This is a genomic window from Acinetobacter sp. GG23, assembly GCF_057766365.1.
The window spans coordinates 146018-202662 of sequence record NZ_JBYMDJ010000007.1; the positions used below are offsets into that span (position 1 = coordinate 146018).

Genomic DNA, 56645 nt, shown 5'->3' on the forward strand with positions numbered 1-56645 from the left:
CTGGCGGTCGTATCGACAAGTTTAAACAACGTTTTTCTGGTATGTCACGTTCTATCAAACGTCCTGACTAATACTGTTAAATGTAGAAAAACGGGCAAAATGCCCGTTTTTTTATGCCTGAAATTTGTGTATGTTGCAGCAAGAAAATATGTACAAGACCTATTGGTCTTGTACATCAATCAGGTGATCCAGTTTTTTCTGGAAATAATCACCTTGAATAAAGCGGGCATCTACATTCCAAGCGTTTGCGAACAGCGTCATATCATTTAATTCGCGTAGCATAATTTCAACAGGTTTAATTTCATGGAAAATTTTAATTTTTTCCTGTAATTCCTGGGTAGATTGTTCGGTATTTAACATTGTCGTCAAGGTGTGATGTAATGTTAAACCATTTATATCCAGTTGACGTAAAGCAGATTCACTATAAATGCTATTGCCAAAGTCCCTTAAAGATACTTCAGCACCAAACTGGCGTAATTGAGTAATATGCTTTTGTGCATCTGAAATATTCTGGGTAAGGTCTTCTTCTGAGAATTGTAAAATAAGCGGATGCGTTAATTTACTGCGTACAATCGTAATCAGCTTAGAAATAAATTCCGGGAAGGTTCGATCGTGAAATAACACTTCTTTATTTAAATTGACAATCAATTTCGCTTCAGGATACTGCGTAATAAAATTATGTAATTGTTTACATGACTCAACTAATATCCAGCGATCCAGTTTAATCGATAATTCTGGATCTTCTGCCAATTCTCTTAAACTGGATAAATCTTTCCAGGAGTTTTCAAAAATAAAGCCACTAGTGACTTCGTAAGTATATAAATTCGCATCTTGCTTATCATAAAGTTGTTGATATTTAAGATGAATCTCTCCGCGATCCAAGCTTTGTTCTAAGGCTTTGATTAACGAAGATTCAGGCAAAGAATTTGACGGCTTCATTTCTGGATGGTGAAGTTCCAGCGTTGGAATATCTAAATGCGTTTTTAACTCAAGCTCTGCGGTGGGTGCATTTTGCGGTAAAGCCGTGTTGTAAGCCGAACTAACAAATTGTTCAAAATGGCTTTCGTCACGAATTTCACCATCTAAGATTACATATCCAATTCTTAAATTAAGCGGATAACTTGATTGATTGACTGTCAATAATTGTGGTTTGGTGAGTGAGCTTAAACCAATAAGCTTAGATTCTAATTTGGCTTGAGATTCTGCCTGGAATAAGCCAGTAACAATACCAGGTGAAACTTTAAATAATGGAACATGGGTTTGTTCTTTTAAAAACTCTTTTATCTGACTGAAATAGTTTTTTGAAGTAACCCAATTAGTTTCGAAAATATTTTCAGGAAAAGCGGCTAAAGAGAACAGAACCAGCGCATTAATATGAGAAGGCTGCTTGGTAATAGTGCGATTAATTTGCTGATAGATATTAGGTTTCTGTATACTTTTTTCTGTTGCCACAGATGTTATATTACCCGGTTCAGAAGTTTCAATATCAATGGTAATTTGTAATGCATCTTCATCTGTAGCGGGTAAAAATTCGATTTTAAGCGGATTCGGAATAGAAACATGGTCATTTAATGTGGTGACTTCTAATCGACCTAAATCAAACTGACCTTGAGTAATTTTTTTGAAACGCAACTTAAAGTCATTCAAATCTTTCGGTTGTAACAGGTCAAGCAAAGGAAGACCTACGATATCTTCCTCGTTTTTAATCCCAAACAGTTGTAAATATTCAGGATTGGCATGAATATGAATGCCTTCTTGAATAAGGGCAATGGCCTTATTGCTATCATGTACTAAAGACTGTGCATGAGTATGGGCAGATTCTAACTCATCCATTAAATGTTGTTGGGCGAGCAATAAACGACTTAATGAAAGTGCACGGAGCAAGCCAATATAAAAACGATCTGGATAATCCAGATTTAAAATGTCGTAAACGCCTTTACGAATATAACCCGCATATTGATCTGCCTGATAATTCTCTGGTTTTAGAAGAAGAATAGGTAAGTTGGGTTGGTTGGATAGTTGGATTAAACTTAATGCTTGTTCATATTTTAAGTCATAAGCACGGCCAAAAATGACCAGATCCCAGTTTTGATGTAATTGTTTTTCAAAATTTTGCAAATCATCCAACAATGTTGCATGTACAACATGTCCACTCGATGTTAAAAGATCAAGAATTTGGTTAAAACGTATTTGATTATCATCGATAATGAGTAAACGCGTCTCGGTACGTTTTAACTTTTTAGACAATAATGGATTTCTCACTTCAATGCTTCCCATAAATCATGATTCTTTATTTCATTCATTTGTTTGTTGATAAAGTTGTTAATCAGGCTTTCTTGCTGATCATTAAGCAACTCAAATTCAAAACGGATAAAACTTTGAGTAATAAGTTGTGCTTTGGTCAGATAAATTTTTAATTCTTCTTTTCCTAATCGCAAATGAATGGTCTGTTTTTCTCTAAACATATGCGAGCCTGATACAATTAAACTGGTTGCAACATTATCAAGTTGAGAAGTTTGAACGATAAGTGCAGGTTGATAGTTGCTGCTGTTACGCTCAGTTTTCACCATGACGGAGCAGGGGAATAAATCTTGCGCCAATACTTCAAGCCCAAGTTCCAGGCTTTTTTCGGTTGACTGTTTAATCCAGCGAACCACACCGCCACGCCAAGGGCTATTGGTATTTTCCTGAATTAAAATAAATTCTCCGGTTTTTAAATTCGAGGGGGTAACACCCGTCCATTTAATTCTGTAACCATTGACACTAATATCCAGAACTTCAGCTGGATAGATTTGTTTTGCTTCCCGATCCAGAACTTTAGCTGTGGTGATTCCAACGGGAATATTTGAATTCATTGAATTGATAAATGTACTTTCATTTTGGAAATGATAATTATTTTCTACTTCTAAAGTTTCGTGAAAGTTTTTACCTTTAGATAAGTAAAAGTGGGCTACAGAAAGACTGAAACAGATCTGCAATTGTGCTGAATATTCGTAGCGCTCATGGCGACGTTCAATATTGGTTGTAAGTAAATTATGAATATGAAAGTGTAATGCTGGAGTCAGGAATAACTTTTCATTACGCGACAGATAACCCGCTTTTTTAGTTTGGGTTTCAGACAAATGATCTAATAAATGTTGTGTTGAAATGTAGATTGTCGGTTTATATAAACTGGATTGATTGACATTGAAAACCGGTGGATGATCTTTATTGGTATCTACGATATAGCGAGAAAGCGTGGTTTCTTTAGGTAAAATGTGAACCAGTTTTGCCCAGTCAAAACTACATAAATATAAGCCTTGCATTTCTGATGGACGAATTTGATGGGTATTGAAAATATCCAATAAAATGAGTTGGGAATAAGCTTGAGTAATGGTCTGTAATTGATGCTGCGTATCTAAAATTTGATTGATATTGGTTTGATAAAAATTATTCTTAATTGCACATTCAAGCAGTTGGTGCGCAACCAGCCATTGACCAAATAACGGTGTGCTATAGAGCAAATGTTGTTGATAAAGTAATAGGGAAAGTTGCTGTAACGCGTAATAAGTCGAAACAATTCTGGCGGTCTGCAAACTTTTCTTTTGATTAAATGCAAAAATAGAAAACTTTTGCAGACTTAGCTGGGTGTTACAGCGTTTTGAAATGTCGATATAAATTTTGGCGAAATGGCTACGTAAAAGCATAGCCAATTCAATAATTTGATCACTACGATCGGTAGTAATCAAACCTTGGTTAAAAAAATGCTTTTCCAGGCTGATCAATACATTATCAATAGTCGGATGTAGGATTTGAATTAAATCGAAACGCAGCATTTCCGGGCATTTCAGTTCTGATATTTCCAATAATGCATTGAAAAGTTCTTTTGAAGAATTGCCGAGTTGCAGAATGGACAAATTAGACACCCACTCTTGTAACCCTTTGGCATTCGATGGACAAAAGCTCAGTTGTTCCAACTTTAATTCGGTTGGCATTTGGAAGATGTCTGAATTGCTCATAATCATCGTTATTATTTAACTCAAAAAGTTGAAACTCCAAAAAGCGGTGTTTTATTTTTTTCGCCCGCTATTTCCCTAACGAGTTTAGGAACCAAATATCCTGGAAGGTTCTCTAAAACATCTTTATATATAAGATTAATCTGCTCAGGACTCAAGTCAAAATGATGCGCACCTTTTACTTTATCTAACACATGTAAATAGTATGGCATCACGCCTGCATCAAACAGACGGTAACTTAAATCCACTAAAATCTGCGCAGAATTATTGACCCCATTTAATAAAACTGCCTGATTGAGCACGGTGATTTGTTGTTGAACCAAAACTGAAAGTTTAGCGCATGTAAAATCATCAAGCTCAGCCGCATGATTTGAGTGTACCACTAGAATAATGCGTAGCCTACTGTTTTTTAATAGGGAAACCAGTTCTTCATCGACACGGTTGGGGATTACGATAGGAACCCGTGAATGAATTCTCAAAAATTTAATTTGTGATAGCGATTCTAAGCGTTCTATCCAGAGTTTTAATTTTCGATTGGATAGAGTCAGTGGGTCTCCACCACTAAAAATGACTTCATTAATATCGGGTTGACTTTCGATATAGCTTTTAATGTTGAGCCAGTCTTCATTTTTGGGCAAGTTTTCCTGATAAGGGAAATGACGACGAAAACAATAACGACAATGCACCGCACAAGCACCTGTTAAGGTGAGTAAAAAGCGCGATTTGTATTTATGGAGTACACCGGGTTGTTGATTGGCTTGCTCTTCACCCAAAGGGTCTGTTACAAATCCGATATGTTCTTCAAGTTCCAGATGATGGGGTAAGACTTGTAGTAGGAGAGGATCAAGAGGGTCGCCAATGTTCATTTTTTCGACGAATGCACGAGGAACACGTAATTTAAATTGTTCAGAAGCAAGAATTGCCCCCGATAATAATTGATCAGGTGAGAGCTGAAGTGCCTCAAGTAACTCTAAAGGATCTGTAATTAGGTCACTGAGTTGAGATTGCCAGTTTTGCTCTTGATATAAATAGTTTATCATGCCGCATGGAAAAAATAATGCTAGTCTAGCATTAATAGATTTAAGTTAGTAAGTTTGGAGTGAGCCTTTCATGGCCAATTATTCTACAAATGACTTTAAGCAAGGCTTAAAGGTTATGCTTGATGGTAACCCATGTTCAATCATGGAAAATGAATATGTGAAACCTGGTAAAGGTCAAGCATTCAACCGTGTAAAATTGCGTAATCTTAAAACTGGTAAAGTTTTAGAAAAAACATTCAAATCCAATGAAACACTGGAAGGTGCTGACATTGTTGAAGTTGAAATGGATTACCTTTATAACGATGGCGAACTTTGGAACTTTATGGATCCAGTGAGCTTCGAACAAATCACAGCTGATAAAACTGCGATGGGCGATGCTGCCAAATGGTTGAAAGACGATTCAAACGAAAAATGTACAATTATGCTTTTCAATGGTGTTCCATTGTCAGTAAGTGCACCAAACTTCGTTGTATTGAAAATCGTTGAAACTGATCCAGGCGTACGTGGTGATACTTCGGGCGGTGGCGGTAAGCCTGCGAAACTCGAAACTGGTGCTGTAGTACGTGTACCATTATTCGTACAGCAAGAAGAAAGCGTTCGTGTAGATACCCGTACTGGTGACTATTTAGAACGTGCATAATGGTTTTAAAATAGACTATTATCGGAAGGGATGATTTAAATCATCCCTTTTTTTATGCCAAAGTATTAGATGAAAAAATAATTATGAGGAGTAGAGTCGCAAAGGAACAAACAGCAGTATACCGAACAATAAAAAATAAACGCTGATTTATGCATGATATATGAGGGATTTACATGGAAACAACTCAACCGAAGTTAACCCTAACTTCAAAAATAGTGTGGCTTCTAGTCGCGATTTTAGGCGCGGTATCATTCGGGATACTCGCAATTAGCAGAGGAGAACATGTTAATGCAGTCTGGCTCGTTCTGGCTGCCATCTGTGTATATAGCATTGCTTATCGCTTCTATAGTTTATTTATTGCCAATAAAGTTTTTGAACTCAATGCAAGACGTTTAACACCGGCACATCGTTTAGCCGATGGTCTGGATTATGTTCCCACTAATAAATATGTCCTGTTTGGTCACCACTTTGCAGCCATTGCAGGTGCCGGACCATTAGTCGGTCCTATTCTTGCAGCGCAGATGGGTTATTTACCTGGCACGATTTGGCTATTGGTAGGTGTGGTTCTTGCGGGTGCTGTTCAGGACTTCTTGGTGCTGTTTATCTCTACCCGTCGTGATGGTCGTTCACTGGGTGAAATGGCTAAGCAAGAACTGGGTTCCTTTGCGGGTGTGATTGTGATGCTGGGTGCATTAGGCGTCATGATCATTATCCTTGCAGTACTTGCATTGGTAGTCGTGAAAGCCTTGACCAACAGTCCATGGGGGGTGTTCAGTATTGCTGCAACCATTCCAATTGCATTGTTTATGGGCGTATATATGCGTTATATCCGTCCAGGGAAAATTGCCGAGGTTTCGATCATTGGTTTTGTGCTGATGATGCTGGCGATTGTGTACGGTGGAAATGTCGCAGCTGATCCTTATTGGGGACCGATCTTTACACTTTCTGGCACACAACTGACTTGGTGCTTAATCATTTACGGTTTCGTTGCTTCAGTTTTACCGGTCTGGTTGCTGCTTGCGCCACGTGACTACCTTTCTACCTTCTTAAAGATTGGTGTAATTGCAGGTCTTGCAATCGGTATTATGGTGGCATTACCTGAAATGAAAATGCCTGCGGTAACGCATTTCATTGACGGGACTGGTCCCGTATTTGCAGGCTCAATGTTCCCATTCTTGTTCATTACCATTGCCTGCGGTGCAATTTCCGGCTTCCATGCCCTGGTTTCTTCGGGAACCACACCGAAACTCATTGAAAATGAAGTCGATATTCGTGTAATCGGTTACGGGGGCATGTTGATGGAGTCTTTCGTTGCTGTTATGGCAATGATTTGCGCCACTATTCTTGAACCAGGAGTCTACTTTGCAATTAATGCACCCGCTGCCGTATTAGGTACCACAGTAGAAAGTGCTGCTGAAGCGGTGCGTAATTTAGGCTTTGTGGTCACTCCTGAAGCATTGACTTTACTGGCTCAGGAAGTCGGTGAAAGCTCGATTCTTTCACGTACGGGTGGTGCGCCAACATTTGCGATTGGTATGGCGCACATTATTACGGAAATTTTTAACAACCGTTCCATGATGGCGTTCTGGTATCACTTCGCGATCCTGTTTGAAGCTCTATTCATTTTAACTGCGGTAGATGCGGGTACACGTGCTTGCCGTTTCATGGTTCAGGATACGGTAGGTATCGTGATCCCTGCGTTGAAACAATCGCACAATTTCTTCGGTAACCTGGTTGGAACCGCCGTGGCTGTTGCAGGCTGGGGGTTCTTTGTTTATCAAGGTGTGATTGACCCACTTGGCGGTATCAATAGCTTATGGCCTTTATTTGGTATTGGTAACCAGATGCTTGCTGCAATGGCACTAATTTTGGGTACTGTCATCTTATTCAAAATGAAGAAAGAGAAATATGTTTGGATCACTATTTTTCCAACCATTTTCTTATTTATTACCTGTATGACGGCAGGTTGGCAAAAAATCTTCCATGAAAATCCAAAAATTGGTTTCCTGGCACAAGCTAATCGTTTCTCTGATGCAATTGCACGTAATGAAATTTTAAAACCAGCCAAAGATGTTGCTGAAATGCAAACGATTGTGTTCTCGAATCAAATCAATGCTGTGCTTTGTGGTTTCTTTATGATTGTGGCGGTTGTAATGTTGTTGGCTGCCATTGGTGTGATTCGTCGTGCATTGGCAGATCCTAATCCAAGCGTGCATGAGTCAGAAGCGATTTACCGTGATGAGATTAGTCAAAATAAAGTGGCAGGAGAGGTGAAATGAGTCTAAAAGATCAAATTCGCCAAAAACTGGCGTTGGGTAAGATCATTAAATTTACAGTGCTTGCGCAGCCGAAAAAGTTTTTAATGTTGAATGGGATTAAAACTATTCAGATGATTTGGCAACGTCTCCAGCAAAGCTTCCGATTGATGGTGGGTGTACCTGATTATCAAACCTATTTGGAGCATATGCAAAAGAATCATCCGGACCTGGTCGCAATGGATGCCAAAACATTTTACCGTCACTGCGTGGATGCACGTTATCCAAGTGCGCGCGGTGGAATGAAGAAATGTCCCTGCTAGCCTGAATATGTATTTGTCTGAAATCTTCTGATTTCTTTTGAAAAATCAAAAAACGGTGTATGTTAATCATGCACCGTTTTTTATTGGGGGAATGAATTGTGATCTGGGGTATGAGTAAGGTTCAAAAACAAGAACTCACACACGAACAGCAACAGCTGAATCAAAAAGTTGAATCTTATGCGGCAAAAATTCAAGCATTCTTAACGCAAATCAATAGCATTATTTTAGATAAAGAACATCAGACTAAACTGGCTTTAACCAGTTTGCTGGCGGGTGGGCATGTGTTGTTTGAAGATTTGCCTGGACTCGGTAAAACGACATTGTCCAGTGCCTTATCCCATATTGCAGGGCTGAAGTTTCAGCGTATTCAGTTTACCAATGACATGCTCGCCAGTGATGTGATTGGCGTAAATATGTTTAATCAAAAACAGCACCAGTTTGAGTTCAAGCAAGGTCCAATTTTCACCCAAATATTACTTGCAGACGAGATTAACCGTTGTAGTCCTAAAACCCAGAGTGCGTTACTAGAAGCGATGGAAGAAGGTTTGGTGACGGTAGATGGGGTGCGTTATGAACTACCACAACCTTTCTGGGTGATTGCAACGCAGAACCCGCTCTTTCAAAGTGGTACTTATAGTTTGCCAGAATCGCAACTGGATCGTTTCCTGATGCGTTTGTCACTGGGCTATCCATCCCGTTCCGCAGAAAAACTGTTACTACAGCAAAACTCACGTTATGCCTTGATTGCAACGTTGGAGCACGTTTTCAGCGAGTACGAAATTTTAGAGATGCAACGACTGGTTACGCAGGTTCATCTTGCCGATGTGGTGCTGGACTATCTGCTGGATCTGGCTAGCGAAACCCGTAAAAGTCGGCATGGTTTATCCACGCGCGGTCTATTGGCTTTGAAAAAAGCAGCTCAAGCACATGCCTTCATTGAACAGCGCAGCTATGTCACGCCAGATGATGTTCAAGCTGTATTTGTTGCCGTTGTTTCTCATCGGATTGGACTAAATGAAGCAGAGACTTCACAGTTGATGCAGCAAGTGACGATTAGCTAAGGGAAGATCAAATTGGGCAAGCCTTGGCAAAAATGGTTAGCGAAACGCTTTCAATTTGAAAAAGTAAAACAGCTCTCGCAAAAAGACATTCTGATTTTTATTTATCAGCAGGGCTATCTGTATCTGGTATTGATCTTGATTACGTTTATTGCCGGGATCAATTATGCCAATAACCTGATTTTGGGTTTTTGCTTTCTGATCAGTGCAATTTTATGTATCAGTTTTTATGTCACTTTTAAACAGTTACATGAGCTCAGCATTGAAATTTCAGTAAATGAAATTGGGCAAGTGGGAAATAATCTTGATCTGCAATTACATTTTCAGCAGCCTTACAAGCAATCGCGTTATTTATGGATTAAGACTGATCAGCATTTAGAAAAAGTTTCGATTGCTGAACTCAAGCAAAAAACCACCTTGTCTTTTTTTGCTGATAAACGCGGCAAGTTTCATTACCCGATTGTGCAGATTTATGCGGTATATCCCTTTGGATTAGTTCGTGCCTGGAGCTATTTTTATTTAACAGAATATTCATGGGTTGCGCCCCAAGCTGCATTTTATAATGCGGAAAATAAACAGCATCAGCACAGTTTTGAACCTGATATGGATGAGTTTCGTGAACTTCGTAATTTCAAGTTGGGTGATAGCTTGCAAGCCGTATCCTGGAAGCAGGCTGCGCGTGGGCAAGGTTTATATATTAAAGTCTTTGAGCAGCATAATGATCAACCGAGTATGGAAATCCATTATGCAAACATGCCAAGTACCGAACATGAAGAGAAACTGAGCTTAATGATGGGGCTGATTGAGCAATGTGAACAACTGCAATCTAGCTATGCGGTATTTTTGCCTCAAGCTGAATTAGCTGTAGGCACTGGTGCAAACCAGTTGCTTCAGGCTAAAAAACTTCTGGCGCAGGCTTAATTATGATGCATGCTGATGTTAGAACATCGATTTTAATGACCTTGCTTTTATTACTGCTTGCACAAGTATTGTTTAATCCTGTTCTGTTAAGTGCAATTTTTGCCCTGATTCTTCTCTGTTTATTTGTCAGCTTTAAAGATGAGACAAAAACAGTATCCAAAATCTGGATCTTTGCCTTGGCAATTCTGGCCCTAATGGCGATCTATTTTAGATATCAGAGTTTTATCGGAATAGAAGCGGGCGTTGCGGTTTTATCCACTTTTTTATTTGCCAAAGCTTTGGAAACCAGGAATAAACGAGACGTCATTATCTTGTTTAATTTTGCTTTGTTTGTCGGGGCGAGTTCATTTTTATATAGCCAGTCCATCTGGATGGCGATTGCAATTTTACTATGCTTATTCAGTTGTCTGATCGGGCTTTACCGTTTACAAACCAGTGAATTTAAACTAGCTCAGAATCAATCATCAGCATTAAAATCAGATGCCAAGCATGTGGGTAAATTTCTGATTTTGGCTTTGCCTTTTTTTATCTTGCTGTTTATCTTTTTCCCGCGCTTACCGCCACTTTGGCATATTCCAATTCCAGAACAAAAAAGTGTCACGGGGATGAGTGACAGCATGTCACCCGGTGATATTGCAGAACTTTCGCAATCCAGCAGTTTGGCTTTTCGCATTATTGGCAATATGAATAAACTGCCTTCCCGCAATGAGCTATATTGGCGGGCAATGGTTCTGGATCAATATGATGGCAGAACCTGGACCAGTAGTTTTGTCAATCAACAACCTGTCTTGAATCATAGGATTTTGAGAAAAGCAGAACAGGGTTTTGATTATCAATACTTGGCTGCAGATTCAAGTGTGATGTGGATCATGGGACTGGAAAAGTCCATTCCCAAAAACCCTCAATACCAATTGAAACAGGGTTGGAGTATTAGCCCGATCCGCTCCATCACACGAAATCAGCCTATTACGCTACATTGGCTAGGCGATGCACAGCTGCAAGGACAGGGCCTATCTAAACCCAATTTACTGGAAAAAATCAATACTCAAACTCACGCTCAACTCGATGAACAATCACGTCAATTCGCTTTGGAAATGTTTCAGAAAAGTGGACGATTACCAGACCAGTATGTGCGTAATATTTTGCAGTGGTATAAGAACAATGATTTTGTATATACCTTAACACCGGGCTTACTGGGTGAAAACCGTATCGATGAATTCTTGTTTCAATCTCGACAGGGGTTTTGTGAGCATTATGCTTCGAGTTTTGCCATGCTGATGCGATACGTGGGGATTCCTGCACGTGTGGTCATCGGCTATCAAGGCGGACAACTTGCACTGGATCGGGCAAGTTGGGAAGTACGTCAACTGGATGCCCATGCGTGGACAGAAGTGCAATTAAATGGAAAATGGCAACGGATTGATCCAACCGCAATCATTGCTCCACAACGCATAGATGCGGGAATGCAAAATTATATTGAAAATGATCGAACTATTTTGGGAAGTAAAGAGCAGAAGTGGAAGTATCGTCAATTTTCAATGATGAAAAATATGCGAATTTGGAGTGACTACGCGAGCTATCAGTGGCAAAGCAAAGTCGTTGGATATGATGCTGAAAAGCAGCAAAGCTGGTTGTCGAAATTAGGTCTGAAAACTGCTTATGCCACTATCCTGATATTGCTCTCAAGCATTTTATTAGTGGTGATTTTTTATTTTGTTTGGATTTATTATCGTAACAGACAGTACGGTTCGGCATATGAACGTGCGATTCAACAGTTCTCTAAGCAACTTGAAGAACAGTTACGTAAGCAGCCTGCTGAAACTTTTTCTGCTTGGATGCACCGATTAGCCGATGGTATTAAAGAAGATCAGCATAGGATATTTATCCAAACGGCAGAATATTATCAGCAGCAACAGTTTTCATCTGAATTTAATGAACAACAAGCAGTGAAATTTAAAGGGATGCTTAAAACTTGTGCATCTGCTTTAAAAAACCATAGAAAGCCCTTGTCTTAGAAAATAAAAGTGAATATGATTCACAACACTTAGGTGTATAGCTCAGTTGGTTAGAGCGCTACGTTGACATCGTAGAGGTCAGCAGTTCGAGTCTGCTTATACCTACCAGATATAAATCAAAGACTTATAAGCTAATCAAATGCTTATAAGTCTTTTTTTTTGCTTATTTGTCGCATTTTACCTAGTGTCAGGCTTGGCTAAATTGGTGAAAAATGGCAGTATTTCTAAGCCATCTGCGACAAGTTTGCGACAAAATGAAAATACCAACTCCTAGGAAAAGAGGCGAGACTTTTACAATTACTGTCTCATATCAAAGTAAAAGATATTACTGCACTCGTGACACTGCAAAAGAATGTGAGCAGTGGGCAGCACTTAAATTATTAGAGTTGAGATCACAAACTAAAATTGAAAATGGTGAGATTAAACCTAAATTTACGTTTAGAGATTTGAATAATCAATATTACCAAAACGTTGGTCAATGGAAGGATTCAAAGTCATCACGCGCTTGGATCAAAGGCCAATACAATAATTTTGAAAATAAGTTTGGGGCATTGGCACAGAAATCTATTTATGACATTAGTCCAAAAGATTTGACGAATTGGAGAAATAAAAGATTACAAGAAGTTGGAGAAAACACGGTACTTAAAGAAATTTCACATTACAGTGCAATATTTACTTATGCACAAAAGGAACTTTTTATTTTAAATGAAAATCCTTGGATGCAAATGACAAAACCCAAAAAACCTAAAGCACGTTCGCGTCGTATTCATGAATCTGAAATTGAACTTATATTAAAAACATTAAATTATGAAATAGGTAAGGAACCTATTTTGCCACAACACTATGTTGCTTGGGGATTTCTCTTTGCTATTGAAACCGCAATGAGACGTGGTGAAATTCTTGCAATGCAAAAGAAAGATATTTTTGATGGGTACGTTCATTTACCCAAAACCAAAAATGGAGATCCACGGATCGTTCCGCTTTCTGAAGAAGCGAAAGAATTGTTAAAACTGATTAAGCATGCAGGTCGCAAAATCATACCGCAGTCAGAAAATGCTTTTCGTTTGATGTGGGAAAAAAGAAAAAATGCTGTGGGTCTGAATAACCTACATTTTCACGATACAAGACATGAAGCTATTACAAGAATGGTTCGAGTTAGGAAATTACCAGTTGAAGTTCTGGCTAAAATTACTGGCCATAAAAAAATTGATGTTCTGGTGAATACTTATTACAACCCAAATGCAGATGATTTAGTTGCAGCTTTTAATGGATAAAAATAAGCCCGCATATTGCGGGCATTTTTTAATTTTTTCGCCTTGGTCCACGTCGAAATTTAGAGTTTTTGAGAAGGGCATCAGCAGCATCAGGATCATACATATGCTTGCCATTGCTCCCTTGGTTAATCGAGATACATTTGGTTCTGATTGTCTCATCAGAAAGTCCGTATTTCTTAACAAGCTCGGAAACTGATACCAATTTACGCTTTTCAAGTTTAAGAGCCGTCACAGTACCGCCAAGAAGAATTTGACCAAGAACAACTTGAGGGGCAGAGTCAGCTTCAATTGTTACGATGAATTCAGGCATTAAGTTTAGCTCCTCTAAATTTAGTCATCGGTCGTTGTAGTTCTACGTTAGAATCATTTCGCATTGTTTCGTCTCCTGACTTAGTGATGTAGCACATATAGAAGCTGTCACTTCTATATATGCGCTTAAAACTTATTTGGTTTTTTTGTGGATTGGTGATTGAAGTATGGATTGGTGAAAAGCCAACATTTAACGACACGCTCGCGCATATCTGAAGTGGCATTCTTAACGTCATCTGCTGGGAAGTTTTTAGACTTCACAGGTTTATTCATGTCAATAAATTTATAGCGACGACTTGAGCGAAGCAGGGTTCGCATTTCATTGATATCTGGTAAAGATTGATAGTTCCGGGCAGCAACTTTATAGACTTCATTTAGATTGATTGCGATGCTCTGTGCATCCTGGTCATGATGATTCAAACTGAATGAAGCACTACGACTGACATTCATATATTCAAACGCATCCCAGAATTGCTGTACCAGAGGATGATCACTGCCAAGCTGCTCTATACGTTCACGTGCCATCGTTTCTAGAATACGTTTAGCATCACAGATTTCATCGAGATCTATCACACCTTTTAAAACGTGTTCTGAAAGTGCATCAATCATTGCCGACACTTGTGCATGACAAAGGGCAATACGAGTATGAGTAATCCCTTTTTGATGAAATTCTTCTTCAAGACCTTGGATATTGTCTGAATAAGTTTTCAGAATTTTTGCTTCATTTTTTAGGCAATGCGTCATATAGGTACATGCTTCTTCAAGCTCTATGCGAGACAGCCGGTCAGCAATTCTTTTTTTATCTAAATTATGGCCTTTGGTCGTCACTGTAATATGTAATGTACGCGATAGAATCGCTTCAGAGGCTTGAATAGGGGTATTCTGGCTAATCATGATCGCACCACGGAATGGTGGCTCATATGTTTCATTGCCTGCAGTTTTCAAGCCTTTAGAACGAATAGCACGACCATTGAATGCATCTTTAAGTTCATCCCAACTGAACTTTGCTTTTTGAGTCCCACTATTTTGATCGTTACGATCGCCTTCAATCAGGACGATAGGCATATTGGATGCTTGAGCAAAATTTCGATAAATCGCTACGCTGGTTGATTTGTTTGGGTCAAAGCCTTCATACGCTTCACGACCACTGAATTTCCATAATAATTCTAGTAAGGTCGATTTACCTGCACCTGCTTGGCCCACAAATTCGAAGAAAGGATAAGAAGAATTTAATGCACGGATTTGTTCAGCAAAATAAGTTCCTGTCCACCACGCTAATATGATTAAGCCATTTGCCCCATTTAAGGTGTAGAAGTCTTTCCACCATGTAGGTGAAAATTCCTTTTTAGGATTAAGGGTGATAACAGGGGAATTGGCTAGACTCTTTAATTCCTTTTTTCCTGTTCTAAAGAAATCATGTTCATTTTTGGGGATAACTTGTCCGTTATGCACAGCATATTGATCAAAGATATAAGCTTGATAATCTTTGCTATAACCAACGAAATCGATTGTTTTTACTTCACGTAATTTTTCAGTTTTACGTTTAATAAAAGTTTCAAGTTGTTGATCGCTACCTGTCCACATAGCACCTGAAAGTACTGACATGACACGTGGTTTAAATTTACTACGTGATGCCATGTGTTCTGCGGTAAATGTGGTTTTGGTTTCACCCCAAGGGCTTTGCAAGTGAAAGTAATACCAGGACTCATCTGTAATTTCATTGCGTTGGAAATATAAGGGTTCAAGTTGTGCATTGCAGATTTCTTTAGCTGAAGAACAGGTCTTTAATGCCTGAATACGGATTTCCTCTTCGGATAACATCTGATTTTGTTGTGATTCCTCAACATACTGGACAGCTTTATTGAATTTTTCATAATCCAACTCCCACCAGTAGGTGCGAAATTTATGATTAAAAAAGAATTTACTGAGATTACTTCCGTAAAAATTATAGATAAGTAGTCCTGCTTCTTCAGGCGTATCTACAATTTGAAGTTTGCCAAAATGGAGATATTTCTCTTGATCCTTTTCTGTGAGTTGTTCACGTTGGAAAAGGTCGTTCCAGTCTAGGGATTTTCCATTTATAGGCGCTGGAGGCAGAGCAGCGGTAGAGATCCATCCCTCATCTGTGGCATGTTTATGATGTTTTGATAAAAACTTCTTACCTGCTTGATCATTGTCTAATGCCCAAACTAATCGAGGCTTATCTTTATTGAGTTCATGGCAGCGTTTTTTAATGGCATCAAATATTTGGGTTGGATAATTGCCACTGTTCATGTTACTGATGCTGATAATTGCAGACTGCGAAAGTGCAATACTATTAAATATGCCTTCAGTGATCCAAATACTACCTGCATGACAGAGTTCATCTAACTCATGAATAGACCAGGCTAAGCCTGTCCATTTACCGATAAAATTGGCTTTCTGACGACCAAACCGGTCAGGTCTATCGATGATACGTTCCCAATAAATTCCTTCAGCCAATTTAAAGCGGACAGTCGCACTGACAAGGCTCTTATTCTTAGGAGATTGATAAAGTTCTTGGCTATAGCGACCTTTTAAGTTTTTAAGATCAAAACCACGACCTTCTTTTAAGTAGGCATCTGCTGCCGCATTTGGGTTTTCGGGTGTTTTGGGATGGTATTCAGACCAATCTTTAAATAAATCTTCACAGATATCTTTGACATGTTCTTCATAACCACATTTGTTGATCCGACCACATTTCACCATGCGTGGTGTTTCTGCATGGGTATAGAGTTCTTTTTCATTACAACTCGGGCAGCGTCCTTGACGATACCATTCCCCGACTTTCTTAAAGTTAAAAAGTTGATTCAGTCTGTCATCAATACGACGTTGAAGATCCATTTAAAAAACCTATAAAAGTTTAATTTGTTGAAGCCGATGGCGGTATGTAGATGCTCTAGTCAAATCAATAGTTGATGAATGGAATAGGGCAGAAATAAAGCCTTCAACATAATTCTTTTGATGTTCATCAATTTCGGTTTGTATTTCCAAACTTGCTAGTTGATGTTCGAGTTCGTTTTCCCACTGACGTTTATGCTGTGGCAGTCCTGTCTGAACTTCTGGATTTGGATTAATACTATTTTGTACCGGTCTCACCATTTCCAGACTTGCTGCGAAACTTGCTAGGCACTGATCATTACGACAAGACACAATTAGTTCATGTAGCAAAGGAGAGGGTTTTTTACGACTAGATACATGCATACGTGTGCCACAGTGGGGGCAATAAAAACCAATTGATTTACTCATGGAGTACCTCTAGATATTCAATCAAGTAATTGTTGCTCCCGACGACACTTACTTAATCGCTCTTTCTCATTTACAAAAATTTTCAAATATTTGAAAAATCTGTATTGGTTTTCAGGGAATAGCCGAAAGACCGTGCCTTATGATGATTTTGATTTTTGAAAAGAATCTTTAACCAGTTTTGATTCAACAAGATGTTTAATCCATTCGTTTAAACTCATGTCTTGTTTTGCTGCTTCTACACGTGCAAGTCGTTTAGTTTCTGGTGTAGTACGAAAGCTGATTTGGACTTCTTTTTGGGATTCTTGAGTAGCCATGGTTGTTTCCTTTGGAATCCACAGTGATTAAACTGTGGTGAATAAAGAACTTTGTTAAAATGGTAAATAAGCAAAGCAATATTATCCCAAATGGGATAATTAATATATGGATTTATCCCAAATGGTAAATGAGAATAACGATCAAAGAGGCGAACGCCTTCGTCAGGAACGATCACGCTTAGGTCTGTCGCAAAAAGATTTTGCTGCTTTATTTGGTAAAAAAAATATGGCTGTAATGCGTTATGAAAAAGGCGAGCGTGTTATGGGGCAGGATGATTTAGAATCTTTGCATGCAGCGGGAGTAGACGTTTACTACCTAATTACTGGTGAGCGGACTCAGCCAGATTTACTTTCGGATGATGCGAAGGAACTGCTTAAACTGTGGGATTCAGTAGAGCCAAACCACAGAGAAACTTTGATGACTTTAGTGCGAAATTTTGCGGAGAGTTTTGCGATCAAGAAAGATTAGTTATCTAGTATTTTCTCTTTCAATTTTGAATACTGGCGATGATACCTGCCGAACTCATAGGTATTAATCAAAGACATAGTGAGAAATGCTTCTAAATAACCAATAACTTCTCCAGTTAGTATGTCTGGATTTACATTGCTTTTAAGTTCAAATTCAATATCCGAGAATTTCTTATCGAGAAGTTCTCGGATTTTTTCTTGAGTTAGATTTTGCATGATATGACCTCTTTACATATCGCTAAGAATTATATTTATAACATAAAATATGTGGTGCTGTTTTTATCTAAGAATATGAAATTATTTAATAAATATGTATTTATCTAACTTTGTTGAGATGCTATAAGTGTTAAGTAAATCAGTGTTTATTTTATAAAGAAAAAAATGAGTCAAGAAAAGAAGTATCAGGTATTTATTAGTTCAACCTATACAGATTTAATAGAAGCACGAAGTGCGGCAATTAATACTGTTCTAGAATCCTATAACTTTCCAGTAGGGATGGAATTGTTTGGTGCAGATAATGATGAACAATGGACGATTATTAAAGATTTAATTGATTCAAGTGACTTTTATATTTTAATACTTGGTCATCGCTATGGTTCTATTTCTAAAGAGGACGGTATTAGTTTTACAGAAAAGGAATTTGATTATGCCGTAAGTAAGGGGCTGAAACTTATCTGTTTTGTTCGTAATGATAACGTTGCAACACTCCCACATGAAAGGGATCATAACATTGAAAATTTAGATAAATTAAAGCTTTTTCGTCAAAAAGTTTTAACGAATAGGCTTTGTGAGTTTTGGGATTCTGTAGATGACTTGAAGCATAAAATCTCACATTCTTTATATAAAAATATGAGAAAGCATGGTGGTACTGGCTGGGTGAGAGGCAACCAAATTTCAAGTCAACTTGCAGAAGAAATGGCTAAGCTAAGTGAGGAAAATAGACAACTTCGTGAGGAAAATGAGTTTTTAAAAAAAACATCTGAAATAAGAAAACCTGTATTAAAAGTTTCCTTAAATGAGATTGCAAATAACATGTCTATTGGTGAACAAGCTATTGTAGTGAAATTCCCAATTTTAGCTGATCATAAGAAATTTATATTGCCAGAAAAAAGAACAAAAAATATTTTACTTGAACAATCATATTTGCTTGAGGCTTCCTTAGCATCAATGTCACAACTATTTGGAGGGAAAAGACCCGATGAATATTTTGATGCTTATAATGCTGAAATTGACGCAGTTACTGAAAAGCAGATCTTAATTCATAATCAATGCTTACAGTTATTAGAACAGTTAAATAAAGGACTATTAAATTTAGAAATTAAAATAGAAAATACAGGCACTTCTTTAGCTACAAATGTAAATATAGAAATACAGTGCCCCGAATTTATTACTATTATTGACAATAATGATAAATGTAATATCGATTATTTTGAAAAGAAATTTAAAGATAATAAAATTACAATTTATACACCAGAACAAAGATCAGAGAAATCATATAAACCAAGTTTCTACGATCCATCCCCAATTTTATTTAATACAGGTTTAAATCTCAATAATACAATTAATCAAGAAATCAAAGATTATGTAGATGATAATACTATTCATATAACCATAAATTCTTTATTACACTATAAAAGAAAAATTTTTAGTAATTATCACTTATTTCCTAATGCCGTAGGGAAAGATGTAATAAAAATCCAATTAATTTGTGGTGAATATGCCCATTCTGAAAGTTTTGAAATTCCGATAATTGTTGAGTAGATAAAAAAGCCCTCCTAAGAGGGCTTTTTTATCTACTCTTTATTTACAGCCATTTGAATCTGACGAACCTGTTCTTGAATAATAAATAATGTCGCTGCTACAGATTCACCAGTGAGTGAGCTACAGTTTTCAGTCGATTCAATCAACAAAGTTAAGTGCTGATCTAATAACGATAATCTTGCTTGAGTATCCATGTTATTCCTCTAAGAACGGTTAAAACCGTTATTTATCAGGTCAGTTAGTTCATTGAAAAATTGCCAACTCTTCTCTGTGTTCTCTAAAATCAAAATTGCCTGTACAGCACATATTGAAAGATTGTATGTGTCATGCTGCTCATTGAAATGATAGTCAATATTTTCACGAAGTCGTGACCAGACAATATTTGTTTCTACAAAAGTTTTGTAGGAAATATCTGTTTGCAGCAAACGGTATAAATGCTTCGAGCTGATGAAGAACTTACGCTTTTTAGAATGTGGTTCTTGAACTCGAATAATGTGTCTTTCAATTCCCATTTTTTAAGTCCTTAAAAATTCTTCAGGTAGTATTTGTTCTGGTGTGTGCCATTGCCATTTATTGATATCAAATCGATTCGTTGCCGAAGCCGTATAACTCGTAATTAATCTGGCTTTTTTCTCCCAAAAGTAGAGGCGAGGGTCATCATAAGAAATATCAAGTTTGTATTGGCGAAGTTGTCTATACAGCGTGCGATGTTCCTGCGGAATGGTGGCAAGATCTTCTGCTGTGGCTTCAGCATGAATAGGCGTTTCTGTCCCTATGATTTTTTCTGGTGCTAGCTTCAGTTTTGGCTGTGGTTGAGGTTTTGTAGCACCTACGGAGATACCAAAAAGTTGCTTTAATTTTTTATAATTGATGCTGTAGTAATTGACCCGTTCGCGCTTAACAGGATCTAGTTTTTGAACTTCAATTAAACCAAGTTCTCTTAGCTTAGCAACAGCGCGCTTAATAGTGGATATGCTATATAAGCCCAAAGTAGTTTGCCAGTTTTCATAGGTATGCCACCACCATTTCCGGTTTTGATGGACTTTGATATATCTGACCGTTTCTCCATTTTTATTTTTAGTATGATTTAACATAAAGTAGAGTTTTTGCAAAAAGACCGCAGCTGGTGTTCCCAATTCCTTAGCAATTGAAGGGGAAGCATACAATGCAAATTCCTCAGAAGTTTTAAGAATTTGTGACATTATTTTTCGCCCCGATAGGTTTCAGTGAAACAAGCTTTGCAGTGCGAAGTCCATTGAGATTTGCCGCGCCAAGTACCATTTTTGTAAAAGAAGTCTGTGTCGAGAGGGTAGTAGTCGCCACAGCGCGTACAGCGTTTTTCTGTACCAAGTTCAGTATTGATATAAATTTTAGACATGCGATTCCCCTTAACGTGTAAAACGTAGGCGAATGAAATTTAAAATTTTTTTATGAATTTGGGGTTGAGCAAAGTTAGATGCTTGTAAGCGTTGTATACAGAGGGTATCAAGGCATACAGGTGCTGAATGCACATTTTTATTTTGAATGTTCATAGTCGTTAACTCAGTGATAATTTTAACACCTGTCAACATTCTTCCTACGGAATGGTGACAGACTAAACAGGGTGTAGGAATACCGTTCACTGAGTACGGCCAACCCGAAGGTTGCCCTGTCTAGCCTGCCATAACGACTGCTAAACAGTAGGCAAAAAAAATGTCGCATAAGCGACTTTGATTTGCGCTCAGTGATGATAAAACAGGTTCCTACGCCTGATCACAGATTTTGCTGTGATATGGACAATATAATTTAATTATTTTTTAAGTCAACTGTTTTTATCGAATCTGTTGTTCATTCGATTTGTTGTGATCTGATTTATATTTTTCAGTTTCGGCTTTTTGCATTCTTTTATTTATTCTATTTATTTATTCTTTTTAATATAGAAGAAAAGTTCATTTTGACACTCCCCATCGGATCAGAATGCACCATATCATTGTGTCAAGATGAACTGATTCATAGTGTCATTTTTCATAATAAATTATGTTTAATTTGTAAGATAAATTAAGGATAAATTTAATATATCTACAGTATTGGATTTTAGTGGAAGGATATACTTAACTTTGTGAATTTGTGAGAGAATGCAGAAAATTTAATACAAAAGCAGTAATAGCTTAGTAACTTTATGACAAAGAAATTTAATTCACGTTTAGTGGAATGGGTAAATGAGTTAGGGCAAGACCGACTCAAAGAAATGAAAGCTTTGAAAAAACGAAAAGCAGACGAATTTGATGCTCTTTTCGCTGCTATAGATTATCGTAATTTACAAACTGATTTTGGTTGTAATGATTATGAGTCTGCGAAATCACAGTTTGATGGTCAGATAAGTTTTCTTAAAAAATTGCCTACAAAAACATGTCCATTCTGCAACGGAACAATGGTCGATAACAGTGATGCCATAACTTTAAAACCATATATGAATAGTTTCTGGCTTTCTGAATCGAGGGGTGTTTATAGGGCATGCAGCGATGTAAACGATTGGTTAGGTAATTTTGCGTGGTCTTGTTATGACTGTGAAACCATTGAAACCCATCCACCAAAAGAAACTGCGAAGGTGTGGTTAAATACGTCAGAAATACGAAAGAAAAAGATCTTTGCCAGTTCTATTTTTAGAAAATTCCTTGAAGTTGAAGCCGTCAGTTTAGAAGGGGCAATGGGGCGTGGATGGCTTATTAAGTACGATCAAAATTGGTATAGCAATTATAAAGTGAAGGGTGAGTTGGTAGATTTGTGGGAGCTTTATAAAAGTATTTAATGGTTTAATTTTATTAATATAACTAGTTAATAATTTATGAGTTAAGTTAACTATTTGAAAATCTAGCAAAGGGGTAGTGATATTGTGATTAGTTTGAAAAAAGAAGCTCTTGAAGATATTAGGTCTGAATTAAAATATATATGTGTGGAAGGATTGAATGGTTTTCTAAAACATGAAATCTATTTAAAAGAGGAAGGTATAACTATCTTACATGGACCTAATGGCTGTGGTAAAACCACACTATTGGATATGGTTATGCATTTTTATAATTCTAACTACTCAAAGTTATCTCTTGTAGACTTTAATAAATTCACATTAATTCATGAAATAAATAATGAAGGGAAGATAGAAGAAAAAACTATAGTATTTAATAAAAATATTATTGAATATAATGAAGATATTAAACCGAATACTTTATTAAGTAATTTTGAGCGAAGCTGTTTTAAGCATCAAATAGATTTCTATAGATTAACAGTAAGTATAGATAATAAATCTCCAGAAACTTTATTATCAAAACCTATAGAAAATCATCATGATAATACGTCAGAATCTGATTTTCGTAGAAAAATGAAGTTTAAATATGCTTTTGATGATGAAATACATAGAGTTAGAATTGGGGATGATTTATTTGGTGATGATCGTAGCTTTTATGTAGAAGAAATAGATGATAGTGGAAGACGATTATTGAATAGTAAAAAGTATATAGATATAAAGCAGCTATCAAGATCCTTAAAGTTTTTTATGGTAAAAACACAACGTCTAATTTATATGCCTTCAGAAATTAATGAAAGAGACAAAAAAAATTATGGCAATTTAATGATTGAAAGATATGCTAAAGACATTGCACAGAAAATTGCAACTTCTTTAGCAGAATCAAATGAAAAAACAGCTTCTCATAATAAATCTTTTCCAGAACGACTCATTCAGAATATTAATGTCATTGAAAACACTCATGAATCAGAAAATGATATTAGACGTAAATATAAAGAAACACAGGATAAAATTACTAAAATATTAAATGCGGGACTGTTGTTTAGAGAAAAGAATATCGCTTTACCAGATGAAAGTTTAAATAAAGATAATGTGAAAACAGTTTTATCATTATACCTCCAAGATTTGAATGAAAAGCTTTCTGTATATGATGATCTTCTTGAGAAAATTGAAACATTTCAAGAGATTGTGGGTCAAAAAATACGAAATAAGGATATGAGAATTCATTATGAAAAGGGTTTTTATTTTACTTCAAAACATGGAGATAAAAGAGAGCTTAAGTTGTCTGAATTATCTTCAGGAGAGCAACATCAGATTGTATTATTTTATGAATTAATATTTCTTGCAGATAGTGGTACATACTATTTAATTGATGAGCCAGAAATTTCACTTCATGTTGATTGGCAAAGAAGTTTTCTTGATGACATATTAAGAGTAGAAAAATTAAGAGGTCATAAATTTATTATAGCTACTCACTCGCCCCAAATTATTGGTTCGAGAAGAAGCCTTTGCGTTTCACTTGATGGTGGAATTTTATAAGTCATGAGTGCTATTTTTTCAACTACGCAAGAATTAATTACTGAAATTGTGTCACTAACTGGAGAGGCAAAACCTTGGCTAATTGTAGAGGGGGAGTCGGATGTTCGCTTTTTTGAACAGAGGTTTAGTTTAAAAAGTCCTATTACTTATGAGGAGAGAAAAGGGTGGAAAGGAGTCGTAGATCTACTAAAAGAGTGGAATATACTTTCTGAACAAGAGAAAAAAGGGAAGAAAGTTATTGGCGTAATTGATCGTGATTATCATGAAGTTATTGAAACAGATATACCTGATAATATTGTAATAGTAGATCATAGAGATCTGGAAATAGTCATGTTTGAATGCGACGAAGCATTACATAAAGTACTTTCAGAGCTAGGTTCTATTGAAAAGTTGCCTCATATAAATGGTCAGCTAGATTTAAATCAAGTTAGGCAAGTAATTTATAAACTGGCTTATCCACTTAGTAAACTAAGATTTTTTAATGCATTAAAATCAGAAGTTAATCTAACTTTTAAGAAGCCCTTTGACTTTAAGAAAATTGTTGATTTAAAACCTTTAAATTTAGATTCTAATGAATTAATTCGTAAGATATCTATTGATAGTTGTTGTCAGGTTGAATTACTTGCAAATTTGATTACTGAAGATGTTGAACAACAATGGAATATTCATCAAAAAATCTCTAATGGACATGATGTTATGTGTTTATTGGGAAAAAGCCTTCAAAAGCATTTTGGTACGATCAGTGATTCGAAATTTATTGAGGGGGATAGGATAGAAGGTTTATTTAGAATGGCTTATCCTAATTATGAATTTGAAAACTCAAAATTTGGTAAAGAAATTATGATTTTATTGGGTTTTGTTGAGCCAGAAACTAAGAAGGTGGCGTAATAGGACTAAAATATATTCTAAATTTATATATTTGATTCTAAGTCCAATTGACTTGTCATCCCGCCACTTTTAGCATAGCTATGAGTGGCTTTTTCAACAATCCATTTTAGCTTATCCACTTCTGCTTTAAAGCCATTTAGTTTGACTGGTGACTCTGTACTAATTTCAGGGATACCATAAGCCGTGGTGATACTGAACTTTGCCATTTGCCGTTTAATTTCAGCCATTTTTGCTTTACTTGCGCGTTCAGCTTCTTCTTTATTGGCAAAAGTTCCCTTCAGGTGTTTCACTTTTCCTTTTTCGCCTGCGACAGCTTTTTCACGTTTCGCTTTACCTGTGTCCTGATAGCTGGCTGATACGCCAGTATGGTCAGACTCCCGATCCTGTTCACTATAACGAAATTGATCACCATCGTTCCTGGTCAAAATCAGGGCAGGTAAATCTTTGCCTGAAGCGGTCTTTGCAGAACCGGCTTTAAAGATAAGTAAGCGATCTTTTTTCACCGCCATTTCAGCACCGTTCTGTTTGGCCAGTCGTTGTAAAAGATTCAGATCCGACTCATTGGTCTGGTCCACATGGGATAAATTTATGCTTTTTAAATAGTTGGCCATAACTAGTGTTAAATCATGATTCTTGGCAACTTCAGTGGCAATTTCACCAAATTTCTTACGGTGATAAGATTTCGATTTTGCTTCCTTAATCTTGCTTTTAAAATTGGCACTGGAAGCTTTTACAGTAATGAGATCCGGTGTACCAGACCATTCAGTTTCATCGACAACAAAATCGCCTTTGTCATGGATATTTTCACCTAAAAACCCCATCTTGCAATTCAGTTTTACTCCACGTTTAGGTAACTCCAGGGCACCATCAGAATCATCTAAAACAATACTCAGTTCATCTGCTTCATTGGCTCGGTTATCTGTCACGGTGACACTAATAATTCGACTGGAGATCAGCGCGTTTAATGGCTTGTTATCGGCAGTAATAATGCAAACTGGGGTTTTAATCATACCGAATCATCCATGCGTTCAGGCGCAGCTTGATTTTCAATACGATCATCATCAGCCCGGGAAAGTTTTAGCGTGTATTCCACTTTGCGAGGTACACCGTTATCGACCAGAAATGATTTGGTCTCGTCGATATTGTCAATCACATAGACCCCATACAAGTAACCAGAGCCATCCATTAGCACGAAACCTTGTCCTGTATCGGCCATGCTGGCCAGTTCATCCAGGGCAAAACGGCTACCGAATCCATATTCTTCATAGATGAGACCAGGAAGAGAAATACTATCCTGACCTGAACCCATAAACTGTTTTTTGGCCCTGCCAAATGCGACGGCATTGTCTGCATAATTCCACGAACGTTGTCGCTGGATTTCTTTAAATGCCAGAGAACTGGTATTAAAAATAAACTGTCCTAAACTCATCAACATGGCTTGCTCTCCTAATCTAAATCACTGTAGCTGCGAACATTTCCAGATGCCTGCGGACGTTGTGCTTTGGCAACTTCACTCGCGACCATCTGTGCCAAGGCTTTTTCATCCATACCCGGTGCTGCATAAATGTTGAAAACTTGCTGTACAGGCATGGAAGCCGTCATTGAATTGTTATTGTTTGAAGCAATCGGTGGACGAGAATCAAATTGAATTGCCCCAGGATCAAAATAGCCCAACATATCCTTACTGGCTGTGGTTACTGCAGTGTTGGCCAAATGACTATTATTGGAGATCCCGTTGGCTAAACCCTGCATGTTGTATGCACCGAGTTGAGCAAAAACCCGGCTAGGGGAATGGATGCCAAAAGCGCCTTTCACATTGCTAATAACAGCCGCTGCAGCAGCTTTGGCTTTGGCAATCACTGCACCGACACTATTCCCAATACCGTTCGCCAGTCCCTGCATCAGCATCTGGCCAAAGCCTGTAAATGTGCTCGGGAGTTGAATACCAAAATAATTCATCACTGCAGCAAAGGCGCGATAAAACAATCCGATGGGTGACCAGTTCAGGATAGTGGCACTGATATTGGCAATGCCACTACTAAAAAATGATTTAAGGTTGAGCCATAAAGTTGAGGCACCTGCAGAAATACTGCCCCAGAGTGAAATAAAGAATTGCTTGATTGGCCCCCAGTTGCGGTAAATCATATAAGCCGCAATTGCCAGTAACCCGATGGCCAGAAATAAAGGATTGGTCATCATTAAACGACCGACCATAAATAGCCCTTTTCCTAACCATAAAAATGCCCCTCCAATCAGCCGGATTACATTAATCAGGCTGAAGCCTTTAACCCCCAAAACGCCAAAGGTCAAACGGAGCAAGGCCATCGGCCCGAGTAGGGTGACCAGTGCCAGTGCGATTGCACTGAATGCACCTAATAAAATGACAATCACTGCAATGGTTTTCATGATGGCATTGGAGAGTTCAGGATTGGCTTTAGACCAGTTGCCGATACTTTCTGAAACATCGGTCAGACCTGTCACGACCTGTTTGAGTTCTGGTGCAATTGCAGCACCAAAGTTGGTCATTGCACTGGTAAAGGTTCCTGAAGCGGCATCCCAAAGATTTTTTAAGGTACCGAGCTGCTCATTGACACGTTTTTGCAGATCTGCCTGGGCATTCATTTTTGCCAGGGTTTCGTTATAACCGGCTTGACCTTTATCAATCAAAAGATTCAAGGCTTGAATGGTTTCAGCATCATTACCAAACATATCGGACAATATCGGCAAACGGGCCTCTGTCGATAAGCCTTTAAGTTTACTCAGCTGTTTAAACATTTTGTCCAGACCACCGAACTCACCTTTGCCGTCGGTAAAGTTCATCGACAGTTTTGAGCCTTTTAAGGCGGATTGAATCCCTTTGGTGTCCATCATCGATGAGAAAATTTTGCTGTAGGCATTACCTGCAGATTCACCTGCCATTGCAGCCTGGTCTGCCATGACTAAAAGCGGAGCCATTGCCTGGGCACCTTTTAAACCTTCGGCTTTAATGGTTTTCATCCCGGCAGATAATTTAGAAAAACCTTGCAGCATATTGGTGGAGTCAACGCCCAAATAGTATGACCGTTGAATCGTATCCATCAGGCTCAACATATCTTTTTCAGAGGTCTTGGTCGCATCCTGCATTTTGGCTGCAAACTCGGCTGCTTCTTCAAAAGGCATTTTTAACTGCACCGCAAGATAACCGGATGCTTGGCCAACACCGCCTAGAATGGCTTTATAGCTGATGCCTTGCTGAACCAGTTTAGCCATCATCAGTTGGAAGTCGGCAGTTGTACCCGGGAGTTTGGTGCCGAGTTGATTGGCCAGTTGATTGATGTCATTAAATTCTTTGGCCACTTGGCCATTCGATTGCATCATGGATACTTTAAGGGTGGTGGCCGCGTCTTCAGCATCAGCATAAGCTTTAATGGGTACTGCCAAAGCACCTGCACCCACCGCAGCACCTGCACCGGCTCTGACTCCGGTATCTGAAACTTTGCCCATCATTTCCTGGGTACTTTTATGCTGTTTGACCAGATCATTCATACGTTTCTGGCTTGCAACCTGTTTATCCAGTTGCTGCTTTTTTCGTTGTAGGGCTTGGCTTGATGCATCAATACGCGACTTTAATTCACGCTCATCTCTACCTAGGGATTTGGTACTGATTCCGGCCTGACTTAATCCGTTACGCAGCATTTGTAATTGACGCAGTTGATCCTGTTCAGCTTGTTTTAACGATTTAACGCTTAGTTTGGCTTTCTCAAATTCCTTGATCATCGAACGGGTAGGCTTTTGCACACTGGCATGCTCTTGGGCAAGTCTGGCCACCGTTTGCTGCGCTGATTCAAGATCCTTTCGGGTTCCCTTCAAGGCAGTGGATAAACGTCGAAATGACGTAATATCCGACTGCGATTTATTCAGTTTTTTCAACTCTTCACGCTGGGCACGTAAAGCATCACTGGTCTTTTCACTTGAACCCATAATGTCCTTGAGTGGGGCAGTGGCTTTGTCCACCAGTTCCAACATGGCCTTTAAGCTAATTTGACTCATCTGCTATCTGTTTCCCATCGTGCTCGAGCACGTTCATGCCAATCCATTAATTCATCAATTTCATAATCATCACAGTCTGCCGGTGTCCAACCAAACACCACCGCCAGATCTGCGATGACATCATCGGTACTTACTGGAAGTCTTCTTCCTCGGTTTTCACGAAAAAACCAATCACTTCCTTGCTGAGTTTGGTCAGGTCAGAAGGGCTGAGGTCGTAAACATCATTTTCCGACATCGTCGGTGTGGTAATACGTGGGGCAAGTTTTGCCAACGTATCCACATCAAGCTGTAAGACGTTGACCAGGGTTAAACCACGAAGGGCACGGGTTTTCGGTTTACGGATCACAATTTCAGTAACGGTTTGTTCACCACGCTTAAATCCTTCGTCAAAATTGATCGTGATCATGTTCGGATCTTGAATCGCTTCTTGGTTTTGCTGCTGTACTTCAGGAGTCATATTGATTTCTCAAATAAAATGAATGGGAGGAATAACCAGGTCTTTACAGACCAAGTAATTTTTTAATTTCTTCAGCGACATTGCTTGAGCCAAAACGCTCGGTACCATTGACGAAATCCAGTTCGACCTCGACCACCCCATCCACTTCCATACGGTAGTAGGTAAAGTTGTAAGACATTTTGATTTCTGTCTTTTCGCCATTTTTAGATTCACCAGGATCAAGTTCAATGGCTTGGCCACGGGTATAGATTTCCACAGTTTGGGAGGTGCAATTGTCCTGACGTTCATAGACACCGACAAAACGAACAGGTAAATCTGAAGTGCCGCAAACACCGAGCTGACGGTACTGTTTGACATCAAAACCGGCATAGACAACTTCGCCTTCAAGCTTTTCATAGCCCATTGACAAGGCAATATCACCAATCATGCCAGCGCCACGATAGTCTTCAGTCTTCTTGGTGATTTTGGGAATGGTGACGCTTTCAGCGACACCTGCCCATGAGTATGTATTCACAAATACATTAAAGTTTTTGAGCGTACGTGGAAGCATGGCTTAGATTCCTTCAGTGGTATTTGCGCCATTAATCATTTGAGCAAAGTCAACTAGATAACGGTCGGTAATACGTTGGTTTAATCCCAGGTTTTCAAGCGTAGGGACAGGGGTAAAGTCGTAATCAATCCACATCACACCTTGCGATAACTGCTCGACTGAATTTTCAGCCTGGTCGTACCAGACCGATGCACCTATCAAATGCTTGGCATCGACATGTTCACGCAACTTGGCATTAATCGAGTCAATAATATCTTTGGCCAGAAAAGGGGTCAGCGGTTGGTCCACGAAAGGAAAACAGCCATTAATAATGGTGTCCAATAAGAACTGGGCTGAACGTGTCGCCACTTCAAAGGAAAAGCGAATGTCATCTGAACAGTTGCGATTGCCCCAAAAACGGAAACCCATATGCTGGATCATGGTGGTGATGTCCTGGCTATTTAAATAACCGGCATCGGTGTCAGGATCCTCCAGATCCCAGGTAATCGGCTGGCTGATTCCTGTTGGACCCGTCACGGGAATATTGGAGAGAGATTTATGAAATCCGACTTTCTGATCCGTTTCAGCACGTAATGCTGCAGCAGCGACGGCAGCAGTAAAAATGCCTGTTCCATATTTTAAAGTCATGAGGATTAGACTCCTTCATACATGGTTTTGCCCAAAGTAATCAGTTCAATCGGACTATTAAAAGGTTGTCCGCTATAACGATCTGTAAGCATTGGAAAGAGGTCATCTTCTTGAGATGGATTTTGTTTGAATACCAGACGGATAGAATCTTTTTCTAAATCACCTTTGTTGCCGAAAATGCGGTATCCATTGCGAGTGCTGAAATGTGCAATGCCACCACCGCCCTGATCTATTGAAATATCAGGGTAGGATTGAAAAATAGTTTCTATGCAGTTGATAAATGAACTGGAAGTACTGTCAGGTTCTGGATCACCGACAGTTTGATTGGACTCTATTTTTTCACCATTACGATACAGGTCATAAGTCAGTGTAACGAAAGAGCGATCTGCTGGAGTTTTTTGAAGTGCAATATCAGTAAATTCCAGATCGGAATCACCGCTACCCAGGAACACATTACCGCTGGTGAATTCTGGCCAGATGATTTCAATTTCACGGAATGCCAGCATTTGACGAAAATTCGCCACAGCTTCAGCCGATCCCATAATTGTGCCTTCAGCATCGCGTGGTGTGATGTATGAATAGGCACGTAGCTTTTTGCAAATCGCACCGATGGCATTGGCAACATCAACCGTTTCAACATCCGGTACACAAATAATCTTAGGAGTAATTCCCAAAATTGATTTGACCGTCAGTAGAGCTTGAAGACCTGTACGCTGACTGAATTCATCTGTAGTACCAATAACGGTCGACTGATCGAATGAGGGGCTAAATGGATTCTCAATTCGAATAACCACCAGAGTTGGGGATGTAATTTGAGAAATGATTTCCAGATTTTTACGTAAATTGCCTGTCACACCGGATTTAGGTAAAACGCGATTGATTGAGGTGACCAGAATAGGGGTATTTAGCGGAAAAGCTTCTTCGTCCGCATCATTTGCATAGGCAAGCATGGCAATCACAGCAGTCGCTGCATCGCGAATCGGGATTTTTCCAGAAGCTGTTTCTCGGCCTGTAATACCGTGATGACGTTCAGCCATTGTTTAGACTCCAAAAGGGGTTGTACTTTTAGAGCCATAATGAATGGAGGACTTTTTTTATTCTACGAGCAAAATCCTGTTTAAGGCTTAATCAGGATTTTGAAAAAAATGGTTATGCTGTTCGCTTCCACACGTCAACGATTATGGAGGGTTGAATATTATTATGGGCTTGACCAGCACCATTTTTCTTAATCGTCATCTTCAGATATTGTGCAGCAGTAATATCTGAAGTTTGAAGATAGGTACTATTGTAATTCGGTGAGGCAGCTCCTGCAGGATTGATACCGCCCATGCCATCACCATCACCAGGTAGTATGTCCCCTAGTGAAGCCACAAGTTTATTGTACGGTGAACCCTCGTCAATATGATCATGTTCCGGCATTTCAGACTTTGTTATTTTATGTTGATATTCACCATCAGAATGACCAATTGTTTTCATGAATTCTGGTGCGAGTTCATTGGTATCAGAGGCACGTGCAACAAGGGCATGACCATCACCGAATTTTTCCCATACCCCATATTTTTTATGGGCTGCAACCGCAGCAGAATCGGCAAAATTTAAAGTCGTAATGAAAAGGTCACCGACTTTTATATCTTCTTTATTATTGATGGCTTCCATCAGCTCGTTAAATTTTTCCAATACCCATGTTTTAGTTGCAGAAATAATGAGTGGATTGATTTCAATCAAAGCCTGAGCACCTGCTGTGGCTTTGATGTCGATAACCAGTTCAAGTTCACCACCGCCACCTTCAGTAATCACCGGTTTATAAGCACCATGATAATTACCGATATACACCAGTTTACCTGACGTATCTTTAAGGCCGATTTCATGAATATTAAAGCCCCCCACATTGGCAGGAATAATCGCTGAAACCGTTGCATTTTTATTTGCCACTTTAACTTCACTGATTTCGACAGCTGCAGTTTGATGAACGAGCTGGGTTAAATCTGTATGGTCAATCGGTTGGTAAGGGATACCATTTGCATCACCGATCACCATTTCAGTCAATGTGATGGATTGCAGGTCGTGAGCTGCAGCAACAAGTTCTGCACCATAATTGGTAAGTGTGACGTAATATTTTGCAGGCATATTCTTCTCTTTACATACTTTCTAAATGAATTTTGGTGCCAGAGGTGACCGAACCTGTAAGGTAAAAATCACAAAGAGTTTGTACTTTGGCGGAAATGGAATAGTTATCTCGGACGGATTTGGTCGCATCAATCGCGGTATGAACTTGCAATAACTGTTCAATCGAAAGCAGATACTGAGGATTGATAATGACCACAAAAGTAAAGGGCTTTTGTGGCGGATTAAATTCATACCATGCCTTTAGTTGATAATTGTCGACGACGGTACTGAGGAGGCTAGAGATGGATGATCGTGTGCCACGCCCAGCATTAAAAGACTCACTTTCACGGATGGCATTTCGCTTGTCTTGTTCATTCCAGTCGGGCTGCCAATATTCGACCCGGTGCTCCCACGCAAGCCAAGGCAAATGAGGGACAGGACAACGATCGATACTGTGTAAATCCACAAAAGGGACTGGAATGAGGGAAATTTTTTCACCAAGCTGCTCTACATTTTTTTCTAGTTTTGTGGCATTTCGCGGGAGAAGACTAGACATCTGTAAACTCCACAATATTGATATTAATCGCAGTGCATTTTGAATAACGGCTCTTTGGTAAGACAATATCGGATGCTGGGCTGTTTAAAATGACATTTTGAACACCACCCTGGTGCAAGGATCGGAATAGTCCGCTACGCGTTACGTCATAACCCAAGGATGATATTTTTTCGATGTATAAATTTACGTCCGCTTCAGCAGCTGCTTTGACCACGGCAGAGTCGGGGCCAGGAAAAAGAACCAGGGTTGCATTGAGTTGCCACTCTTCCACGGTCGCAGCTTTGACATGAACCTGATCGGTAAACGGTCGTCGGGTATCTGGATCTAAAGTTTCATCGACCATATCAAGTAAAGTCTGTGGGGCAATTGCATCAATATGGCTTTGTACCCAAATATTGACATGACCTTCTTCTGGCGTTTCGACAGAAATATCTTTGACATGGCCATGTGCACTTATGCCCCAAAACTGATAGGCACCGACTGAACCTGCAGACATGCTTTCAGGCTGTAAATGTACCCGTCGACGTAAATCCTCATCCGACTCCATCACCGCTTCAATCGGGGGAATGGCATTGGGTTGTGCAGGAATGATGGTTTTTCGGTACACATCACGGTTGGCAGCCAGATGGTCTAAATCGGATTTGGTGGCATAAGCCAACATCAGTGCCTTGGCCTTGGCATTAATTTGTCCAGTCTTTAACAAAAAACGATAGGCAAAGGTTTCCAGTAGCTTAACCAAAGGCTCACTTTCAAAATCAAGAACGTCGCTCAGTTCTGGATCTCTTGAAATTAACTCCTGCTTACAGGCTAAAAGTTCAGCTTCAAAATCTAACTGCTGAAGAACATCCGGAAAAGGTAATGAGGATAAATCGACACGGTTTATGGTGCTCATGCAGCTGCTCCAAATGTATAGCTTTGTTTGAAAGTTTGATCTTGGTTATATTGTAAATATGTGCCGATGAGCGTGACATCCCATCCATTCTGACTGTCTGTACTACTGACCTGAACCTGCTTGATTTTAAGCCGGGGTTCAAAGCGAATAATGGCGGTAGCCGAGGCATTCATAATTTTTAATTTGGTGATGTCATTGCAGGGTTGATCAATTAAATGCGGTAAAAGAGAACCGTAATTTCGTCGGCAAATTCGGGTACCGAGTAAGGTACTTAAAATGTCATGCAGAGATTGCTCAAGGTGGGCAGGCAGTCGCCCATCATCCCGAATAGTTTTTCCTGTATACCGTGACATGCCTTTAATCATTTGCCGCACCTCCAGTAGGAAGGGGCTGCGTTGTCTGTCCTGGCCCATTCATGACATTGCCATGAGGATGATCCACAAGGCTGACTTCTTTTGCTGTAACATCTTCAGCCGATGAAATGGCTTTTTCGGCATGGACGCTGCCAGTAAAGACGGTTTCCGGCACATCAAAAGTACACTTATTTAATTTGAACAGGGCTTCTCCGGATTCAATATTGACACTTAAAAAATGCTCACCGATCTGTACAAAAACTTCATTCGGATCGGTACTTGGGGGAGGGAATGCCTCAGAGAAAAGACTGATCTGGGGGATCGAACTGGTGAGCTCACCGCCTTGGGCTGAAACAGAAAATTGTTCTCCTAACGATGGGCATCGCCAAACTTTGACGACACCTGCAGCCATCGTTGGAATGGGAATCCAGTCCGTTTCATTTTCATCAATTTTGAGGCGAATTTTCCACGCTGAAGCATCGATAGCGATTACGGTGCCGATGCTAGAAAGGTTTTGAAACTGTCTTAAAAGTTGATTCGTCATGCTTATACAAACGTAAATTGCCCATGACCGAAATCATGGGCAATTTGTTTTTAAAGTGCGAGGACTTGATTCCTGTTTAACGCTTAATCAGGAATTTGATAATTGGTGATGATCAGTTCCTTTCCGTTATTTTCATCCTGGGCTTTGCTGTTTAATGACCAGCGGATTTTTTTGCTATGAAAATAAAAGCCATCAAATAACTCGCGCACCTCAGGTACATCATTCAGGCTTAAAATAAATTTACCTTTAATGTTTTTCAGTAATTCACGTAATTTAATGAAATCATCACGGCCAAAAATATCTTTGCCATAGTACTTTTCACAGTTGTAGTACGGTGGATCTAGATAGAACAAGGTGTCCTCCCGATCCATTTTTTGGATCAAAACATCATAATTCCGATTCTCAATAGTTACTTTTTGCAGACGTTGATGAATGGTTGAAAGAACAGTTTTTAACTCATCACCGAGTTTTAAAGAGGGGGGACGCTCTGCATGGGAAAAGAAATTCGGCTCGGCAACTTTTGCCCCAAAGCAGGTGCGTAGCAAATAATAAAAACGCGCTGCGCGTTGAACGTCGGTCAGGGATGAATTTTTCTCGGCTTTTAAGCGTTCAAATTCATCACGACTGATCAGCTGCGTTTCAAATTCCTTTTCTAAGGCTTCAGGATGATATTTAAATACCCGGTACAGATTAATTAAATCCCCATTTACATCATTGATGGTTTCAAGTGTTGATGTTGATTTTTTAAATAAGACCCAACCTGCACCGCCAAACACTTCGCAGTAATGCTTATGTTCGGGCATCATCTCAATGATGGTACGTGCCAGTTGTGACTTACCGCCTAACCAACCTGAAAAAGACCGGCCAGAAGCGTTATAAGTGGTTTTGGTTGAAGTGTTAGGGTTAGTTTTCGGGGACATAAGTCAACTCCGTTGGTAGCTCTGGGCTATCTAACCTGACGCTCTAGGCGTTCCAATGATTTAGCACTCGACATCGAGGGCATTTGATTTCAAGTTTTACTGTGAGTTTTTCTATGCGGCACAGTAATTTTCCGCACTTACATCTAAGTTCAATCATTCTTATTGAAAATTAAAAGTTAGAGCGAGAAATCATGAACAAATTTTTTCGAATATACGAGGTGTACAATCCTGTTTAAGGCTTAAGCAGGATTTAATAAAAAAATAACTTTATTATCTATAAGATCTTTTACTTAAAATTTGAGACATCAAGATACTGTGATATTTCATTAGCTAATGCTAAGATTTAGAGGAAAAATTGAGTTGCTTTGCTTGGAGATTATTTTGTTATGGATAATAATAAAAAAGAGATTGTGAAAAATATTGGTGAGGCAGCGATAGATTCTCTATTAACAATAGCCGGTACTATGACATTTGGAATATCTACTAATATTATTGACTTTGCTGATAAAATTTTTAAGTACCACAATGATATCCAAAAAATTCATTCACTAAAACAATTGCAATCTTTCTATGAAACCCCTAGTAGACTTAATAAAGTTGATCTTGAAAATTTTAAGAAAAAAAATGAAAACTATACAGAAACCGTTCTAGATTTAATGAAGTCTATTGATCTTACGATTAATAAAAAACAAGCTGTAATGTTAGCTAAGTTATTGGAGCTTTATATTTTAGGTGGTATTGAATCAGATAAATATGAGTTTTGGAAGCATATTGTTATTCAATTAAATGGATATTTTATTAATGAAATCCAGGATCTTTATAACAACTCTCTTCAGTATCATATAAATAATATTGATGATAATCCTGATAGCTACCAAGCAAAAAATAATAAACTTCCCGCTGCTGAATTAATGAATTTTGGATTTGTTAGTAATCAATCTAAGGATGGTTTTGCAAAAGATGTAATATGTAGTGTTTGCCTTGATGTCAGAACGCGGGAGTTTTATAACTTTTATAATAATATTTTTAAAGACTAAGCATCTAAAATTCATTCAACTAATAAATATCTTTGTATTTCATATCCAATCCATTTTTCATCATCTTTACTAAAGCCCACCAATTCACGAATTGGATAGTGGGTGGCTTTTGCATAGCGACTAGGCTTAATGGTTTTACCTTGTTGATGCACTTCAGCGACCACAGCCGTCCTTCCACCAAAACCGACTGCAGCATGATCTGCAGAATACTCAGTTTTTATATCCTTACCGATATTTTGGAATAAATCGCCTTGGCGCTTTTTATTTCCGATTTGATTGCGTTTACGCGGAATAAAACGATGGCCATTTGGATCTCGCTGCTGTTTGATTCGATCACGCTGACGTACCCTTAAACCTTGAGCCAAACGACGCATCAGTTCTCGTCGCTGGGTTGGTTCAAGACGCAGCGCAATCTGATCAAGCCAATGATCTAATCCAGCATAGGCATCCATTATTCAGTTCCTGCAGGTACAAATTTTCCAGACTTATCGCTCCAGACCATTTCCGGACAAACATTGTACCCATTATCATCCATGACGATTTTATCGCGCTGCGGAAAATCAATCTCAAGATCAAAGGTATTGGCATCAATAATTTCACTGCTAAATGAAATTTGTACATCGTTGCCTGTTGCATCCAAATGTAGCTTTTTGGACTTGAGCCATTCACGAATCTGCATGATCACTTCAATCGGATCACCACGATAATCCAGGAAGAGCAACCGAGCGGTATATTCCATATAGCCCTTTGCCTGAGTTCCATTCACAATAAACAGATGACATTTATCTGCCGTCATCAACGGCAATTTTTCTTGCAAATAGGGCTTTAACGGAATTAACGCTTGCATGATTAATTGTCCATTGCTGCATAATTAAGCTGATTCGCGACGCGTATGGTCCAACCTCGGCCATAACGTGGCCAAGTGCTTAAACTGCTCAAATGTAATAGCCGAAAAGAATTAAACTTCAGTAATACATCGTTTAAATCTGAATCTTGAATAGCTTTCAAAGTTTTTTTACCAATGAGGCCATCTTCAGCTACACCAACAGCTTTCTGCAGTTTACGTTTTGCTGTGCCCATACCGGAGTTAATCGCAAAATCCCAAACTTGAAATACAATCGCTGAATGAATTTCATCAGCACATATACGATCCCACCAGTCACGTTTGTAAATTTCTTTGGCCATCTGAAGGGTTAGATTGCGAATATCTAAATCAGGATAAGTCATGGCTGAAATACCATATTTAGTCCCTTTACATTGGCCTTTCCCAATAATCCCTGTAGTCCAGTTGCCCCGGTCTTTAGGATCATCAGTAAAATTGCCTTCATGCCCAATTAAACGATCAAAGGCTTGTTCAAAAGTAAGTCCCATGATAATTCCCCTTATTTAAACATGGCAGTAAAGGCAGCTTTAATTTCAGCAATAATTTCACTGAATGCTTTACCTTTCCATAACTGCATGGATTGATACCCGATACCAATCAGCAACATGCCAAACACGGCAAAAATTAGCATCACAAAACCTTGTGACTGCATTGAGTAATGGGCGAGTTGGTAATATTCAATAAAAGCAGATCCACCATATAGGCTAATGGCCACACTAATCGCGAATTTTAAAATCACCCCGAGGGTAATTTTGATTCGACCTTGTGGATCTATATCACCGCTTAAAATCAGCGCTAAAATTGCGCCCATAATCGCGGCAATAATTTTTAAAAGCCACGGTAATCCCTTAATTGAAATAGGATCATTCATTAGGTTCCCCTTTAATCCCACAGTTTCAGTGAGGGAGTACTTTGTATTCGAGTTGTTTCAGGCAAAATAACGGTTTGATGCTCGTCTAAAAATGTTCCATGCAACTCAGGATTTAATTCAATCAGTACAGCCAAAACCTGTACTGAGTTGTCTTTGAAATAACGGTATGCAATAGCATCTAAAGTATCGCCCTGTATGGCATTGACTGTACTCATACCAGTTTGACCCGGTTACGTTTTCGGTTCGTCAGGTCAGCAATGGTGTGATTCACAATTCGACGTAGCGATTGAGCTTTTGCCTGTTGATTTTCCCCACGTGATTGACCATTTGTTGTGGTATCAAAATCAAGGTTCTCTTCACCAATCAATGCTGCTGCTTCATAGCAGACCGCACGTTTGTATTTTCGAATTTGGGTTTCTGTTTCTATTTTCAGTAAAAGGACCTGGTCATTGATGATGTCCATCGCTAACAGGATTTTTTCTGTAAGCAGAGGTTCGCCCTTGGACTGGTCTAAACGCACCGTACCCAACAAATCGGTAATACTGACGTTAGGACGCTCTGGATCAGGATTCGGAACCTCACTATTGGTCACGGGTGCGTTTAGCAGCATTTCATTTACTCCGCTGACGAACTTGTGTCGCTAGACACATTAGAGTCGGTGGACGCAGGAACTGACACATCTGCTGCCGAAGCATCAAGTGAATCAGCCTGCGAGCCGACAGTGGCGTCGGGAGACGACCCGGTTGTTTGCAGATTCAATAGCTTTTCAAGCGCGGCAATATCTTTTTTACAGCCGACTTTGCTATTGAGTCGCAAGGCATTTTTATAAGCATTGAGTGCTTCATGGGGTTGGGCTTCTTTTAAAGCATCCCCGGAAGCACGGTAAATTTTGGCACGGGCTTGATCGACCATTTGTTCGCCCACACCCAGCTCAATAATTCGTTTAATCAATTCAGCATGGGCAAGAGCGAGGTCTGAATCATTCAGAAAATCTTCAGCACATTGTTCCGTGACAAATTCTGCAATAGTGCGGCTATATCCTTCAGGCATGACCATGTCATTTAAAAGGGCATATTCAGCAATACGAACAGCTAAGGCGTATTCACCTGCATCGACTGCCCAGATCATTAAGGTCACTAGCGTGGTGTTTTGGGCAGATGGAGAAACCGCCAAACAGCCTTCGATATAGCCTAAATATTCAGGTAGCCATGCTATTTTTTTAGCAATTTTTTCCTGCGTTGACTTGGTGTCCTGCAGCTCGTTCATATGATTGAACAAACGCAACTCAATATTTGCTGCAGGAGAGGTTGGAACAGGCACTACGACGGTTCGATCACCTTCAGGCGCACCAGGATCAAAGCCCATAATTACTTTTTTCTTGCGTAAACGCGGATCAAGGCTTTGAGCGTTTTTTATTGCTTTTTGAGCCAGTTTTTTTTCACGGTTTTGGCGCATTGAATTCGACATTAGGCTTCTACCTCAATGTTTTCCAGTAGCACACATTTCGAATAGTCTTCCACTACAAAGTCTTCATTCACAGACTGGTAGTCAACGGCACGATCCCATTCAGGCTGTTCGACAATGGAACGGTTTAGGGTGCCTGACTGCATATAAATCGAAAGGTTATCCGGAGTCGTGATCAAAATCGTTTTTGCCGGGAATTTAGGGACATGCAAAGCTTGCAAGGTACCGAGCTGCTTATTGGCATAAATTGTTCGTGCAGCAAGCTGTTCGGTTGGATCTTGGATGGTGTTCAGCAACGGCAAGTATTTGTCGCTCAAAATCCCACGGCCACAAATTGCAATTAATCCGCTTTCGCGATGTTGTTCAGCGATATATTCTTCAACCGCAAACTCAACCAGTCCATCGACCGTTTTAAACTCGTTGCCTGCACCGACTTTAATCACCAGATTACCGGTACCATCATCAACACCTTCATAATGCTGCTCCGGTGCAGTATCACGAATTTTTTGCAACCAGCCTTTTTTTACATCCTGTAAAAGAGGATTGGCGATCCGGTCAGAAGTAGGTGCACGATATAAACCATTAAAACCGATACACAGTTTGTCTAGTGCAATGGCTTTAATCACCATCGCCTGCAATTTGGCTTTAAAATCTGGATGGTGTTTCCAGGCATTTAGCAATGACCAGTAATACGCCACGTCATAGTTGGTTTGGGTACAGTCATATTCATCCAGTAAATCCAGTGTGCCAACGGCAACCGGTGTACGAGCTTTGACTCGGGTATCTGTAGTGCCTGCAACAGATGAGCCAATCTGCAGCCCAATTTTTTCCCCTTTGGCATTATCAACCGGGAACACATTAATTTGCTTTAAAAAGTCCGCAGACTCCTGGTAAGCAGCAATAATTTTTTGTTCAGGTACGGGTTGAACGGCAAAGGTGTATTTTGCATCTTCTACATTATTTGCACGTGCAATATCAGCGATATATGACGAAAGTTTAGTACGTGCAATGGGATTCAGAACGACTGCCATAATTGAAAAATTCCTTGTTTATTTAATTAGTATGCAACTTGGTCAGTATCACCACCGCTTGAAGCAGGTGGGTTGTTGACAGGCGTTTTTGAAAGCTGGGTGAATTGCTGCTGTAAAGATTGGATAGACTGCAAAATTGGAGCAAGCGCCTGACTTAATTGATCCTGTTCCGGGGTTGCAGGTACTTGCGTATTTTGGGTGACTGGTGCCGTTTTGGTAACTGGAACAGACGGTTGAGTGGACAAGGCACTAAATTTATCATTCAGATCCTTAATCCCGTTTAAAGCAGTCACTAAACCTTGGGTCACCACGGCCTGGAAATCGTCAGGCTGAGCGGCGGGTTTTGGTTGACCCGGTGTAAGCATGCTTTTGAGCTGCTCAAAAAAACCTTTTTGATCATTGGGAACTGAATGGTTCTGTTCAGCCGGTGCTGTCGGAATAGACATAAAAATCTCCGCATTGGGTTGAGTGCGTACTGCAAATTGATTAGCTGAAAATTTGATAGGTTCAGTACCGAGTGAAGCCGGGGTGTCGGTCAAACCAAGACCCACCTGATAGGCAGTTCCTGTCCCGGCAAAGTTGCGATAAAACTCGATTGATGGATAAATTTTCTGACCATTTTTATTCATGGCCACAAAGTTCGGCAAAGCAGAAATGGTGTTATAAAGGGACCACTTGCCATCTTCCTGCACAGCTTCAACTTTGATGATGTCGCCATAGGCATTGAATGGGGGGTCGGGTGACCATCCTGAAAAATGCTCGAGATTGATTCGTGCCCCATATTTTTCCAGACTGTAACTTGAACCCATCTGCTGAATTTCCTGTCCAGTCAGTTCACGTCCATCAACTGTCTGACCTTCACGTGCAACTCGAAAACGTTTTTCAACACGCCCTTCACCTGCAAGTCCCATACAAATTTCCATCTATGTTTCTGATGTATGCAGTCTGCTTGTAAGGGGATAGGTGCCGCAACGACTAGAATCCTGTTTAACGCTTAATCAGGATTTTTCCATTTCGGGAAAATCTGCGTATGGGGCAACATGAGGGCATGAATACACCTCAACCTATACAGTTCGACCTTATGAATCCCCGGCAACATGGACGAATCCTGTTTGCGATGGGCATGTCTGTCTCTGAAATTGCCAAACAAATCGAAGAAAATCGCGCCACAGTCGAAAGTTGGAAACAGCGTGATGCCTGGGAAAAAGCCGATTTATTTGATGACGTGACTTTGGGGTTAAAAGTCCGCTATATGGCTTTGACATTTATGGATGGGAAGAGCAATGCCAACTATAAAGAAATGGATTTTATCGGGGTTCAATTTGAACGTTGGGCACGAATAGAACGCTATCGTGAAGGGGGAACACAAGCGGATCTCAATCCTAAACTTGAAAATCGGAACAATAAACCACGTAAGCAAAAACTGAAAAATCAGCTGACTGAAGAAGATTTACAGAAACTAGAACAAGCCTTTGAAGAATATCTATATCTGTATCAACAGGAATGGATGAATGCCATATCTTGGTCACGGATTTTCATTTTGCTGAAATCCCGGCAGATTGGTGCGACCTATATTTTTGCATTATGGGCGTTGATTGATTTGCTGAAAACAGGCAAGAACAAAATCTTCATGTCTGCTTCCAAGGCGCAGGCCTATCAGTTTATTGAATACATTAAAGCCTTTGTACTTGAGGTGTGTGGGATTGAACTGACCGGAGATCCCATTGTCATTAATGGACCGAATGGACAAGCGACCGTTTATTACCTGGGAACGAATGCCCTGACAGCCCAAGGTCGACACGGTGATGTCATCATGGATGAATTTTTTTGGATTCGTAATTTTCTGAAATTCAAAAAAGTGGCCAGTGCGATGGCTTCGCAAAAAATGTACAAGCAAATTTATATGTCCACGCCTTCCAGTATTTTGCATGAAGCCTATGCATTTTGGACAGGCACAGACAGTAAACGCAAATTACCGATTGAAATTGATATCAGTAAAACCGCTTTAAAATTACCTGTGAAATGTGCCGACCGTAAGACTCGGCAGATTGTCACTTTAGATGATGCTGAAGCCAAAGGCTGTGACCTATTTGATCGTGATGACTTGCTTGCAGAATATGGTGATGATGAGTTTGCCAACTTGTTTGATTGTGATTTTATTGATGACTCAGGCTCATATTTCCCACTCAAAGATATCATTCCCAATATGGTGGATTCATGGGAAGTCTGGAATGATTTCCATCCCAATGAAACACCTCACTATCAAGGTGATGTCTGGTTGGGGTACGACCCCTCATTTACCGGTGACAATGCTGCCTTGGCCGTGATTGCACCGCCACGTACCCCCTTAGAACCCTATCGGATTTTAGAAGTAAAACAGTTCAAGGGACTGACCGCACAGGAACAGGCGCTTTACATTAAAAAGGTGTGTGGACGTTATCACGTCATGTTTATAGGCATAGACAATACCGGTAATGGTATTGCTGTCGCAGAGCATGTGGCTAAGTTTTTCCCGGCTTTAACGCGTTTGAACTATAACCCGGAATTGAAAATACGTATGGGCTTACGTGCAAAAGAACTGTTTCAAAAAAGACGCTTACATTTTGATGCTGGTCTTACTACTGTGGCCAAGGCCTTTCTTTCAATTAAAAAAGCACTCACCAGTGGGGGTGGTAATAAAACGCTTATTACCACTCGATCTGCTGAAAACGGTCATGGTGACATGGCATGGGCAATCATGAACGGATTAGAGAATGCTCCGATTATTGATACCACTGATGCATCACAACAAGGCGCACAACGTAGCCGAATTCGAGTATTCAAATCATGAACTTAAATAATTTTATTCCTAAACCTCTCCAACGGTTTAGTCCATTTTCTTCAGCCTGGGCTGAGGCACCGACGGAAGTATCAGCCAAAACTTCAATTATCTGTCGAAACTTTGGGCAACCTGAACCGGTACTGGATGGGCATGCTTTGTTTGAATATGGCTATTGTCCGAAATGGCAGGATTGGTATGACTTGCCCTATGACATGTTGGCCACTGCTAAACTATTCCGGGCAACCAGTCACCACACCAGTGCGTTAATTGTGAAACGCAATATTTTAACCAGCGATTTTATTCCTCATCCTTGGTTAAGCCGTCATGAATTTAATGCTTTGGCATTAAACCTTCTGACTTTTGCAAACTGCTATGTACATATCAAAAGAAATCGTTTTGGGGGGATCATTGGACTCGGATCTCGACCTGCATTAAATATGCGTCGTGGTCTGGATTTGGAAAGTTATTTTCAGCTGGATTATGACCAGACTAAAAACCATAAATTTACACCTCAAGACATGATCCATTTATTTGAATCAGACATTGGGCAAGAGGTGTATGGCGTCCCCAATTATTTAAGCAGTGTGAATGCGATTCTACTGAATGAATCTGCCACCTTATTCCGTCGACGCTATTATAAAAATGGTGCTCATGCAGGTTTTATTCTTCATATGACTGATGCATTACAAACTCAAGGTGATGTAGACGCTTTAGAAGATGCTTTGGAGAATTCAAAAGGGGCAGGCAACTTTAAAAATTTATTACTTTATACGCCAGGAGGAAAAGAAAAAGGAGTGAATGTTATTCCTCTGGCTGAGGTGGCTGCTAAAGATGAGTTTTATAATATTAAGATTGCCAGTCGTGATGACCAGTTGGCTGGCCATCGTATTCCACCACAACTGATTGGCGTGGTACCGCAAAATGCAGGGGGCTTTGGTGATGTTGAGAAAGCCGCGAAAGTTTTTTATTACAATGAAATTGTCTACTACCAAAATCTAATGAAACAGATTAATGAACGGCTTGGGGTAGAGGTCATTCAATTTAAAGATTATGAGCTTTTATCTACAAGTGAGTAGCTAAAACCACTCCTACTTTTATAAAAATATTTTTACATAAAAAACCCCGGCATCCTGCTGGGGTTTTTTATATTCCGTTCTTGGTACGACATCCTGTTGTACCTCACATTCCTTGCGTTAGAACATAAAATTCCTTTTTACGTTCTGGAACATCCTGTTTCTGATGTATTAATCATATGAACTTTCAAATATTAGAACTAGTAGTCATATACTAGAATTAATGTGAGAAAATGCTTACAAGGTTGGCTAAAAACTGCTCCTATTTATCCGTAGAAATTGGGGATACTTTTTGCCCGGGGAAGTCCCAGAACATTGAAAAATTTTCAATATTCCATAATATTTTAGGAGGTTCAGATGATTAATTAAGAAAAATTAAAACATGTCCAGTGCCTTAATTTCGATCTTAGAATTAAGACACTAGTATTAAATTAAATAATAAATTCAATTTTTAAAATTTTAAATACAAGAATATAAGCAGGATTGAACTTTAGATGTCGGCTTGTTTGCTCCGATTTAGAAAGACCACAATAACGGCTATACAGGTCAATACACTTGCAAAAATGAGATTCAACCAAAGTCCAATACCGTCATAAATTAGCCCACCTGCAAAAGCACCTAATCCGATTGAAAGGTTAAATACACCAACATTAAATGCAGCAGCTAATTCGAGCTGTTTAGGCGCTGAGCGAATCATCCATGTCATTAATGAGACCGAAACGCCACCATAAGCAAATCCCCAAATTAAGAACAAGACAATATTTAAAAATAGGAAATCACCAAAAAATATGAATAACAGTAAAGTTGTACTTAATAAAAAAGCAATGCTAAATAATGTTTGCCATAAAAATTTTTGAATCGTAAAACCTAAAACAAAATTACCTAAAATTCCAAAAACACCATAAATTAACAATAAAGCGCCAATGGATGCATCAGAGAAGTGAGCGATTTCTTGTAATACAGGTCGAACAAAAGTATAGGCAGAAAAATGACCTGTCACGATAAACAAGGTCAAACATAATCCAATAATAATATTCGGTTTTTTAAGTACCGATAAACTACTTCGCCACGTACTTACTTTTTGAATGGGTAAAGAAGGTAATGACCAAAAGAGCATGACAAATACAATCGCAACCAAGATGGCTACACAGATAAAGGCTATTCTCCAGCCAAATAAATCACCTAGATATACACCTGCAGGTATGCCCAATACAGATGCAGCAGCAATACCGCTAAAAATAATCGAAGTGGCGATTCCGACTTGTGCTGGAGGCATTAAACGAACAGCGAGAGTGCCTGCTAAAGCCCAAATACCGCCCATAGAAATCCCGAATAATACCCTCGCCAGTAATAACCAGTGGAATGCGTCAGTCATTGCTGAAACGAGTGTTGAAATAAACAATAACAGCATAAAAAAAAGTAGTAATTGACGACGATTAATACGGTTAAAAACTAGAACGACACATGGGGCAATAATGGCAGCGACTAAAGATGGTGTGGAAATAATGAGGCTGGTATGACCTAATGGCTGCTGCATACTTTTTGCGATAGGCGTCAATAATCCAATAGGAAGCATTTCCGCACTCACTACAGAAAAAACAGCTAAAGCGACAGCGATAACTGCCAGCCATGCTTTTAAGTTGCTTTGATAGGTTTTTTCAATGGATGTTTTAAAACTCATTTGGCACTTCAAATATTTTACTGTGCCGTAATATACTTAAATAGTGAGGGTTGATAAACGCTATTTGCATTATAGGAGAATAAAGTTAGTCAACGCCTTCATTACAGTGGTGAATGATCAGATCATTAAATTTTAAAAGAATGCGTTTAAAGGCTTAAGATTTTCTAAAATTAATATAATACGAATTATTCGAAGCCTAGACCAGAGATCTAGACTCTTTTATTCCGTATAAGCTCCATTATGATAAATAGGGGAGATTTCTTATTTTTTAAGTGATGACAATGCTCTATCAGAATATTACAAAACATAATCTATGAACTATAAAAAGTTGGTTATATAAGAAGACCATCATAAATAAGAGTAATACTCATGAACAAAATACTTTTAACTACAATTACTGGGCTCTGCTTATTGGGTAGCAGTTTAATTTTTGCTAAATCAGATGTAGCTTTACTGAAAGAGGCTACCAAAAATGTAGTAACTGTTGCAAAAGCAAAAACTTTAAGAGATGAAACAGGGGTAACCTTAAAAGGTACTATAGTCCAGCATATTTCAGGTGATGATTTTGAGTTTAAAGATTCTACAGGTTCAATTGTAATTGATGTGGATGATGATCTATGGAAACCTATGCAACTTAAAGCAGGTGATAAAGTGAGTATAATAGGTGAGATAGATACTCACCGAATAAAACCTACAGATATTGATGTAATTCAAATTGAAAGAATTAAATAAGACTTCAGAAGCTTGAATTATATTCAAGCTTTTTTTGGTATTACCAAGTAGAAATTTCCTCTATCCGACATAGACATTACCAGATCAAACCGTCCGCTAAGAAAATAGCAAAAGCGCATACCTCTATTTTGGGCTTATACAAAAATGGGAGCTAGGCTCCCATTTTTATCGAATATTTAATGTTAAATTGCTAGACGTAAATTAAGTGCTTTTACAATTTTAATTACGGTATCAAAGCTAGGGTTAACATCACCAGAAAGTGCTTTATAAAGGCTTTCTCTACCTAGCCCTGTATCTTTAGCTAGTTGGATCATGCCTTTAGCTTTTGCAATGTTCCCTAGAGCTTTAGCAATAAATGCTGCATCACCATTAGATTCTTCTATGCATGTTTGTAAGTAAACTTGCATATCTTCTTCTGTTTTAAGATGTTCAGCACTATCCCACTTACGAAGTTTAACAGCCATTTATAGCTCCTCTTCCAAGTCTTTTGCTAACTGTAATCTCAACACATTTATAACTTATTTTCACTCTATTTAAATTAGAAAGGGCAGGCGTTGCTTGACTAAACGCAGTTCCCTCCCGCCTGCGCGCTTTCACTAAAAGTCACTATTTTGATGCAGTGGTTAAAATAGCTCAAACCAATGCTATTAAAGACTTTGAGGGGGTTTTAGTCTGTAGATTTGATGCAAAGTGATGCGATCTGATGCAAATTAAAAGATATAAATTAATAAATAGAATTACTTAATGATTTTATAAGTGCAAAAATAAAAGTGCAATTTAGGTTACCGACATTAAAAACAATATATAAGTTATTAATTTTTAATAAAATATTTGGTAACTTTTATTAGGTTACTTCGGGTTACCAAGTCAATTTAAAAATCAATAAATTTTTAAAAAACAAAAACTTAAAAGGTTACTAGTGGTAACCTAAAAAATCGGTTACTGGTAACTTAAAAGTAACCTAAAAGTAACTTTTATAAATTCACTATAATCTTAATTATTTCATATGTTTATATATAAATAATAATATTGGTAACTAAAGTAACCTATTTTTTTTATGACTCAAAATTTTAGATCAATAGAATTTATACCTGAAATATTTATTCAATCTTGCAAATATATTTTGCTTATAAATAGCTTAATGTCTGTCATTAAACATACTGATTGGGGGCTGTTTATATTGATGGGAACGAGATGAAATACGACAAATATACGACTGGCAGAAGTTAAATTTTTGATATTATTTAAGTTAAATTATATTTGACATCGTAGAGGTCAGCAGTTCGAGTCTGCTTATACCTACCAAGATTCCAAACGTTATGTTATAAGGGTTTTAAGCGAAAAAAGTAGTTTAAAGCTCTTTTTTATTGTCTTGAATAATGTTCGCTGTTATCTGCACTATCTTTATAATTGTACTATTTGCCGATATTGCAGTTAAATTTACGTCAAGATAGATAGCAACAAAATGAAAATACCAACTCCCAGGAAAAGAGGCGAGACTTTTACAATTACTGTCTCATATCAAAGTAAAAGATATTACTGCACTCGTGACACTGCAAAAGAATGTGGACAGTGGGCAGCACTTAAATTATTAGAATTAAGATCACAAACTAAAATTGAGAATGGTGAGATTAAACCTAAATTTACGTTTAGAGATTTGAATAATCAATAATACTAAAACGTTGATCAGTGGAAGGATTCAAAGTCATCACGTGCTTGGATCAAAGGCCAATACAATAATTTTGAAAATAAATTTGGGGCATTGGCACAGAAATCCATTTATGACATTAGTCCAAAAGATTTGACGAATTGGAGAAATAAAAAATTACAAGAAGTTGGAGAAAACACGGTACTTAAAGAAATTTCACATTACAGACCAATATTTACTTATGCAAAAAAATACTTCTTAATTTAAATGAAAATCCTTGGATGCAAATCACACAATCCAAAAAACCTAAAGCATGTTTACGTCGTATTTATAAATCTGAAATTGAACTTATATTAAAAACATTAAATTATGAAATAGGTAAGGAACCTATTTTGCCACAACACTATGTTGCTTGGGGATTTCTCTTTGCTATTGAAACCGCAATTAGAGCGTTATATAAGGGGGAATAACGAATCTTGGGAGACATACTTGACCGAACTATACAGAAGTTCTAAAGAACGTTGTTGAAGCCCTGAAGGTGAGTTTTTGGCTTTGGTTGGGTTAACATAAAAGTAAAATAATAAATAAGGACTACTATTAAAAAATGTAATATTTAGAATAACTTAGACCTGAAGGCGTTTTTTAATGTTTATTAGTCCCTTTTCTTGTTAATAAATTAAAATCTAATAAATATTAAAATTACCTTAAACTTATATAAGTATTAAAAATCTTACAAAAATAAGTGTCATTAAAATTTTATTTTGCTACTCTTTAATAAGAAAAAGTTTAAAGAACGAGTAGTAATTATGAATATTAATGAAATTACTCTGCAAGATGAAAAATTTAACTTACATAATTTAAAAAAAGTTAAAGATTCAATTTTTGATCCAGTGAATAAAGTTGAGACAATTCAGTGGTTATGGATTTATTCTGAAACTTCAGAATTTTTTTATATAGAACTTTGGCAACATCTAGATTCTGCGAATTTATACCAAACAATAAAATTTAATGACAAGCTTTTTAAAGTGATTGCTATTGATACTACTTCCAAGATTAGATATTCGTAAGTGATAAAAATATTACTAATAAATTACTATAAAAAACTATTAAATTATTTTTATTATAAAGTAAGAGATTTAATGGCTTGTATAAATAAAAAATCAATGATTTAAACTACTTAATAAAGCTATAATTTATAATCATGCATAAAATCAGATCGCTATTTTAATTATAAATAAGGCGTTACTCCTCGTAGATTTAAACCAACCTTTTTGCGAATCGAAACTTGTTTTTCGCATAAAAGCACCTTTAAAAAAATATTCAAATTTTCATCTTTGAGAGCAGTGGGAGTAAACATCTTAAAACCTAAATTGTTAAAAAACAGGTCAATCTTGGAACATTTCTGAACATATTTCATTGACCAATTTTTAAAACTAATGGTATCAATTGAAGTAATCTCGAATTCAATAATGTTTTGATGTCTAGTATCTGTTTTTATGCGTTGAAACAATTCTTTAACTATGTGATTTTCACCTTCAATACATTGAAAAAAATGATTATTAGCATAATATAGAACTCCATAAATTTCATTTTTTCTATTAAAATTTCGTGCAGTACTTAATATGCTATTTAGGTCTTCAATAAGGTCATTTGATGATTCATGACGAATACTGGCATAACATAATCTAATAATCATATGTTTTCCCAATATCTACTATTCTGTTTAAAAAGACTCTCATTCAGTCACTTCATAGTTATGAGCTTCAAGCCCATACTCTGCAGCAAGAAGATTAATGAATAATGGGATAGTCTCACTAGTCAGTAGATAAGGATTAAAATCATCCAAGTGTTTTTCTTGAAAAAAGGCTCCAAGTTTTTTATTAACCGGGGCAAATTTCATATTCCAATGTTTAAATAACCCTTTTTCACATTTTTCATAAAATAGTATTTCACAATTTTTGTGACGCGGATCCTTCAATATTTTAGAGTAAAGCAGTTCATCAATTTTACTTTTACGTCCTTCAAGACATTGAACGAAATATCCATGTCCATAGTAAAGTACACCCGTAATTTCATTACGAGAGTTGAAATCTACAGCAGTATTTAGAATTTCTATTAAATCTTCTTTGAGATTCGGATGGAGACTTGTAGCTTTGCTTGCGTATAAAACTCGAACAAATTCCATTAGCTTATTTCTCCATTAGCTTATTTCCACTGTTGAATAACAGTGAGAGGAAAATATTAAATATTTTATTTTACTAAGAAAAATAATATTTTAACATAAGTGTATTAGCAGCTCTACCAGCATGAAGTGTTTAAATTTTTATAACGAATGGTATAAAAATATTTACTAAAATTAAAGAATGTAAAGTTTTTTTACTCGTTTTAAGGTGAATTGTTAAATAATTATGTAAGCTAGAAAAGTTGTTAAAAATAAACCATTGAAATAAATATATATTTAATTTAAATACTTTTAAAAATCTGTTTAAAAAAAGTACAATTGTAAGATATTTCTCACAATTATGTAAGCTGAAGATTACATCGTTAAATTTAATATTACTTATACTTCTTCCACATACAACAAGTGTTCATTATTAAATAAAACCGAATATAAGTTTAGAAGTTAATCTGGAGAACTTCTAAATTAAAATAACGAGTTATAATAATTTTGAACACAATAAAAATGTAGTGTATATGGGGTACCTTCTCCCGGAGTAATTTACTTCGGGAGAAGGTTTTTATTAATTGTTTATAGGTTAAGTAATTAAAATGCTAGTCATAAAAAATACTTTTGTTTTTTTGGGTTCTATTTTAGCTATTTGTTTACTAATCATTACTTTTGATAAAATCGGAATGAATAGACATTTTAATATATTGTTCTCAGCATTTTTATATGGAGTATTTATTACAACTTATTTTAAAACAATAGGTTTAAGTTTGATTTGTATCTTTTTATTTTATGGATTTTTATTATTACTTACTGAATCATTTGAAGTTTTTGAAATGTTCTCTATTTCTTGCTTGGCTTTATGCCTGATAAAAATGATTATGCCAAAATTAAAATATAAAGATTTAGGTAATACATTTTTAACTAGAAAATTATAAATTTGATTTAGGTTGTTTTTAGATCTGATTCTAGATTCAACTGAGACACGAGTCCGTTTAATTTGGTATATGTATGAGTGGCTTTTTCCATGATCCATTTTAGCTTGTCTATTTTCAGTTTTAAATCCCTGTAGTTTCATGGGTGATTCTGCATTAAATTCAGGTAGGCCATAAGCTGTAGTAATACTGAACTTTGCCATTTGCCGTTTAATTTCAGCCACTTTTATTTTACTTGCGCGTTCAGCTTATTCTCTATTGGCAAATGTTCCTTTCAAATGTTTCACTTTACTCTTTTCACCTGTAATCCCTTTGTCACATTTCGCTTTGCATGTGTCCTGATAGCTAGCTAATACACTGGTATGGTCAGACTCATGATCTTGTTCGTTATAACGAAATTGATCACCGTCGTTCCTGGTCAAAACTAGGGTAGGTAGATCTTTACCTGAATAGGTTCTTGCAGAACCGGCTTTAATGATAAGTAAGCGGTCTCTTTCACCGCCATTTCGGCACCGTTCTGTTTGACCAAGCGTTGTAACAGGTTCAGATCCGATTCATTGGTCTGGTCCACATGGGATAAATTTATGGTTTTTAAATCGTTGGCCATGACCGGTGTTAGATCATTATTTTGGCAATTATTGCACCGACACTATTTCCAATACCGTTTGGCCAGTCCTTGCATCAGCATATGCATTACAAACTCAAAATAATGTAGACGCATTAGAAGATGCTTTGGAAAATTTAAAAGGGGCGGACAACTTTAAAAATTTATTACTCTATACATCAGGAGGAAAAGAAAAAGGGGCGAATGTTATTCCTCTGGCTGAGGTAGCTGCTAAAGATGGGTTTTATAATATTAAGATTGCCAGTCGTGATGAGTAGTTGGCTGGCCATCGTATTCCACCACAACTGATCGGCGTGGTACCGTAAAATGCAGGGGGCTTTGGTGATGTTGAGAAAGCCGCGAAAGTTTTTTATTACAATGAAATTGTCTACTATCAAAATCTAATGAAACAGATCAATGAGCGGCTTGGGGTAGAGGTCATTCAATTTAAAGATTATGAGCTTTTATCTACGAGTGAGTAGCTAAAACTTATCCTACTTTTATAAAAATATTTATGCATAAAAAAACCCCGGTATCCTGTCGGGGTTTTTCGTATTGGTTCGCTTGGTATAACTCCTGTCGTACCTTACTGTCCTTGTGCGTATCTATGTTCTTATTATTGTGTGGAACTTCCTGTTCCTGATGAATCCATCATAGGAAATTACCCCAAGATCGTATAGCCGCAAAGGGCGGGAATTGATGTAAGCAAATGCGTACAAGATCGGCCAAAAACTGTCTCCATTATATCCGAAGATATTGGGGGATATTTTTTGCTCTAGGAAGACTAGGAACACTGAAAAAAGCTTCGTCTTGAATATAAAGTAATCGATTTTACTGGCAGAATATATCAAAAAAGTTTAAAAATTCCGACTTGTTTTTAAGCCAGTTTTTTGCTGTTTTTAGGTAGATCGGAATTATTTAACTACATGAAAAAAATATTTTTTATATTTCGTTTCGTATAAGCGCCATTATGTTGAATGGGGTTTTGTTTTTACCATTTTTGGAGATCTTTTATAAAGTTATAAAATATTTCCATAGGTTATAATAGTGAATAATTTTTTAAGGCTAAATATAATTCATCATCATATGAAATAAGTAAATTATTTAAATTTTTATTTTCTAAGTATTCTGAAATTAAAGTAATTTTTTGAAAAAAAGAATAAATATCCTCTTTTGACTAAATAGAAGTACTGAGACTAAGAACATACTCATTCAATAATTTATGGATTACATTATTTCTCGCATTTATATCAAGATCAGTGATATGTATCTTTTTAAAATATTCAATAGTCTCTTAATGAACAGCCAAAAAATATACTTCTAAAGCTAGTTCATCTGAAGGATTAATTTCTAAAGTATCCAAGGCCCATTTTTGAATGTCTTCTGGGGATTTTAAATATAATTAGACTTTAAATTGAATTTTATTGGTTTTACTCATTTGTATTATATTAAATATTAGTTATTAACTCCCTTAATTAAGTCTTAAGACAGCTAGTCTGTATATAACCAACGGATGAATTTTCCATCTTTATCATAAAGTTTATGAGCTAATGCGTAAGGGCAATTTATCAAGAAGTACCATCCTAGAGAATTATTTTTTTTTGATCCATTTGATGGATAGCAAAGCTACCAAGCCAAACTTGTTGTAGCTGTTCAATTTGGTCTTGTGGGCTTCCAAGCAGCAACTCTCCATCTCTAGATGGCTCTTTATAGTTTAAATTATAAAATAAAGAAATATCACCACTTTCTAACAGTATTTTCAGAGCTTTGAAGAAGGCTGTATCTTGTTTATATTCGAGCTTAACCTCTGGATCGATTTCTTTAAGAAAGTTACCATACAAATAAAATAAATCATCTAACCCTTCCTTAAACTCATATTCATGAAAGGTTTTAAGGATTAGCTCCAATTGATTCATTAAAACTAATGCTCCAAAATATTTAAAAATTAAGAATTTCTAAAATTAACATAATACACCTTATACAAAATCAAAAATGTAAGCCCAAAATAAAAATGTCGGCTTTAAGAATATGCACTTTTGCGATTATCGAAGCGGTCGGTTTGCTATGTTGGTGTCTATATCTTACAAAGAAATTCAACGTCTTTTAGTCCTGCAAGACCTTCTAGATCATCGTATTATTTAGATCCGTGCTGCTGAAATCCTGAATCTTTTAACCCTGCCTTGGTAATTCTAAATGTGAGTATTAGCTTCAGCTTCTAACATTTGCCTAACTCATTCTGTTTTCCGAACTTCAACAACCAACATTATTGGAATTAGCGAATTAATTGTCCGTTTTCTTGCGGGGGTTAATACAAAACACAACAAAGATTCATTTAGGCTGAAAGTAATATGAGTTATATTTTTTTAATGGCAGTTTAAGTCTTAAACCTTTTGAGCAAAGATATAAGAAAGATTGAAAGGGAATAGATGTGCACAATATGATCTATGCTATTCAGCTAGATAGTAACGACGAGATTATTTCTGGGCACCACAGAGCTATATTAAGAATAACAAAGGAGTTTTTTATGAATTCCACGACAAGCAACATAGCATTTAAAGGTAACGATCGCCTGCTGTTTGGCATCATCATGGGGGTCATGGCCTTTTGGCTGTTTGCCCAAACAACTCTCAATATCGCACCCGACATGAGTCGCGACCTTGGTATGACAGCCAATAGTATGAACAGCGCAGTGGCAATCACCGCACTGTTTTCCGGCATCTTTATCGTCGTCATGGGTGGGCTAGCCGACCGAATTGGCCGCATGAAGATCGTACGCATTGGTTTCTATCTCAACATCATTGGCTCTCTGCTGGTTGGCCTGACACCGACAGGTGAGCTTGCTGTACCGGTCCTGTTAGTCGGACGTGCGCTGCAGGGTCTTTCGGCAGCGTGTATCATGCCAGCCAGTTTGGCAGTTGTGAAAGCCTATTGGGACGGTGCAGAACGTCAACGCGCCATCAGCATGTGGTCGATTGGGTCATGGGGCGGTTCTGGCTTGTGCGCATTGTTTGGTGGCCTGATGTCGCAAAACTTTGGCTGGCGTTCAATTTTCTTTGTGTCAATTGCAGTTTGCATATTGGGCCTATGGATGATGCGTGGCACACCGGAGAGCAAGGCTGCAACCAGAGGGGATTATAAATTTGATCTACCAGGTGTACTGACCTTCATGGTTGCCATGGTGGCATTGCAGGTCGTCGTCACTCAGGGTAATAATTTTGGCTGGGCCAGTCCATTATCACTTGGACTGATCGCTATAACAGTGGTGGTTGGCGCCCTTTTTCTAAAAATTGAATCCAAGTCGCCCAATGCTTTCTTCGACTTCAGCCTGTTCAAAAACGCCACTTATACTGGTGCAACGATCTCCAACTTCTTACTCAATGCGGTAGCTGGTACGCTGATTGTATCGCTGCAGTTGGTACAGTTTGGCGGAAATATGACTGCCCAGGCCGCAGGTATGCTGACCCTAGGGTATGCAATTGCCATCATCGCTTTCATTCGTGTCGGCGAGAAATTATTGAAACTTTATGGTGCGCGTAAGCCGATGATCTGGGGCTGTCTCATTACCGGCTTGTCGATTGTACTGCTGTCACCGGCTAATCTATTCCTGACAGACTATAAAATCCTCGCCATCATCGGCTATTCGTTATTTGGTGTAGGTTTGGCTTTCTATGCCACCCCATCTACCGATGCAGCACTGGCCAATTTGCCTGATGCACAGGCTGGTGCGGGTTCAGGCATCTACAAAATGGCTTCGTCACTGGGTGCCGCCTTTGGCGTAGCGATCTCAGCCGCAATTTTCACTGCATTTAGTGCTAATA

At 38.2% G+C, this 56645-nt stretch carries 63 protein-coding genes and 1 tRNA gene (2 of these 64 running past the window's edge); 22 read left to right on the forward strand and 42 right to left on the reverse strand.

Annotated features, from left to right (window positions below; translation table 11 throughout):
• Positions 1–71: the final stretch of a 50S ribosomal protein L31 gene (gene rpmE / locus AC3CAU_RS12430; protein WP_131214716.1), read on the forward strand. The gene continues 160 nt to the left of window position 1, outside the view; the window shows 71 of its 231 coding nt (coding positions 161–231); its start codon lies beyond the left edge, outside the window; its stop codon occupies positions 69–71.
• A gap of 88 nt (positions 72–159) precedes the next feature.
• On the opposite strand, the gene AC3CAU_RS12435 is transcribed toward rpmE, so the two are convergent.
• The 3 genes from AC3CAU_RS12435 to epmB are packed head-to-tail and all read right to left on the reverse strand — an operon-like array spanning position 160 to position 5035.
• Positions 160–2277 carry an EAL domain-containing protein gene (locus AC3CAU_RS12435; protein WP_131214714.1) on the reverse strand — a complete coding sequence of 706 codons (2118 nt, stop codon included), beginning with the start codon at positions 2275–2277 and terminating at the stop codon, positions 160–162.
• Entirely contained in the window at positions 2259–4004 is a 1746-nt protein-coding gene (locus AC3CAU_RS12440) for a GTPase (RefSeq protein WP_447053365.1), read from the reverse strand. The genes AC3CAU_RS12435 and AC3CAU_RS12440 overlap by 19 nt, the downstream gene beginning before the upstream one ends.
• Positions 4005–4018: 14 nt before the next feature.
• Positions 4019–5035 (reverse strand): EF-P beta-lysylation protein EpmB, encoded by a 1017-nt coding sequence (epmB, locus tag AC3CAU_RS12445; protein WP_425915081.1) that lies wholly within the window; start codon positions 5033–5035, stop codon positions 4019–4021.
• A 70-nt stretch (positions 5036–5105) separates the two neighbouring features.
• Between epmB and efp the strand changes: the two genes are divergently transcribed.
• The 8 genes from efp to AC3CAU_RS12485 all read left to right on the forward strand — a co-directional run bounded on the left by efp (position 5106) and on the right by AC3CAU_RS12485 (position 13521).
• Positions 5106–5675 carry an elongation factor P gene (gene efp / locus AC3CAU_RS12450; protein ID WP_086194499.1) on the forward strand — a complete coding sequence of 190 codons (570 nt, stop codon included), beginning with the start codon at positions 5106–5108 and terminating at the stop codon, positions 5673–5675.
• Positions 5676–5848: 173 nt separating this feature from the next.
• Positions 5849–7954: a carbon starvation CstA family protein gene (locus tag AC3CAU_RS12455; RefSeq protein ID WP_131214709.1), complete on the forward strand. Its 2106-nt coding sequence runs from the start codon at positions 5849–5851 to the stop codon at positions 7952–7954.
• Positions 7951–8253, forward strand: a complete 303-nt coding sequence (locus AC3CAU_RS12460; RefSeq protein WP_447053364.1) for a YbdD/YjiX family protein — start codon at positions 7951–7953, stop codon at positions 8251–8253. Before AC3CAU_RS12455 ends, AC3CAU_RS12460 begins: the two co-directional genes overlap by 4 nt.
• A gap of 110 nt (positions 8254–8363) precedes the next feature.
• The gene (locus AC3CAU_RS12465) at positions 8364–9314 is read left to right on the forward strand and encodes an AAA family ATPase (RefSeq protein ID WP_447053363.1); all 951 of its coding nucleotides are present in this window, start codon (positions 8364–8366) and stop codon (positions 9312–9314) included.
• A 12-nt stretch (positions 9315–9326) separates the two neighbouring features.
• Positions 9327–10232 (forward strand): DUF58 domain-containing protein, encoded by a 906-nt coding sequence (locus AC3CAU_RS12470; RefSeq protein WP_447053362.1) that lies wholly within the window; start codon positions 9327–9329, stop codon positions 10230–10232.
• Between the two features lie 2 nt (positions 10233–10234).
• Positions 10235–12247: a transglutaminase TgpA family protein gene (locus AC3CAU_RS12475; RefSeq protein ID WP_447053361.1), complete on the forward strand. Its 2013-nt coding sequence runs from the start codon at positions 10235–10237 to the stop codon at positions 12245–12247.
• A 31-nt stretch (positions 12248–12278) separates the two neighbouring features.
• Positions 12279–12355: transfer RNA gene (locus AC3CAU_RS12480), tRNA-Val, on the forward strand.
• Positions 12356–12501: 146 nt separating this feature from the next.
• Positions 12502–13521, forward strand: a complete 1020-nt coding sequence (locus AC3CAU_RS12485; protein WP_488368497.1) for a tyrosine-type recombinase/integrase — start codon at positions 12502–12504, stop codon at positions 13519–13521.
• A gap of 28 nt (positions 13522–13549) precedes the next feature.
• On the opposite strand, the gene AC3CAU_RS12490 is transcribed toward AC3CAU_RS12485, so the two are convergent.
• From AC3CAU_RS12490 to AC3CAU_RS12505, 4 genes are all read right to left on the reverse strand, one after another.
• On the reverse strand, positions 13550–13831 hold the full coding sequence (locus AC3CAU_RS12490) for a DNA-binding protein (RefSeq protein ID WP_447053359.1): 282 nt from the start codon (positions 13829–13831) through the stop codon (positions 13550–13552).
• Between the two features lie 125 nt (positions 13832–13956).
• Positions 13957–16692 (reverse strand): toprim domain-containing protein, encoded by a 2736-nt coding sequence (locus tag AC3CAU_RS12495; protein ID WP_447053358.1) that lies wholly within the window; start codon positions 16690–16692, stop codon positions 13957–13959.
• A 9-nt stretch (positions 16693–16701) separates the two neighbouring features.
• Positions 16702–17097 carry an ogr/Delta-like zinc finger family protein gene (locus AC3CAU_RS12500; protein ID WP_447053357.1) on the reverse strand — a complete coding sequence of 132 codons (396 nt, stop codon included), beginning with the start codon at positions 17095–17097 and terminating at the stop codon, positions 16702–16704.
• 137 nt (positions 17098–17234) lie between these two features.
• The gene (locus AC3CAU_RS12505) at positions 17235–17411 is read right to left on the reverse strand and encodes a toxin-antitoxin system HicB family antitoxin (RefSeq protein WP_447053356.1); all 177 of its coding nucleotides are present in this window, start codon (positions 17409–17411) and stop codon (positions 17235–17237) included.
• Positions 17412–17517: 106 nt separating this feature from the next.
• Here AC3CAU_RS12505 and AC3CAU_RS12510 point away from each other — a divergent pair, with 106 nt between their 5' ends.
• The gene (locus tag AC3CAU_RS12510) at positions 17518–17880 is read left to right on the forward strand and encodes a helix-turn-helix domain-containing protein (RefSeq protein WP_447053355.1); all 363 of its coding nucleotides are present in this window, start codon (positions 17518–17520) and stop codon (positions 17878–17880) included.
• Here the strand turns inward: AC3CAU_RS12510 and AC3CAU_RS12515 are convergent.
• Positions 17877–18095: a hypothetical protein gene (locus AC3CAU_RS12515; RefSeq protein ID WP_447053354.1), complete on the reverse strand. Its 219-nt coding sequence runs from the start codon at positions 18093–18095 to the stop codon at positions 17877–17879. The genes AC3CAU_RS12510 and AC3CAU_RS12515 overlap by 4 nt on opposite strands.
• A 165-nt stretch (positions 18096–18260) precedes the next feature.
• Here AC3CAU_RS12515 and AC3CAU_RS12520 point away from each other — a divergent pair, with 165 nt between their 5' ends.
• The gene (locus tag AC3CAU_RS12520) at positions 18261–19640 is read left to right on the forward strand and encodes a DUF4062 domain-containing protein (protein ID WP_447053353.1); all 1380 of its coding nucleotides are present in this window, start codon (positions 18261–18263) and stop codon (positions 19638–19640) included.
• 32 nt (positions 19641–19672) lie between these two features.
• On the opposite strand, the gene AC3CAU_RS12525 is transcribed toward AC3CAU_RS12520, so the two are convergent.
• From AC3CAU_RS12525 to AC3CAU_RS12540, 4 genes are read right to left on the reverse strand one after another with little or no spacing between them, the layout of a single operon-like run.
• The gene (locus AC3CAU_RS12525) at positions 19673–19834 is read right to left on the reverse strand and encodes a hypothetical protein (protein ID WP_447053352.1); all 162 of its coding nucleotides are present in this window, start codon (positions 19832–19834) and stop codon (positions 19673–19675) included.
• A 9-nt stretch (positions 19835–19843) separates the two neighbouring features.
• Positions 19844–20152 (reverse strand): hypothetical protein, encoded by a 309-nt coding sequence (locus tag AC3CAU_RS12530; RefSeq protein ID WP_447053351.1) that lies wholly within the window; start codon positions 20150–20152, stop codon positions 19844–19846.
• A gap of 3 nt (positions 20153–20155) precedes the next feature.
• The gene (locus AC3CAU_RS12535) at positions 20156–20842 is read right to left on the reverse strand and encodes a hypothetical protein (protein WP_447053350.1); all 687 of its coding nucleotides are present in this window, start codon (positions 20840–20842) and stop codon (positions 20156–20158) included.
• Entirely contained in the window at positions 20842–21018 is a 177-nt protein-coding gene (locus AC3CAU_RS12540; RefSeq protein WP_447053349.1) for a hypothetical protein, read from the reverse strand. Before AC3CAU_RS12540 ends, AC3CAU_RS12535 begins: the two co-directional genes overlap by 1 nt.
• Before the next feature lie 780 nt (positions 21019–21798).
• Here AC3CAU_RS12540 and AC3CAU_RS12545 point away from each other — a divergent pair.
• From AC3CAU_RS12545 to AC3CAU_RS12555, 3 genes are all read left to right on the forward strand, one after another.
• Complete coding sequence (locus AC3CAU_RS12545) at positions 21799–22428, forward strand: hypothetical protein (protein ID WP_447053348.1); 630 nt, start codon at positions 21799–21801, stop codon at positions 22426–22428.
• An 84-nt stretch (positions 22429–22512) separates the two neighbouring features.
• Positions 22513–23958: an AAA family ATPase gene (locus tag AC3CAU_RS12550; RefSeq protein WP_447053347.1), complete on the forward strand. Its 1446-nt coding sequence runs from the start codon at positions 22513–22515 to the stop codon at positions 23956–23958.
• 3 nt (positions 23959–23961) lie between these two features.
• Complete coding sequence (locus AC3CAU_RS12555; protein WP_447053346.1) at positions 23962–24846, forward strand: DUF4435 domain-containing protein; 885 nt, start codon at positions 23962–23964, stop codon at positions 24844–24846.
• A gap of 23 nt (positions 24847–24869) precedes the next feature.
• Here the strand turns inward: AC3CAU_RS12555 and AC3CAU_RS12560 are convergent, their stop codons facing one another.
• The 15 genes from AC3CAU_RS12560 to AC3CAU_RS12630 form a co-directional block, all read right to left on the reverse strand.
• Complete coding sequence (locus AC3CAU_RS12560) at positions 24870–25856, reverse strand: contractile injection system protein, VgrG/Pvc8 family (protein ID WP_447053345.1); 987 nt, start codon at positions 25854–25856, stop codon at positions 24870–24872.
• Positions 25853–26281: a phage tail protein gene (locus AC3CAU_RS12565; protein WP_447053344.1), complete on the reverse strand. Its 429-nt coding sequence runs from the start codon at positions 26279–26281 to the stop codon at positions 25853–25855. Before AC3CAU_RS12565 ends, AC3CAU_RS12560 begins: the two co-directional genes overlap by 4 nt.
• A gap of 11 nt (positions 26282–26292) precedes the next feature.
• The gene (locus tag AC3CAU_RS12570; protein ID WP_447053343.1) at positions 26293–28875 is read right to left on the reverse strand and encodes a phage tail tape measure protein; all 2583 of its coding nucleotides are present in this window, start codon (positions 28873–28875) and stop codon (positions 26293–26295) included.
• Positions 28872–28991, reverse strand: coding sequence for a GpE family phage tail protein (locus tag AC3CAU_RS12575; RefSeq protein ID WP_131218329.1), 120 nt, complete (start codon positions 28989–28991; stop codon positions 28872–28874). Before AC3CAU_RS12575 ends, AC3CAU_RS12570 begins: the two co-directional genes overlap by 4 nt.
• A gap of 14 nt (positions 28992–29005) precedes the next feature.
• Positions 29006–29332 (reverse strand): phage tail assembly protein, encoded by a 327-nt coding sequence (locus AC3CAU_RS12580; protein WP_447053342.1) that lies wholly within the window; start codon positions 29330–29332, stop codon positions 29006–29008.
• Between the two features lie 43 nt (positions 29333–29375).
• Complete coding sequence (locus AC3CAU_RS12585) at positions 29376–29882, reverse strand: phage major tail tube protein (protein ID WP_447053341.1); 507 nt, start codon at positions 29880–29882, stop codon at positions 29376–29378.
• A 3-nt stretch (positions 29883–29885) separates the two neighbouring features.
• Complete coding sequence (locus tag AC3CAU_RS12590; RefSeq protein WP_447053340.1) at positions 29886–30509, reverse strand: phage tail sheath subtilisin-like domain-containing protein; 624 nt, start codon at positions 30507–30509, stop codon at positions 29886–29888.
• 5 nt (positions 30510–30514) lie between these two features.
• Positions 30515–31546 (reverse strand): phage tail sheath protein, encoded by a 1032-nt coding sequence (locus AC3CAU_RS12595; RefSeq protein WP_447053339.1) that lies wholly within the window; start codon positions 31544–31546, stop codon positions 30515–30517.
• Between the two features lie 112 nt (positions 31547–31658).
• Positions 31659–32636, reverse strand: a complete 978-nt coding sequence (locus AC3CAU_RS12600) for a phage tail-collar fiber domain-containing protein (protein WP_447053338.1) — start codon at positions 32634–32636, stop codon at positions 31659–31661.
• Between the two features lie 10 nt (positions 32637–32646).
• Positions 32647–33171, reverse strand: a complete 525-nt coding sequence (locus tag AC3CAU_RS12605; RefSeq protein ID WP_447053337.1) for a phage tail protein I — start codon at positions 33169–33171, stop codon at positions 32647–32649.
• Positions 33164–34063: a baseplate assembly protein gene (locus AC3CAU_RS12610; RefSeq protein ID WP_447053336.1), complete on the reverse strand. Its 900-nt coding sequence runs from the start codon at positions 34061–34063 to the stop codon at positions 33164–33166. The genes AC3CAU_RS12605 and AC3CAU_RS12610 overlap by 8 nt, the downstream gene beginning before the upstream one ends.
• A complete protein-coding gene (locus AC3CAU_RS12615) occupies positions 34060–34416 on the reverse strand; it encodes a GPW/gp25 family protein (protein WP_447053335.1) in 357 nt (118 codons plus the stop codon). Before AC3CAU_RS12615 ends, AC3CAU_RS12610 begins: the two co-directional genes overlap by 4 nt.
• A gap of 4 nt (positions 34417–34420) precedes the next feature.
• Positions 34421–34960: a phage baseplate assembly protein V gene (locus AC3CAU_RS12620; protein ID WP_447053334.1), complete on the reverse strand. Its 540-nt coding sequence runs from the start codon at positions 34958–34960 to the stop codon at positions 34421–34423.
• An 83-nt stretch (positions 34961–35043) separates the two neighbouring features.
• Entirely contained in the window at positions 35044–35880 is an 837-nt protein-coding gene (locus AC3CAU_RS12625) for a DNA adenine methylase (protein WP_447053333.1), read from the reverse strand.
• A gap of 43 nt (positions 35881–35923) precedes the next feature.
• On the reverse strand, positions 35924–36037 hold the full coding sequence (locus AC3CAU_RS12630; RefSeq protein WP_081399729.1) for a Com family DNA-binding transcriptional regulator: 114 nt from the start codon (positions 36035–36037) through the stop codon (positions 35924–35926).
• Positions 36038–36266: 229 nt separating this feature from the next.
• On the opposite strand from AC3CAU_RS12630, the gene AC3CAU_RS12635 reads away from it, so the two are divergent.
• Positions 36267–36917 (forward strand): hypothetical protein, encoded by a 651-nt coding sequence (locus tag AC3CAU_RS12635; protein WP_447053332.1) that lies wholly within the window; start codon positions 36267–36269, stop codon positions 36915–36917.
• An 11-nt stretch (positions 36918–36928) separates the two neighbouring features.
• Here the strand turns inward: AC3CAU_RS12635 and AC3CAU_RS12640 are convergent, their stop codons facing one another.
• From AC3CAU_RS12640 to AC3CAU_RS12680, 9 genes are read right to left on the reverse strand one after another with little or no spacing between them, the layout of a single operon-like run.
• Positions 36929–37369 (reverse strand): phage virion morphogenesis protein, encoded by a 441-nt coding sequence (locus tag AC3CAU_RS12640; RefSeq protein ID WP_447053331.1) that lies wholly within the window; start codon positions 37367–37369, stop codon positions 36929–36931.
• Positions 37369–37764 (reverse strand): phage tail protein, encoded by a 396-nt coding sequence (locus AC3CAU_RS12645; RefSeq protein ID WP_447053330.1) that lies wholly within the window; start codon positions 37762–37764, stop codon positions 37369–37371. The genes AC3CAU_RS12640 and AC3CAU_RS12645 overlap by 1 nt, the downstream gene beginning before the upstream one ends.
• Before the next feature lie 2 nt (positions 37765–37766).
• Positions 37767–38288: a glycoside hydrolase family 108 protein gene (locus AC3CAU_RS12650; protein WP_447053329.1), complete on the reverse strand. Its 522-nt coding sequence runs from the start codon at positions 38286–38288 to the stop codon at positions 37767–37769.
• 11 nt (positions 38289–38299) lie between these two features.
• Positions 38300–38671: a hypothetical protein gene (locus tag AC3CAU_RS12655; protein ID WP_447053328.1), complete on the reverse strand. Its 372-nt coding sequence runs from the start codon at positions 38669–38671 to the stop codon at positions 38300–38302.
• A gap of 11 nt (positions 38672–38682) precedes the next feature.
• On the reverse strand, positions 38683–38886 hold the full coding sequence (locus tag AC3CAU_RS12660; RefSeq protein ID WP_447053327.1) for a tail protein X: 204 nt from the start codon (positions 38884–38886) through the stop codon (positions 38683–38685).
• The gene (locus AC3CAU_RS12665) at positions 38883–39281 is read right to left on the reverse strand and encodes a head completion/stabilization protein (RefSeq protein ID WP_447053326.1); all 399 of its coding nucleotides are present in this window, start codon (positions 39279–39281) and stop codon (positions 38883–38885) included. Before AC3CAU_RS12665 ends, AC3CAU_RS12660 begins: the two co-directional genes overlap by 4 nt.
• Before the next feature lie 5 nt (positions 39282–39286).
• Positions 39287–40138 (reverse strand): phage terminase small subunit, encoded by an 852-nt coding sequence (gene gpM / locus AC3CAU_RS12670; RefSeq protein WP_447053325.1) that lies wholly within the window; start codon positions 40136–40138, stop codon positions 39287–39289.
• Complete coding sequence (locus AC3CAU_RS12675) at positions 40138–41166, reverse strand: phage major capsid protein, P2 family (RefSeq protein ID WP_447053324.1); 1029 nt, start codon at positions 41164–41166, stop codon at positions 40138–40140. The genes gpM and AC3CAU_RS12675 overlap by 1 nt, the downstream gene beginning before the upstream one ends.
• A 26-nt stretch (positions 41167–41192) precedes the next feature.
• On the reverse strand, positions 41193–42077 hold the full coding sequence (locus tag AC3CAU_RS12680) for a GPO family capsid scaffolding protein (protein ID WP_447053323.1): 885 nt from the start codon (positions 42075–42077) through the stop codon (positions 41193–41195).
• A 119-nt stretch (positions 42078–42196) separates the two neighbouring features.
• Here AC3CAU_RS12680 and AC3CAU_RS12685 point away from each other — a divergent pair, with 119 nt between their 5' ends.
• Entirely contained in the window at positions 42197–43996 is a 1800-nt protein-coding gene (locus tag AC3CAU_RS12685; RefSeq protein WP_447053322.1) for a terminase large subunit domain-containing protein, read from the forward strand.
• Positions 43993–45063, forward strand: coding sequence for a phage portal protein (locus tag AC3CAU_RS12690; RefSeq protein ID WP_447053321.1), 1071 nt, complete (start codon positions 43993–43995; stop codon positions 45061–45063). Before AC3CAU_RS12685 ends, AC3CAU_RS12690 begins: the two co-directional genes overlap by 4 nt.
• A 487-nt stretch (positions 45064–45550) precedes the next feature.
• On the opposite strand, the gene AC3CAU_RS12695 is transcribed toward AC3CAU_RS12690, so the two are convergent.
• Positions 45551–46741, reverse strand: a complete 1191-nt coding sequence (locus AC3CAU_RS12695) for an MFS transporter (protein WP_447053320.1) — start codon at positions 46739–46741, stop codon at positions 45551–45553.
• 369 nt (positions 46742–47110) lie between these two features.
• Between AC3CAU_RS12695 and AC3CAU_RS12700 the strand changes: the two genes are divergently transcribed.
• A complete protein-coding gene (locus AC3CAU_RS12700; protein WP_447053319.1) occupies positions 47111–47473 on the forward strand; it encodes a NirD/YgiW/YdeI family stress tolerance protein in 363 nt (120 codons plus the stop codon).
• 182 nt (positions 47474–47655) lie between these two features.
• Here AC3CAU_RS12700 and AC3CAU_RS12705 read toward each other — a convergent pair whose 3' ends face one another.
• Entirely contained in the window at positions 47656–47937 is a 282-nt protein-coding gene (locus tag AC3CAU_RS12705) for an addiction module antidote protein (RefSeq protein ID WP_447053318.1), read from the reverse strand.
• Positions 47938–49402: 1465 nt separating this feature from the next.
• Between AC3CAU_RS12705 and AC3CAU_RS12710 the strand changes: the two genes are divergently transcribed.
• Together AC3CAU_RS12710 and AC3CAU_RS12715 are read left to right on the forward strand one after the other, a co-directional pair.
• On the forward strand, positions 49403–49591 hold the full coding sequence (locus tag AC3CAU_RS12710; protein WP_424621035.1) for a hypothetical protein: 189 nt from the start codon (positions 49403–49405) through the stop codon (positions 49589–49591).
• Positions 49592–49927: 336 nt separating this feature from the next.
• Entirely contained in the window at positions 49928–50188 is a 261-nt protein-coding gene (locus AC3CAU_RS12715; protein WP_424621033.1) for a hypothetical protein, read from the forward strand.
• Between the two features lie 161 nt (positions 50189–50349).
• Here the strand turns inward: AC3CAU_RS12715 and AC3CAU_RS12720 are convergent, their stop codons facing one another.
• The 3 genes from AC3CAU_RS12720 to AC3CAU_RS12730 form a co-directional block, all read right to left on the reverse strand.
• Entirely contained in the window at positions 50350–50817 is a 468-nt protein-coding gene (locus AC3CAU_RS12720) for a BLUF domain-containing protein (RefSeq protein WP_424621031.1), read from the reverse strand.
• A gap of 39 nt (positions 50818–50856) precedes the next feature.
• Entirely contained in the window at positions 50857–51306 is a 450-nt protein-coding gene (locus AC3CAU_RS12725; RefSeq protein ID WP_424621029.1) for a BLUF domain-containing protein, read from the reverse strand.
• Between the two features lie 772 nt (positions 51307–52078).
• Positions 52079–52447 (reverse strand): hypothetical protein, encoded by a 369-nt coding sequence (locus AC3CAU_RS12730; protein WP_424621027.1) that lies wholly within the window; start codon positions 52445–52447, stop codon positions 52079–52081.
• A gap of 388 nt (positions 52448–52835) precedes the next feature.
• On the opposite strand from AC3CAU_RS12730, the gene AC3CAU_RS12735 reads away from it, so the two are divergent.
• The gene (locus tag AC3CAU_RS12735; RefSeq protein WP_447053317.1) at positions 52836–53105 is read left to right on the forward strand and encodes a hypothetical protein; all 270 of its coding nucleotides are present in this window, start codon (positions 52836–52838) and stop codon (positions 53103–53105) included.
• Positions 53106–54410: 1305 nt separating this feature from the next.
• On the opposite strand, the gene AC3CAU_RS12740 is transcribed toward AC3CAU_RS12735, so the two are convergent.
• On the reverse strand, positions 54411–54743 hold the full coding sequence (locus AC3CAU_RS12740) for a hypothetical protein (protein ID WP_447053316.1): 333 nt from the start codon (positions 54741–54743) through the stop codon (positions 54411–54413).
• A 608-nt stretch (positions 54744–55351) separates the two neighbouring features.
• Between AC3CAU_RS12740 and AC3CAU_RS12745 the strand changes: the two genes are divergently transcribed.
• Positions 55352–56645 carry the 5' portion of an MFS transporter gene (locus AC3CAU_RS12745; protein ID WP_447053315.1) on the forward strand. It continues 164 nt past the right edge of the window, so 1294 of the gene's 1458 nt are visible here — the first part of the coding sequence; it begins with the start codon at positions 55352–55354; the stop codon falls past the right edge of the window.

Coding starts and splice junctions, on each gene's coding strand:
- AC3CAU_RS12435 (WP_131214714.1), bottom strand. CDS start 2,277: ATGGGAAGCATTGAAGTGAGAAATCCATTATTGTCTAAAAAGTTAAAA.
- AC3CAU_RS12440 (WP_447053365.1), bottom strand. CDS start 4,004: ATGATTATGAGCAATTCAGACATCTTCCAAATGCCAACCGAATTAAAG.
- epmB (WP_425915081.1), bottom strand. CDS start 5,035: ATGATAAACTATTTATATCAAGAGCAAAACTGGCAATCTCAACTCAGT.
- efp (WP_086194499.1), top strand. CDS start 5,106: ATGGCCAATTATTCTACAAATGACTTTAAGCAAGGCTTAAAGGTTATG.
- AC3CAU_RS12455 (WP_131214709.1), top strand. CDS start 5,849: ATGGAAACAACTCAACCGAAGTTAACCCTAACTTCAAAAATAGTGTGG.
- AC3CAU_RS12460 (WP_447053364.1), top strand. CDS start 7,951: ATGAGTCTAAAAGATCAAATTCGCCAAAAACTGGCGTTGGGTAAGATC.
- AC3CAU_RS12465 (WP_447053363.1), top strand. CDS start 8,364: ATGAGTAAGGTTCAAAAACAAGAACTCACACACGAACAGCAACAGCTG.
- AC3CAU_RS12475 (WP_447053361.1), top strand. CDS start 10,235: ATGATGCATGCTGATGTTAGAACATCGATTTTAATGACCTTGCTTTTA.
- AC3CAU_RS12485 (WP_488368497.1), top strand. CDS start 12,502: ATGAAAATACCAACTCCTAGGAAAAGAGGCGAGACTTTTACAATTACT.
- AC3CAU_RS12490 (WP_447053359.1), bottom strand. CDS start 13,831: ATGCCTGAATTCATCGTAACAATTGAAGCTGACTCTGCCCCTCAAGTT.
- AC3CAU_RS12495 (WP_447053358.1), bottom strand. CDS start 16,692: ATGGATCTTCAACGTCGTATTGATGACAGACTGAATCAACTTTTTAAC.
- AC3CAU_RS12500 (WP_447053357.1), bottom strand. CDS start 17,097: ATGAGTAAATCAATTGGTTTTTATTGCCCCCACTGTGGCACACGTATG.
- AC3CAU_RS12505 (WP_447053356.1), bottom strand. CDS start 17,411: ATGGCTACTCAAGAATCCCAAAAAGAAGTCCAAATCAGCTTTCGTACT.
- AC3CAU_RS12510 (WP_447053355.1), top strand. CDS start 17,518: ATGGATTTATCCCAAATGGTAAATGAGAATAACGATCAAAGAGGCGAA.
- AC3CAU_RS12515 (WP_447053354.1), bottom strand. CDS start 18,095: ATGCAAAATCTAACTCAAGAAAAAATCCGAGAACTTCTCGATAAGAAA.
- AC3CAU_RS12520 (WP_447053353.1), top strand. CDS start 18,261: ATGAGTCAAGAAAAGAAGTATCAGGTATTTATTAGTTCAACCTATACA.
- AC3CAU_RS12525 (WP_447053352.1), bottom strand. CDS start 19,834: ATGGATACTCAAGCAAGATTATCGTTATTAGATCAGCACTTAACTTTG.
- AC3CAU_RS12530 (WP_447053351.1), bottom strand. CDS start 20,152: ATGGGAATTGAAAGACACATTATTCGAGTTCAAGAACCACATTCTAAA.
- AC3CAU_RS12535 (WP_447053350.1), bottom strand. CDS start 20,842: ATGTCACAAATTCTTAAAACTTCTGAGGAATTTGCATTGTATGCTTCC.
- AC3CAU_RS12540 (WP_447053349.1), bottom strand. CDS start 21,018: ATGTCTAAAATTTATATCAATACTGAACTTGGTACAGAAAAACGCTGT.
- AC3CAU_RS12545 (WP_447053348.1), top strand. CDS start 21,799: ATGACAAAGAAATTTAATTCACGTTTAGTGGAATGGGTAAATGAGTTA.
- AC3CAU_RS12555 (WP_447053346.1), top strand. CDS start 23,962: ATGAGTGCTATTTTTTCAACTACGCAAGAATTAATTACTGAAATTGTG.
- AC3CAU_RS12560 (WP_447053345.1), bottom strand. CDS start 25,856: ATGATTAAAACCCCAGTTTGCATTATTACTGCCGATAACAAGCCATTA.
- AC3CAU_RS12565 (WP_447053344.1), bottom strand. CDS start 26,281: ATGTTGATGAGTTTAGGACAGTTTATTTTTAATACCAGTTCTCTGGCA.
- AC3CAU_RS12570 (WP_447053343.1), bottom strand. CDS start 28,875: ATGAGTCAAATTAGCTTAAAGGCCATGTTGGAACTGGTGGACAAAGCC.
- AC3CAU_RS12580 (WP_447053342.1), bottom strand. CDS start 29,332: ATGACTCCTGAAGTACAGCAGCAAAACCAAGAAGCGATTCAAGATCCG.
- AC3CAU_RS12585 (WP_447053341.1), bottom strand. CDS start 29,882: ATGCTTCCACGTACGCTCAAAAACTTTAATGTATTTGTGAATACATAC.
- AC3CAU_RS12590 (WP_447053340.1), bottom strand. CDS start 30,509: ATGACTTTAAAATATGGAACAGGCATTTTTACTGCTGCCGTCGCTGCT.
- AC3CAU_RS12595 (WP_447053339.1), bottom strand. CDS start 31,546: ATGGCTGAACGTCATCACGGTATTACAGGCCGAGAAACAGCTTCTGGA.
- AC3CAU_RS12600 (WP_447053338.1), bottom strand. CDS start 32,636: ATGCCTGCAAAATATTACGTCACACTTACCAATTATGGTGCAGAACTT.
- AC3CAU_RS12605 (WP_447053337.1), bottom strand. CDS start 33,171: ATGTCTAGTCTTCTCCCGCGAAATGCCACAAAACTAGAAAAAAATGTA.
- AC3CAU_RS12610 (WP_447053336.1), bottom strand. CDS start 34,063: ATGAGCACCATAAACCGTGTCGATTTATCCTCATTACCTTTTCCGGAT.
- AC3CAU_RS12615 (WP_447053335.1), bottom strand. CDS start 34,416: ATGTCACGGTATACAGGAAAAACTATTCGGGATGATGGGCGACTGCCT.
- AC3CAU_RS12620 (WP_447053334.1), bottom strand. CDS start 34,960: ATGACGAATCAACTTTTAAGACAGTTTCAAAACCTTTCTAGCATCGGC.
- AC3CAU_RS12625 (WP_447053333.1), bottom strand. CDS start 35,880: ATGTCCCCGAAAACTAACCCTAACACTTCAACCAAAACCACTTATAAC.
- AC3CAU_RS12630 (WP_081399729.1), bottom strand. CDS start 36,037: ATGATTGAACTTAGATGTAAGTGCGGAAAATTACTGTGCCGCATAGAA.
- AC3CAU_RS12635 (WP_447053332.1), top strand. CDS start 36,267: ATGGATAATAATAAAAAAGAGATTGTGAAAAATATTGGTGAGGCAGCG.
- AC3CAU_RS12640 (WP_447053331.1), bottom strand. CDS start 37,369: ATGGATGCCTATGCTGGATTAGATCATTGGCTTGATCAGATTGCGCTG.
- AC3CAU_RS12645 (WP_447053330.1), bottom strand. CDS start 37,764: ATGCAAGCGTTAATTCCGTTAAAGCCCTATTTGCAAGAAAAATTGCCG.
- AC3CAU_RS12650 (WP_447053329.1), bottom strand. CDS start 38,288: ATGGGACTTACTTTTGAACAAGCCTTTGATCGTTTAATTGGGCATGAA.
- AC3CAU_RS12655 (WP_447053328.1), bottom strand. CDS start 38,671: ATGAATGATCCTATTTCAATTAAGGGATTACCGTGGCTTTTAAAAATT.
- AC3CAU_RS12660 (WP_447053327.1), bottom strand. CDS start 38,886: ATGAGTACAGTCAATGCCATACAGGGCGATACTTTAGATGCTATTGCA.
- AC3CAU_RS12665 (WP_447053326.1), bottom strand. CDS start 39,281: ATGCTGCTAAACGCACCCGTGACCAATAGTGAGGTTCCGAATCCTGAT.
- gpM (WP_447053325.1), bottom strand. CDS start 40,138: ATGTCGAATTCAATGCGCCAAAACCGTGAAAAAAAACTGGCTCAAAAA.
- AC3CAU_RS12675 (WP_447053324.1), bottom strand. CDS start 41,166: ATGGCAGTCGTTCTGAATCCCATTGCACGTACTAAACTTTCGTCATAT.
- AC3CAU_RS12680 (WP_447053323.1), bottom strand. CDS start 42,077: ATGGGACTTGCAGGTGAAGGGCGTGTTGAAAAACGTTTTCGAGTTGCA.
- AC3CAU_RS12685 (WP_447053322.1), top strand. CDS start 42,197: ATGGGGCAACATGAGGGCATGAATACACCTCAACCTATACAGTTCGAC.
- AC3CAU_RS12690 (WP_447053321.1), top strand. CDS start 43,993: ATGAACTTAAATAATTTTATTCCTAAACCTCTCCAACGGTTTAGTCCA.
- AC3CAU_RS12695 (WP_447053320.1), bottom strand. CDS start 46,741: ATGAGTTTTAAAACATCCATTGAAAAAACCTATCAAAGCAACTTAAAA.
- AC3CAU_RS12700 (WP_447053319.1), top strand. CDS start 47,111: ATGAACAAAATACTTTTAACTACAATTACTGGGCTCTGCTTATTGGGT.
- AC3CAU_RS12705 (WP_447053318.1), bottom strand. CDS start 47,937: ATGGCTGTTAAACTTCGTAAGTGGGATAGTGCTGAACATCTTAAAACA.
- AC3CAU_RS12710 (WP_424621035.1), top strand. CDS start 49,403: ATGCAAATCACACAATCCAAAAAACCTAAAGCATGTTTACGTCGTATT.
- AC3CAU_RS12715 (WP_424621033.1), top strand. CDS start 49,928: ATGAATATTAATGAAATTACTCTGCAAGATGAAAAATTTAACTTACAT.
- AC3CAU_RS12720 (WP_424621031.1), bottom strand. CDS start 50,817: ATGATTATTAGATTATGTTATGCCAGTATTCGTCATGAATCATCAAAT.
- AC3CAU_RS12725 (WP_424621029.1), bottom strand. CDS start 51,306: ATGGAATTTGTTCGAGTTTTATACGCAAGCAAAGCTACAAGTCTCCAT.
- AC3CAU_RS12740 (WP_447053316.1), bottom strand. CDS start 54,743: ATGAATCAATTGGAGCTAATCCTTAAAACCTTTCATGAATATGAGTTT.